Below are 56109 nucleotides of genomic sequence, written 5' to 3' on the forward strand. Positions count from 1 at the left end.
CCCCCACGGGGTGCTTTTGATACCCCCGAAAGTACCCCCGATTTTTTGGGATGTCAATGAACCAACTGAGACGTCATGAAACGAAAAACCCGCATTCTCATAGTGAGATATGCGGGTTCTGGGACTTCTTAGATCTATTTGAAACTAATATCTGGCGGAGAGGGTGGGATTCGAACCCACGGTACGATTTAACGTACGCTTGATTTCGAGTCAAGTACATTCGACCACTCTGCCACCTCTCCGGTTTTCGGTCGACTTGCTGTATTTAATGCAGCAAAGCGCAAGATTGTAGCAGACTTTTTTTGACTATGGAATGCCTTTTTTCATTCATCTTGCCACAGCAAACATCAGCGTCGATTTCCTGCAAAATATTCTTGTTAAATCAAATACTTACGCAGTCAACTTGGTAATGCCGCCCATGTACGGATGGAGTACGGCCGGGATGTCGACGCTGCCGTCGGCTTGCTGGTAGTTCTCCAGCAGCGCCACCAGGGTGCGTCCGACTGCCAGGCCGGAACCGTTCAGGGTGTGCACCAGTTCCGGCTTGCCTTGGGCGTTGCGGAAGCGGGCTTGCATGCGGCGTGCCTGGAAGGCTTCGCAATTCGACACCGAGGAAATTTCACGGTAGGTGTTCTGTGCCGGCAACCAGACTTCCAGGTCATAAGTTTTGGCGGCGCCGAAGCCCATGTCTCCGGTGCAGAGCGACATTACACGGTACGGCAGGCCGAGTTTTTTCAAGATGTTTTCTGCGTGACCGACCATTTCCTCCAGCGCCTCATACGACTTCTCCGGATGGGCGATCTGCACCATTTCGACCTTGTCGAATTGGTGCTGGCGGATCATGCCGCGGGTGTCGCGGCCGTAGCTGCCGGCTTCGGAACGGAAGCATGGCGAATGCGCGGTCATCTTGATTGGCAAGGTTTCGCCGCCGACGATTTCGTCGCGCACGGTATTGGTCAACGGCACTTCGGCGGTCGGGATCAGATACAAGGCAGCGGCGTCGACGCCCTGCTCACCTTCCTGGCCGCCCTTCTTGACGGCGAACAGGTCTTCTTCAAATTTCGGCAGCTGGCCGGTGCCGCGCAGCGAATCGGCGTTGACGATGTATGGGGTATAGCATTCGGTGTAGCCGTGCTCGCCGGTGTGGGTATCCAGCATGAACTGCGCCAGTGCGCGGTGCAGACGGGCGATGCCGCCCTTCATCACGGCAAAGCGTGAACCGGTCAACTTGGCGGCGACATCGAAATCCAGGCCCAGGGCGGCGCCAACATCAACGTGGTCACGCACTTCGAAATCGAAGCTGCGCGGCGTGCCGACCTTGCGCACTTCCACGTTGCCGGCTTCATCCTGACCAACCGGCACCGATTCGTGCGGCAGGTTCGGCACCGACAGCATGAAGGCGCTGACTTGCTCTTGCACCTGGTCGAGGCGGGTTGCGGAGGCTTTCAATTCGTCGGCGATGCCGGCCACTTCGGCCATCACAGCCGAGGCGTCTTCGCCCTTGCCCTTGAGCATGCCGATCTGCTTCGACAGCGAGTTGCGCTGGCCTTGCAGTTCTTCGGTGCGGGTCTGGATTTGCTTGCGCTCGGCTTCCAGGGCATTGAAGCCGTTGACGTCGAGCTGGAATTTGCGCGCAGCCAATCGCTCGGCTACGGTGGCAATGTCTTTGCGAAGAAGTTGGATGTCGATCATGGACTTAGTAAATAGGCAGGGAAATAAGTCGCCATTGTACCAAGCCCGGCCGCGATGGTGCTCCGTAAATGGGACACTATCGCGCCGCCGGCCTATCCGTAGACAGACCGGCGGCAGCGCTCAGGATATCTCTGCAACCCGATGGCAGGCTACCAGACGCCCTTCAAACGATTGCAATGCCGGCACTTCCTGGCGGCAACGGTCGATCGCATGCGGGCAACGGTTATTAAAAGCACAACCCGGCGGCGGCGCCAGCGGCGACGGTAATTCGCCCGGCAACATCATCTTTTGCTGGCGCTGGGCCGGATCGATGCGCGGCGTACTGGCCAACAAGGCCTTGGTGTACGGATGCAGCGGACGGCTGAAGACCTGCTGCTTGCTGCCGTGCTCGACGGTCTTGCCGAGGTACATCACCAGCACATCGTCGGCAATATGTTCGACCACCGACAGATTATGCGAGATGAACAGGTAAGCCACACCGGTCGACTGCTGCAAATCCATCATCAGGTTCAGCACCTGCGCCTGGATTGAGACATCGAGCGCGGAGACCGGCTCATCGGCAACGATGACTTTAGGATCCAGCATCAAGGCCCGCGCAATCGCCACGCGCTGTCGCTGGCCGCCGGAAAACATGTGCGGATAGCGGCCGTAATGCTCGGGCCGCAAACCCACCTTGGCCATCATCGCTTGCGCCTTCTGCGCGCGCTGCTCTTTGCTGAGTTCGGTATTGATGATCAGCGGCTCTTCCAGCATCTGTCCGACTTTCTTGCGTGGGTTGAGGCTGGCATACGGGTTCTGGAACACCATCTGCACCAGCGGCCGCACCCGTTTCAGGGTGGCGCGGTCGGCATCGGCAATGTTGGCGCCATCCATCCACAACTCGCCGCCGGTCGACGGTTCGATCATCGTGATCTGCCGCGCCAGGGTCGATTTGCCGCAACCGGACTCGCCGACCACTGCCAATGTTTTACCCGGCTGTAGCTGGAACGAGACACCGTCCAGCGCGCGCGCCGTGGCTCTCGGCTTGAACCAGCCTTGCGACACGCCATAGTGCTTGATCAGATTCTTTGCTTCCAGGAGGACCACCGGATTGGCGATTTCATTCATATTGGCATTCATCATCATGCAACCCCGCCACTCAGCACGGCATCAGGTGTCTTGCGCGACAGTTCGGACCAGCCATTGGTTGGCTGGCCGACGGCGTCAAGCGGGAAATGGCAGCGCGACTGCACTTGCCCTTCGCCCAGCAATTCGGGCCGCTGCCGGCGGCACAGGTCTTGCGCATACGCACAGCGCGGGCTGAGCAAGCAACCACTGGGGCGGTCGTACTGCCCTGGCACCACACCGGGAATGGTCTGCAAGCGTGGCCGGCCGATATTGTGTTCGGGCAGCGCTGCCAGCAGGGCTTGGGTGTAAGGGTGTTTAGGGGCATTGAAAATATCCGGCACGCGGCCGGTTTCAACCACCTGCCCGGCGTACATCACCACCACCCGTTGCGCGGTCTGGGCGACTACGCTCAAGTCGTGCGTGATCAGCATCAGCGCCATGCCGCGGTCGCGCTGCAGTTGCAGCAGCAAGTCCAGCATCTGCGCTTGCACCGTCACGTCCAACGCGGTAGTCGGTTCGTCGGCAATCAACAGGCGCGGATTGCAGGCAATCGCAATCGCCACCATCACGCGCTGGCTCATGCCGCCCGACAGCTGGTGCGGATAGGCATCGAGACGGCGCTCCGGATCGGGAATGTCCACCTGCTTCAGCAAGGCCAGCGCCTTGGCGCGCAATTCCTTGGTCGAACCACCTTGGTGCACACGCAGGGTTTCGATCAGTTGGTACGCCACAGTGTAAGAAGGATTGAGGCTGGTCATCGGATCCTGGAAGATCATGGCGATGTCCTTGCCCAGCAGGCCGCGTCTTTCCTTCTCTGGCATCTTCAACAGGTCGCGGCCATCGAAGGCCATGCGCTCACCCTTGACCCGGCCCGGGTAATCGATCAGGCCCATCAGGGCCAGCGAGGTCACGCTCTTGCCAGAACCGGATTCGCCGACGATACCGATCACTTCGCCGGTTTCGACGTTCAGATCCAGCCCATCGACAGCGGTGAACGGCGATGCCGTCGAGCCGAATTCGACTCTCAGGTTCTTGATTTCTAACAGTGCCATGTCGTTCTTCCGCTTTATCGTTTCAGTTTGGGGTCGAGCGCATCACGCAAGCCGTCGCCCATCAGGTTGAACGCCAGTACCGAGACCAGGATCGCCAGGCCGGGGAATGTCACCACCCACCAGGCACTCTGGATGAACTCCATCGCACTGGCCAGCATCGAGCCCCACTCAGGCGTCGGCGGCTGTGCGCCGAGGCCGAGGAAACCCAGCGCAGCGGCATCCAGGATCGCTTCGGAGAAACCCAGGGTCGCCTGCACGATCAGCGGCGCCAGGCAGTTCGGCAGTACGCAGTTGAACATGATGCGCAACGGGCCGGCGCCGGCGATGCGCGAGGCGCTGACGTAATCACGCGACATCTCGGTGATGACTGCGGCGCGGGTCTGGCGCGCATAGTGCGGCATCATCACGATGGCAATCGCATACATGGCATTCATCAGGCCAGGCCCGAGGATCGCCACCACGGCAACCGCCAGCAACAGGCTTGGCAGAGCCAGCATGATGTCCATCAAGCGCATGATCGCAATCTCGACCGTGCCGCGGAAATAGCCGGCCAGCAGGCCCAGAACAATACCCACTGTGAGCGACAGCGAGACCGACACCAGGCCAATCACCAGCGACAGCCGGGCGCCGTGGATCAGGCGCGACAACATATCGCGTCCGACCGGATCGGTACCGAGCAGGAACTTGCTGCTGCCGCCCGCTTGCCAGGCCGGCGGCACCAGGGTGGCGTCGCGGAACTGTTCGATCGGCGAATGCGGCGCGATCACGTCGGCAAACAAGGCGGCCAGCACCATCAGGATGATGATCACCAGGCCGATCACGGCGCCGCGGTTCTGGCTGAAATACGACCACAGCTCGCGCGCCGGATGCGGCGGCTTGGCGGCGGTCATCGGGATTGCAGCCACGGTTGGGCTGACTTGGGTTGATTGGACGTCGTTCATGAGCTATGCCGAATGCGAGGATTGATCACGCCGTACAACAAGTCGACGACCAGGTTGACCACGATGATGATGGTGGCGGACAGCAGGATACCGCCCTGCACCACCGGATAATCGCGACGCTGGATTGCCGCCACCAGCCATTTGCCGATGCCGGGCCAGGAGAAGATGGTTTCGGTCAGGATCGCGCCGGCCAGCATCACGCCGACCTGCAAGCCAACCACAGTGACCACCGGGATCAACGCATTGCGCAACGCATGCACCACGATCACCCGCAACCGCGACAAACCTTTGGCGCGCGCGGTGCGGACATAATCCTCGCGCAGCACTTCGAGCATCGCCGAACGCGTCATGCGGGCAATCACCGCCAGCGGGATGGTGCCAAGTGCGATGGTAGGCAGGATCAGATGCGAGACGGCCGATTTGAACACGCCGCTATCGTCGGACAGCAGGCTGTCGATCAGCATGAAACCGGTGACCGGCGGCACATCGAACAGGATGTCGATGCGGCCCGATACCGGCGTCCAGCCGAGCGTCACCGAGAACAGCAGGATCAGCAGCAGCGCCCACCAGAATACCGGCATCGAATAACCGGTGAGTGAGACGCCCATGACTGAATAATCGAATACGGTATTGCGCTTGAGCGCAGCCAGCATGCCTGCCGGCAAACCGATCACCAGCGCGAACAGCATCGCGCAAAAGGACAGTTCCAGCGTCGCCGGAAACAGTGTCTTGAATTCGCTGAGGACCGAGGTGTGAGTCATGATCGAGACGCCCAGATCACCCTTGAACACATTCCCCAGGTAGTTGAAATATTGCTTGTACAGCGGCTGATCGAGACCCAGCTCATGCGCCATTTGCGCGTAGCGGGCGGGGTCCATGCCGCGTTCGCCGGTCATGGCTTCGACGGCGTTGCCAGGAATCAGGTGTATCAGTAAGAACACCAGCAGCGTAATGCCGAGAAAGGTCGGTATGACCAAGCCGACACGGCGCAGGATAAATCCGAACATGGGGGATGCCTATATTCTAAAAACCTTGTCGCTCCGCTCGTGACGGGACGACTCAGCAGGGGTTGCGCGAGATTGCATGAAAAAAGGCGGAGCAGGAAAACTGCCTTCCCTGCCCCGCCTTGGTATTACTTGACCAGATCGACGTTCTCAAAATGGTGATGCGCAAACACCGCCATCTTGAAGCCGACCACTTCCTTGCGTACCGGCGTGAAACGGATCGAGTGCGCCAGGTCAATCCAAGGCGCTTCTTCATGCAAGATCACCTGTGCCTGCTCGTACAGCTTGGCGCGCTCGTCCTGCTTCGGCGTCAGCTTGGCTTTCTGGATCAGCGCTTCGTAATCCTTGTTGCACCAGCGTGCAGTATTGCCGCCACCCTTGACGCCTTCGCAGCCCAGCAACGGTGCGAAGAAGTTATCCGGATCGCCGTTATCGCCGGACCAGCCGAACATCATCGATTGCTGATCGCCCTGCTTGCTGCGCTTCAGGTATTCAGTCCACTCGTAGGTCGTGAGCTTGGTCTTGACGCCGATCTTGGCCCAGTCGGCCTGGATCAATTCAGCCATGCGCTTGCCGTCCGGATTGTATGGACGCGTGACCGGCAGATACCACATCTCGACTTCGACGCCGTTCGGATAGCCGGCCTTGGCCAGGAGCGCCTTGGCCTTGACTGGATCGTAGGTGTAATCCTTGATCTTGTCGTTATACGACCACAGAGTTGGCGGAATCGGATTCTTTGCGGCCTGGCCGGCGCCCTGGTAGACGGTCTTCAAGATGGTTTGCTTGTCCACCGCCATGTTCAGCGCCTGGCGCACCAGCTTGTTGTCGAACGGTTTCTTCTCGACGTTGAACGAGATGTAGCCGATGTTCAGGCCTTCCTTGGTCATCATCTTGATCGACGGATCGGACTTCATCAGTTCGATGTCGGCCGGTTTCGGGAACGCCATGACCTGGCACTCGTTGGCTTTCAGCTTGGCGTAACGCACCGATGCATCCGGCGTGATCGCATAGATCAGGTTGTCCAGTTTCGGACGCCCGCCCCAATAGGCGTCGAACGCCTTGTAACGGATCACCGCATCTTTTTGGTAAGAGACGAACTGGAACGGACCGGTGCCGATCGGATCGCGGTCGATCACTTCAGGTGTGCCGGCTTTCTTCATGTTGTCGGCATATTCGGCCGACAGGATCGAGGCGAAATCCATGCCCAGGTTGGCGATGAACGGCGCTTCAGGATGTTTGAGCTTGAATACGACGGTGTAGTCGTCGGTCTTGCTGACGGTATCGACGATCTTGTCCATGCCCATGTCGAGGAAGTAGCCGAAGCTCTGGCCCGCTGCGAGTTTATGGAAAGGATGGTTGGCGTCGGCCATGCGGTTGAACGAGAACAGCACGTCGTCGGCATTGAAATCGCGGGTCGGCTTGAACTTGGCGCTGCTGTGGAACTTGACGCCCTTGCGCAGCTTGAAGGTGTAGGTCAGGCCATCATCGGACACAGTCCACGATTCGGCCAGGCCTGGAATGATCTTGGTGGTGCCCAGTTCGAACTCGACTAGGCGGTTGTACATCGGCACCGACGATGCATCGAAGGTCGTGCCGGTGGTGTAGAGCTGCGGATTGAAACCTTCCGGGCTGCCTTCCGAACAGAACACCAGCGTCTTGGCTGCTGTCGCATAACCGGCGGTCGCGCACAGCAATGCCAACAATCCAATCTTGGCAATCATTTTTCTTTTCATCATAGGTCTCTTTCTGTGGGTTATGGTGAAACTGATCTATTTAACAACAAGTCATGGGATTGACGCAACCCGAGTGTGCACTACATCGCGCAGCACCATCAAGTGGCCATCAGGGCTTCAATGTCGGCACAGCTCTTCGGAATCGCCGGTCCCAGCACGCGTGCGCCGGTCGCTGTCACCAGCACATCGTCTTCGATGCGGATGCCGCCGAAATCGATGTATTCGATAAATTTTTCGTAATTGATCAGCTCACTGTGGCGCCCTTCCGCCTGCCAGCGCCGAATCAGCACCGGAATGAAATACAGGCCAGGCTCGACCGTCACCACCATGCCGGCGCGCAGCGGCTTGGCCAGGCGCAGGTTACGCAGGCCGAACAGGTCGCTGCGGCTAACGCTGGCGTCGTAGCCGACGCGGGTCTCGCCCAAGCCTTCCATGTCATGTACATCCAGCCCCAGCTGATGGCCGAGGCCATGCGGGAAGCAGATTGCATAGGCACCGGACTCCACGATCTGCTGTGGTGTACCACGGAAAAAACCGAGTTCAGATAACGCTGCGGCCATGTGCGTGGCGGCCAGTTTGTGCACGTCCAGATAGGAGACACCGGGGCGCATGGCGTCGATCGCCAGTTGTTGCGCAGCCAGCACGATCTCGTACAGCGCGCGCTGACGTTCGCTGAAACGGCCGCCAACCGGAAAAGTACGGGTGATGTCGCTGGCATAGCCAAGGGCGCTGGAACTGCCGGAGTCGTTGACCACCAGATCGCCTTGCTGCAAACGATTCTTGTGGTCGCGATTGTGCAGGATTTCGCCACTGCGCGAGAAGATCATCGGATAGGCGTTTTGCAGATCATGGCTGCGCATGATGCCTTCCATGGCAGCGACCGCCTGGTATTCGAACGTGCCGGGCCGTACCTGCTTCATGGCAGCGACATGCATGTCGCGCGTGACGGCGAGCGCGCTTTCGATTTCAGCGATTTCGACATCGCTCTTGATTTCGCGCAGGGCGATCACCGCATCGATCAGGCTTTCAGATGCACCGGCCTTACATTGTTCCGTCGTGCAGGACAACAGTCTTGCCAACTCCAGTATGGTTTCGCCGCGATATGGCGGCAGGTAATGGATGGTTCGTCCCTGTTCACGCGCCTGCGCCAGCAGGCCGGCCAGATCCTGATAGGGCCGCACCGAGGCGACAGCAACCGCAGAAGCGCGCTCAGCCAGGGTCTCTTGCTGCCCGACCCAGATCACGTCATCCAGGCCAGGATCGTCGCCAAACAGATAGTCGGCGCCAGCATCGATATCGATCACTGCCGCCAGGTCCGGCTGATCCAGACCAAAGAAGTAGGAGAATGATGAATCCTGGCGGAACCAGTAATGGTTGTGCAGGTAGTTCATCGACACGTCGGTATTGCCTGGCAATAGCAGCAGTCCGCTGGTAAAGCGCTGCTTCAGCTGCTGCCGGCGTTGCGCATAGACGGCGCGGTCAAACATGACGTCCCCATGCCGAGATATCGACCGGGACACCCTGACGGGGGAAATTCTGAATCAATTCCGAATACATCGTGACTCCAATCGTTGGGCTACAGCTGGGATACAGCTGACTGTCGATACCGGTCACCCACCCTGTCGGTAGGCGCCGCGCCGCTCAAGTGCAGTAAAACAAAACCGGCAACTCGAAACTTTCTCGAATTGCAAAAATCATGCCACGCCTTCGGGAGACTACGCTATCGCGCCATCCTTCCCAAGTTATCAAAAAAACTCCGTGCCACGCAGCAGCAGCTCCCTATCCTCTGAAGCTGCAGATTGCGGCCCATCGAACAATGCCACCGTCCCCACCCAAACCACCTCGGCCGCATCATTTTCGTGCGGCAGGGACTCAATACTATGGGGAATCTTGGCATCGAAATGCAGGCTGTCACCGACATGCAGCACATAACTGTCCTTACCAACCGTGTAGCCGACCTTGCCGCTGAGGACGAACACCATTTCATCGCCTTCGTGCGACACCATTTCCGACTTGTACCCGGTCGGCATCGTGAATTTCACCGAGTGCACCTGACTGCCGGGAAAGACCGTCGACAAGCGCTCGTACTTGACGCGTCCACGCTGCACCGAATACGGCTGGCGCTGGCCACGATAGGTATCCGGCCGCAATTGCGCAGGCTGCTTGATCAGGTCGCCAATGGTCACGCCCAGTGACTTGGCGATCACCACCAGCGAGGTAATCGAGGAGCTGGTCTGGTTGCGCTCCAGTTGCGACAGGAATCCCGCAGTCAATCCGGTTTCGGAGGCGACTTGCACCAGCGTCTTCTTGACAGCATGACGCCGCGCGCGAATCGTCTCGCCCAGCTGTGGCATTTCCATTGTCTTGTCTCCGGCCTGTACCTGGTCCATTGCTTCCACTGCGGCAGACACGTCATGCATGTGTTCTCAAGCGCCGCAAAATGAAAGCAATTTTTTAATATTGAATACGTTTCTTACCTCGGTCAGGCGTCGGAAATTATAGTCACACTAAAACTGGAGTCAAGCAACTTTTTCAAATTAACTTAGAAGCATAAAACCAATATTGTTTAGCCTATTGCGCAAGGCCAGGCGCGAAAAACGGAGCGGCCGTGCCGTGTTTTGTTGCGTCGAACAACGACCGTTTGCATCTGCGTTTTATCGGTCGCCGGCGGCACGAGCCATCCGGTCGGCGAAATATTTCATCGGGAAATCGATATTTGCATGGAACCAACGGCCAAGTCGTGAGACGCTATCCCTTGGCAAATGGTTTTCCATTTACACACTAAAAAATAAGCCCGAGGGGATAGCAAACACAACAGGCCTTAATCTTGCTTCAAGACGAGAGACGGCGCGGACATGTCCAGATGGACAACATAATTCGGAACAACTTTTTTGCCGTAAGACGTATTTTTCCTAGTCAATTATCATCAAGGAAGACAGACATGCATATCAATCGCCGCGATTTCATCGCCCAATCCATTGCCGTCGGCTCGCTCATGGTTGCAGGTTCGGCATTTTCCCAGGAGCCGGAATCGACTGCGGCCAGGATCAAGCGTACCGGCAAGCTGCGTTTGGGTGCGATCAACGGCGCTTCTCCTTATTTCACCAAGGACCTGGCGAGCGGCCAGTGGCGCGGCTTCATGGTCGACCTGGGCCTCGAACTTGCCAAATACCTCAAGGCCGAAGTCGAATGGGTCGAAACCACCTGGGGCAATGCGGTGCTTGATGTGCAGACCAACAAGATCGACGCGCAACTCGGTATGGCGCCGTCGCCGGCCCGGCGCGAAGTGGTAGATTTTTCCGGCGCGATTTTCCAGAACTACAACACGGTCGTCGCAAAAAAGGGATTCAATTTCGAGCGCTGGGATCAACTTAACTCGCCCAACGTCAAGGTAGCGGTGGATGTCGGCTCAAGCCACGATCAATTGGTGACGCGGATATTGCCAAAGGCCAATATCCTGCGATTCGAATCCTCTGCCGCTGCCACCATGGCGCTACAATCCGGCCGTGTCGATTGCCAGGTGCTGGTGATTCTTCTGTCGACCGCGCTGCTGACCAAGCTGCCGAACGTTGGCCATATCGTTTTCCCGACGCCGCCCGAAACCAATCCGACCAACGTCGGCATCCGCAAGCAAACGGATCAAACCTTCATGAAATCCGTGAATGCCTGGCTGGATGAAGCCCGCGCCTCTGGAAAAGTCAAAAGCATCATTCTCTCGAATATGCAAAGCCTGGTTGGCGTGCCGCCGACCGCATTTCCACCACAAGTCCATTTCTAAGCGGCGGGGCAGGCATGTATCAATGGGATTTTCAGACGCTCTGGCAGTACCGGAACATCATCTTCGTCGGCTTTGGCTACACCATCGGCTACACCATCATCGTCGTCATACTCGGACTATTGGTTGGGCTCATCGCCGGCCTCTGTCGGCTGTCGCCGAAGGTCTACATTTCGGGGCCGTTCCGTGCTTACGTGGAACTGTTCCGATGCACGCCGGTGCTGGTGCAACTGATCTGGTTTTACTACGCGCTGCCGATCCTGACCGGGATCGAATTGACGCCGGGGATGGCGGCGGTCCTGGCGCTGACCTTGTATGGCGGCGCATTCTATTCCGAAATCATTCGCGGCGGCGTGATTTCAATCGATCCGGGACAAACCGAAGCTGGCCTGGCATTGGGCATGACGCAGTTCCAGCTGATGCGGCGCGTGGTGCTGCCGCAAGCATTCAAGCGGATGACGCCGCCGCTGGTGAGCCAATCCATCATGCAGCTGAAAAACACTTCGCTGTTATCGGTGCTGGCGGTGCCCGACCTGCTCTACCAAGGCCAGATCATCGCCCACGACACCTACAGGCCACTGGAAATTTACTCGCTGATCGCGGTCCTGTATTTCGCCATCCTGCTGCCGGCAACGATTCTGGCAAAACGGCTAGAGGTAAAAATGTCTGACGGCGGGAGAGCATAGCCATGGGCAGTGAAATGATTTCAATCCGCAATCTTAAAAAATGCTTTGGCGATAACGTCGTCTTGAAGGATATCTCGCTGGAGATCAGCAAAGGCTCGGTGGTGGCGATGATCGGCCCGTCAGGATCGGGCAAATCGACTTTGCTACGTTGCATCAACCTGCTTACCATCCCCGACGCCGGCACAGTCAACGTCGGCGGCCAGTCGATCGCGTTTGACGGCAAACACACCAAACTGCCGAAAGCCAGGGACCTGGCGCGCTTTCGTTCCAAGACCGGCATGGTGTTCCAGCATTTCAATTTATTTCCGCACATGACCGTGCGGCAGAATGTGATGGAAGGCATGGTCACGGTGCTCAAGATACCGAAGCAGGATGCGCGGATTACTGCCGACGCGCTGCTGCAGCGGGTAGGATTGAGCGATCGTGCAGACGCCTATCCGGGCATGCTGTCGGGCGGCCAGAAGCAGCGCGTTGCGATCGCCAGGGCATTGGCCATGAAGCCCGATGTCATGCTATTCGACGAAGCCACCTCGGCGCTGGATCCGGAACTGGTCGGCGAAGTGCTGAGCGTTATCCGCTCGCTGGCGGCAGACGGCATGACCATGATCCTGGTGACGCACGAAATCGCCTTTGCCCGAGAAGTGGCCGACCAGGTCATCTTCATGCGCGACGGCGTCGTGGTCGAGTGCGGGCCGCCTAGCGTCGTCATCGACAATCCAGAGAAAGAAGCGACGCGCAGTTTCCTGTCGCGCTTCAAGACAGCAAACATCAACGCGGCATGAGCCACAAGGAAAGTGCATGAGTTCAAATGACAGCGCCCCCAGCGCGTTGCGAGTAGTCGTTATTGGCGCCGGCATCATCGGCGCTGCCTGCGCCATCGAGTTGCTGCGCGACGGCCATCAGGTCACACTGGTTGAAGCAGGCGATCCCGGCGGAACGCAGGCCACCAGCTACGGCAACGCGGCCTGGTTGAGTCCGGCTTCGGTGATACCGATGTCGATGCCGGGCTTGTGGAAAAAAATACCCCAATACCTGCTCGACAAAAACAGTCCGCTGACATTACGTTGGCGTGCGCTACCGGCGCTATTTCCCTGGCTGATCCGCTTCCTGTTGGCTGGCGCCAGCGTCGCCCGGGTCGAAGCCACCGCGCGCGCGCTGACCGCCCTGCTACGTGAGGCGCCGGCACGGCACCGCGCGCTGGCCGCAGAAGCCGGAGTACCGGAATTAATCATCAGCCACGGCCTGCTTTACGCCTACCCAAACCGCGCCGCCTTCGAGGCCGAAGCATTGGCCTGGCGCTTGCGGCGTGACAACCAGATAAGCTGGAAAGAGCTGGATGCGCAGGCGTTGCACGAACTGGCGCCGGAAATTGGCGAGACCTATCAGTTCGGCATCCTGTTGGAACAAGGCGCAAATTGCCTCGATCCCGGCACCTATGTAGCGGCACTTGTAAAACATGCCGTCGCCCAGGGCGCTACCCTGCTGCGCGCCCGCGCTTCCGGATTTGATATCCAGAACGGTCATTTGCGCGCCGTCCTGACCGACGCCGGGGAACTTGCCTGCGACCGCGCGGTGATCGCCGCCGGTATTCACTCCAAGGCACTGGCCAAATTGGCAGGCGATAACATCTGCATGGAAAGCGAACGCGGCTATCACGTGATCGTCGAAAATCCGCCATTCAAGCTGGCCACGCCGGTGATGTCCGGCGATACCAAGATCGGCTACACGTCGACGCTGGCCGGCTTCCGCGTCGCAGGCCAGGTAGAGCTGACCAGCATGCCGGCAGCACCGGATTGGAGCCGCGCCGACAAGCTTCTGCAACATGCAATGGCCGCCTACCCGGCGCTGGCCAAATCTGCCAAGACAGCCGTCATCCAGCGCTGGATGGGAAACCGGCCATCCACTACCGATGGCCGGCCGGTACTCGGGCAAGCATCGGGCTGCGCGCAAATATTCCACGCTTTTGGGCATGGGCATATCGGCCTGGTATCCGGACCGACGTCCGGCCGCCTGGTGGCAGACCTGATCTCTGGACGACCGCCCATCATCGATCCAGCGCCGTATTCGGTGACGCGTTTCCCCTGGAATCGCGCCGGCAAAAACTAGTTCACACCACACTCATTCCGGAGCAAACATGATCATCCACGGAGGACGCGCCATTTATGGAGAAAGTGTCGGCATCCTAGTGCTGGACACAAAATTCCCGAGGATCCCCGGCGATGTCGGCAACGCCACCACCTTCGACTTCCCGGTGCGCTACAAGGTCGTGCACGGGGCGCAGGCCAAGGAAATCGTTGCCACGCCGGATCGCGCCCGCGCGCAATTGCCGGCATTTATCGAGGCAGCCAAGGAATTGGAAAACGATGGCGTGCGCGCGATCACCACGACCTGCGGTTTCCTGACCATCGTCCAGGATGAAATTGCCGAAGCCGTCAACGTGCCGGTGATTACATCAAGCCTGTTCCTGGCGCCGATGCTGCGCCGCATGCTCGGGCCAAAACGCAGGATCGGCATCGTCACGGCGAATGCACAAAGCCTGTCGCCGGCGCATTTGCTGGCGGCAGGCGTTGATCCCGGCTGGAAGTTGCTGGTGAGAGGCATGGAGTCGCGTCCGTCTTTCGCCAGCATCCTCGGCACTGGCAACACAGCTGATTACGCTTTGGATGTCGATGAAACGCGACGGGAAGTTGTCGAGGTTTGCCAGGCGATGCAGGCAGAGGCGCCTGACCTGGGCGCATTCCTGTTCGAATGCACCAACCTGCAACCCTACGCGGCGGCAGTGCAGCAGGCGACCGGGCTACCGATCTTCGGCATCTATCACGTCGTCAATTTGCTGCACTCGGGAGTGATAGCGCCCAGCTTTGCGCGTGGCCACCTATAAATATATCAACAGATTGAGCGGAATGAACGGCGCGCCGGGAAATCGAGGAGCGCCATGCCATTCCTGACGATCATGATTTGCCGGCGTCTTCGTCCAGCTTCCTGAGGAACGCCAGTTTCTCGGCAATCTTTGCTTCCAAACCGCGCGGCACCGGCTCGTACCAGCGCGGCTCTTCGATGCCATCGGGGAGATAGGTTTCGCCGGCAGCGTAGGCATGCGGCTCATCGTGGGCGTAGCGGTATTCGTGTCCGTATCCCAGCTCTTTCATCAATTTGGTCGGCGCATTGCGCAGATGAACCGGCACCTCGCGCGACTTGTCCTGCTTCACAAACGCCCGCGCCTGGTTGTAGGCGTTATAACCGGCGTTGCTCTTGGCGGCAATCGCCAGATAAATCACCGCTTGCCCCAACGCCAACTCGCCTTCCGGCGAACCCAGGCGTTCGAACGTCAACGCGGCATCATTGGCAATCTGCATGGCGCGCGGATCGGCCAAGCCGATATCCTCCCAGGCCATGCGCACAATGCGGCGCGACAGATAGCGCGGGTCGGCGCCGCCGTCCAGCATCCGGGTCAGCCAGTACAGGGCGGCATCGGGATTGGAGCCGCGCACCGATTTATGCAGTGCGGAAATCTGGTCGTAGAAATTGTCGCCGCCTTTATCGAACCTGCGCGCATTCAGGGTCAGCGCATTCTGCACAAATTCGGCGGTGATCCGGTTGGTTTTTCCGGCCCGGGAAGCCGTGTTGGCCTGTTCCAGCAGGTTCAGGAATCGGCGCGCATCGCCGTCTGCGTAACCGACCAGCGTATCCACCGCCACATCGTCAAATTCCAGATGCGTCAAAGTCTGTTCCTGCGCCCGCGTCAGCAGCAGCTTGAGTTCATCGTCGGTGAGCGACTTCAGCACATAGACTTGCGCCCGCGACAACAGCGCCGAGTTGACTTCAAAAGATGGATTCTCGGTGGTGGCGCCTATGAAGGTCACCAGTCCCGATTCGGCATAGGGCAGCAACGCGTCCTGCTGCGATTTGTTGAAGCGATGAATTTCATCCACGAACAGGATGGTGTGCTTGCCCATGCTGAGGTTCTGCTCCGCCTGCTCCATCGCCGCGCGGATGTCCTTGACCCCGGAAAACACGGCGGACAAGGCAATGAACTCGCATTTGAAGGCATTCGCGGTAAGGCGCGCCAGCGTGGTCTTGCCGACGCCAGGCGGCCCCCACAGGATCATCGAATGCGGCTTGCCGGATTCGAAAGCCAGCCGCAGCGGCTTGCCTGGCCCCAGCAAATGGCTCTGCCCGATGACTTCGTCCAGCGTCGCCGGACGCAAGGCTTCCGCGAGAGGCGGTGTGGGTTCTACTTTGAACAGATCTGACATAGGGGTGGAAATAAGGACGAAAGCGTTGGGGTTGAAACCATTCGGTTGAAGAGCAGATAGTCTAGCAGGGTATGCCATGCTGCCGTCGGCACCTTGTTGCGGCGCCTGCGGGCAGGAAAATGCGCATTGTGAGAGAATCCGTGTCGATTTTCGATGTCAGCGTTGCCGCCCCTCTTTGAGGACGGCTTTTATCCTGCCAGGATGCGTTACCACTTCACCAACAGACCATGCCCTTTGTCGTTACCGATTCCTGCATCCAGTGCAAATACACCGACTGCGTCGAAGTCTGTCCGATGGACTGCTTCCGGCAAGGTCCGAATTTCCTGGTGATTGTTCCCGACGACTGCATCGATTGCTCGATGTGTGTGCCGGAATGCCCGGTGGGAGCGATCTACAACGAAATCGACCTGCCCGATGAGCAACGGCATTTCGTCGAAATCAACGCCCGCCTGGCAGCCCATCCGGAGTGGCGGCCGATCACGCGATCCCAGGCTCCGCTGCCGGAGCATGAGGAATGGCGCGATGTCGCCAACAAGCTGGAATTCCTGAAACTGGCGTAGGGTTGGCAAGTTTTTTGCACACGCGTTACCGCATTCCGCGTGGGCACTCGTGCCCACCCTACTCTACGGCCTATTTCCCGCGCGTTACCGCACTCGTGCCCACCCTACTCGACTACGCTTAATTGCTGTCGAAAACGTCCGCGCCCTTCGGCACCACGAATTTGAACTGACCGGCCGACAATGGCGGATTGCGGACGACGTTCTTGAACGTCAGCAGCGATACCTGGCCGAACGAATCACGCAGTTCCATCGCTTCCGGCAAGCCGTTGCGCAGGCCGATGCCGATATGGTCGAAAGTCGTGTCCTTGGCTTTTGGCGTCGCTTCCAGCCATTCCAGGCCATCCTTGGTTTGCCCTTCTTTCAGGATGAAATTCTTTTCCAGGTCGTTGCTGCCGAACAGGATCGCCGCCGGTGACGAACCCAGCGCATTGCCCAGGCTCTTGGTGGTGACCTGGTTCAGGTCCTTGTCGTAGATGTACAGCTTATCGCCATCAGCCTGCAATATCTGCTCGTACGGCTTCTGGTAGGTCCAGATAAATTTGCCCGGACGCGCAAAAATAAAGATGCCGCTGGAAGTGCTGGACACCTTTGGAGTCTTGGTCGCGGCATCAATCTTGACCAGTTGCTGCGAGAAATCGCCCTTGGCCGATTGCGTGCCGGTGACGAACGATTTGAACTGTTCCAGCGCGCTGGCGCTGGCCAGCGAAGGCAGCATGGCGATCGAAAAAGACAGGCCGACGATCAGGCGGCCCGATTTGATTTTGGCAAACATATTGTTGCTCCTGTTGCCAACCAAGCTGGCGGTTATTTTCTTTTGCATGTTCAATTACTCCGTATTGCCATTCCCCGCCGGCACCAGGATTTCCCGGTTGCCGTTGGATTGCATGGTTGAAACCAGTCCACTGGTTTCCATCTGTTCCAGCAGGCGCGCGGCGCGGTTGTAGCCGATGCGCAGATGGCGCTGGACTAGCGAAATCGAGGCGCGGCGATTTTTCAACACCACCGCCACCGCCTGGTCGTAAAGTTCGTCGCCTTCGGTGCCACCGGTGGCTGCACCGCCGACCGCGCCGTCGGCGCTATCTTCCAGCACGCCGCCTTCCAATATTCCTTCGATGTAATTCGGCTCGCCTTGTTCCTTCAGATAATCAACGACCCGATGCACTTCCTCATCCGACACGAACGCGCCATGCACGCGGATCGGCAGGCCGGTGCCGGGCGGCATGTAGAGCATGTCGCCCATGCCGAGCAATGCTTCCGCGCCCATCTGGTCGAGAATCGTGCGCGAGTCGATCTTGCTGCTGACCTGGAAAGCAATCCGGGTCGGCACGTTGGCCTTGATCAGGCCAGTGATCACATCTACAGATGGGCGCTGTGTCGCCAGAATCAAGTGGATGCCGGCGGCGCGTGCTTTTTGCGCGATGCGGGCGATCAATTCTTCGACCTTTTTACCGACCACCATCATCAGATCGGCCAACTCGTCGATGATGACGACGATGGTCGGCAATTTCTCCAATGGCTCCGGCGCATCCGGCGTCAGGCTGAACGGATTCGGGATTTTTTCTTCGCGTTTGTCGGCTTCGGCGATCTTCTGGTTGTAGCCGGTCAGGTTACGCACGCCCATCTTCGACATCAGCTTGTAGCGGCGCTCCATCTCGTTGACCGCCCAGTTCAGCGCATGCCCGGCCTGGCGCATGTCGGTCACGACTGGCGCCAGCAGATGCGGAATGCCTTCGTAGATCGACAGTTCCAGCATCTTCGGATCGATCAGGATCAGGCGCACCTGGTTCGGATCAGACTTGTAGAGCAAGGACAGGATGGTGGCGTTGATACCCACCGATTTGCCTGAACCGGTGGTACCCGCCACCAGCAAGTGCGGCATCTTGGCCAGGTCGGCCACCACCGGATGGCCGGCGATATCCTTGCCGAGCGCAATCGTCAGGCTGGAAACGCCGTCGTTGTAGACCTTGGAACCGAGGATTTCGGTCAGGCGCACGATTTGGCGCTTCGGATTCGGCAGTTCCAGGCCCATGTACATCTTGCCCGGGATGACTTCCACCACGCGGATCGAGGTAAGAGACAACGAACGCGCCAGGTCGCGCGCCAGGCCGACGATCTGGCTGCCCTTGACGCCGGTCGCCGGTTCGATTTCGTAACGGGTAATCACCGGCCCTGGATAGGCCGCCACCACTTTGACTTGCACGCCGAAATCGGACAGTTTCTTTTCGATCAGGCGGCTGGTGAATTCCAGCGTCTCGACACTGACGGTCTGCTGCTGCGGCGGCGCTTCATCCAGCAACGACAGTGGCGGCAGGTTGGTATCCGGCAGATCCTGGAACAGCGTGCTTTGCTTCTCCTTCTCGACGCGTTCCGACTTCGGCACCGCAACAACCTGCGGTTCAATGCGGATCGGCGGCGCCACCACGATCTTGGCGCGCTCCTGCACCACCACTTCCTCGCGTTTGACGGCGGCAACCTGCCCTACCTTGCGGTCTTCGCGGGCGACGTAGAAATTTTTCAGCCACAGCAGGCCGTTCTCGATGCCGGCGCCGATGCGCTCGGCTACCGTCAGCCACGACATGTGGAAGAACAGGCTGATACCGATTGCAAACAGCAACAGCAGGAACAAGGTCCCGCCGGTAAAGCCCAGCGCCGATTGCGCACCGCTGCCGATCAATTGACCCAGAACGCCACCCGGCGCACGCGGCAACTGCACATGGGCTGCCAACCAATGCATGCGAGTAAATTCAAGGCCCATGCTGCCAATCATGATCAGCACGAAACCGGCGCCGCGAATCAGGCCTTCCTGGTGATGCTCCGGCTCTGGATTTTTTTCCACCAGGAAGCGCTGCGAAATACGCCGGTAGCCATTCCACAAAATCTTGAACAGCAGTGCGCACCACCACCAGGCGGAAGCGCCAAACACGAACAGCATCAAATCGGACAGATAGGCGCCGACACGGCCGCCCCAGTTGTGCAGTTGGCCGCCGCCGCTGGAACGCGACCAACCCGGATCGAATTTGGAATAACTGGCGAAAATGATCACCAGATAGGCGGTCAGCACCGCAAAGATGATCCAGCGCGCTTCATACAAAAGCCGCACCAGGCGGCTCGGCAGCGGCTGGGCTTCCTGCGGTTTGGTGTTGCGGGTATAGGCTTGGCTTGTTCTAGTCATAAATCCGGTTGGTGTTGCTGTGTTAGCACTACATTGTTGCCACATTATTGCCGCGTCGCCAGCTGTCAGCGATACCGCAATATTTGTCTTATCGACATTGGATGCCGTACATCAATTCTCCGATAGTTAATTGAAATTATGCACCCAATACCAATATAACTAGTCAGCGTTTGATGTTTCTATCTGAAACAGGCCCAAAACCAGGCGTCGCCAGCGCCGATTTTTGATGCGCCGCACACGTATGGCTGGCAGCTCGACTATAATCTTACCGAGTTTTTACAGGCAATTTGACGATCTTGACAATATTATCCGCCACCAGCGGCCTTAAATCTGCATTCATATCGTCTTATTAGTTGGGAACAGCGCCGTTCGCACGCTACAGCGACTGTGAGGCACTGTCCCGCATTTGTTTTTGACATCTGTTATCTGAGGCAACAATGACCACCACCAAACCAGCCAAGCACGCCCACGTCCTGATCCTCGGCTCCGGACCTGCCGGCTATAGCGCCGCGGTATACGCCGCCCGCGCCAACCTGAATCCGGTGCTGATTACCGGCGTCGAGCAAGGCGGCCAACTGATGACCACCACCGATGTCGAAAACTGGCCCGGCGATCCGCACGGCGTGCAAGGTCCGGAACTGATGCAGCGCCTGCTCAAGCATGCGGAAGAATTCAAGACCGAAATCATTTTCGACCACATCCACACCACCAAGCTGTCGGAAAAGCCATTCCGCCTGATCGGCGACTCCGGTGAATACACCTGCGACGCCTTGATCATCGCCACCGGCGCTTCGGCCCAGTACCTTGGCCTGCCATCGGAAGAAGCGTTCATGGGCAAAGGCGTTTCCGCCTGCGCCACTTGCGACGGTTTCTTCTACCGCGGCCAGGAAGTCGCCGTGGTCGGCGGCGGCAATACTGCGGTTGAAGAAGCGCTGTACTTGTCCAACATCGCCAGCAAGGTTACGCTGATCCATCGTCGCGACAAGTTCCGCGCCGAGCCGATCCTGGTCGACCGCCTCAACGCCAAAGTGGCCGAAGGCAAGATCGTCATCAAGTACAACCACACGCTGGACGAAGTCACCGGCGACGCCAGCGGTGTCACCGGCATCAACATCAAGTCGACCGCCGACGGCAGCATCACGCCGATCACCTTGCACGGCGTGTTCATCGCGATCGGCCACAAGCCGAACACCGGCATTTTCGAAGGCCAGTTGGAGATGCACAACGGCTACATCAAGACCAAAACCGGTCTCGAAGGCATGGCCACCGCGACCAGCGTACCGGGCGTGTTCGCCGCCGGCGATGTACAGGACCACATCTACCGTCAAGCCATCACCAGCGCCGGCACCGGTTGCATGGCGGCACTGGATGCACAACGCTTCCTGGAAGACTAAAAGTCACGGGTGGGCACACTTGCCCACCCTGCCACCGCCGCCTTTCACTATTAGCAGACGCACACATCATGGCCGGCCCGATCAAAGACTTCAGCGCCCTCAAATCGCTGCGCAAGGAAATCAAGGCGCAGGACGAAGCACGCCAGGCTGCTGCCGCTGAAGCCAAGCGGCGCGAACAGGAAGCCCGGCGCGACGCCGATATTTTCCGCAGCAGCATCGGCAACGTCAAACCGCTGGCGGTGCCCCCCAAATTCATACCCGACATCCCGCGCCCGCTGCCGATCGCCCGCCAACACCTGGCCGACGAACAAGCCGCGCTGGAAGAGTCGCTGTCCGACGATTTCAACATCGAAACCCTGCTCGATACGGATGAAACGCTGAGTTTCACTCGCAATGGCATCGGCCCCGACGTCATGCGCAAGCTGCGCCGCGGCCACTGGACCATCCAGCAGCAACTCGATTTGCACGGCATGCGCCGCGATGAAGCGCGCGAAGCCCTGGCCGAATTCCTGCGGCTGGCCGCCAAGCGCGGCTGGCGCTGCGTCCGCATCATCCACGGCAAGGGCTTGGGCTCAATCAACAAGGAGCCGGTGCTGAAATCCAAGGTGCGCAACTGGCTGGTGCAAAAGGATGAAGTGCTGGCGTTCTGCCAGGCCACCGCAGCCGAAGGCGGTTCCGGTGCGCTGCTGGTGCTCCTGAAAGGCCAGACATGACCTCGCGCCAGCTAAAACAAACCCAACTGGCCTGACAAGCGCTCCTTTTCCGAAGGCACATAAGGACGCTTGAAACGGCTGGCATCCAGCATGCCCAACGACCCACGCTCCCCTAGCCCGACGCGCGCCACGGCTTTTTCGAAACGCTGTCGCAATAGATCCGCCCACACACCTTCTCCACGCATGCGCTTGCCAAAATCGGCTTCGTAATCGGCGCCGCCACGCATCTCGCGGATGCGATTCATCACGCGCTTTGCGCGTTCCGGGAAATGCGCATTGAGCCAGTCCTGGAACAGCGGATTCACCTCCCACGGCAGGCGCAACACAATATAACCGGCGCGCAACGCGCCCGCCTCTGCCGCCGCCTCAATCACGCGTTCAAGATCGGGCTCTGTAATGAAAGGAATGATCGGCGCGATGCTGACACTGACCGGAATTCCGGCCTCAGCCAGCGTGCGCACGACGCGCAAACGACGCGCCGGGGCTGCGGCGCGGGGCTCCAGTGTGCGCGCAATGGCTGGATCTAGCGTGGTGATGGTGACCGCCACCACCGCTTGCCGCTTGGCCGCCATGGCCGCCAGCAAATCGATATCGCGCTCGACCAGCGACGACTTGGTAATCAGGGCCACGGGATGCTCGCAATCGTGCAGGACCTGCAGGACACGCCGCGTCAGTTGCAGTTCGCGCTCGCAAGGCTGATAGGCGTCGGTATTGATGCCGAGCGCAATCGGCTCGGGCTGATAGGATGGCTTGGCCAACTCCTGCATCAGCAGCTCCGGCGCATTGACCTTGGCAAATATCCGGCTCTCGAAATCCAGCCCGGGCGACAAACCCAGGTAACTATGCGACGGCCGTGCAAAGCAGTAAATGCAGCCGTGCTCACAGCCCCGGTAGGGATTCAATGAGACATTGAAAGGCAAATCCGGCGAGGCGTTGCGGCTGAGGATGCTTTTGGCCTGTACTTCTGTGACCACGGTACGCAGCGGCGATTTCGGCTCTGCGTCAACCTCGTCGCCCCAGCCGTCATCGAAATCCTCGCGCTGCCCGATCTCGTAACGGCCCTGGATGTTGCCGGTGGCGCCTCGCCCCTTGCGGGCGCCACCTGGCGCGTGGAAATGCATGACCCCCACGCGCGGCTTTGCTTGATTATCTGACATGACCCCACCAAATACTGTATATATATACAGTATTCTAACGCAGATTCTTAGTCAGGATCTGCGGGCGAGATATTCATTTTCGACAAAGCATCCAGGCTTGGCACAAAATAGATTGCCGAGGAAAGTGCGGAAGAAAACTCCAGCAACCGGTCCGTTTTCGAGACGCCATCTGGGCCTACGCCGTACATCTGTTTCAGCATCCCAACGGTGACGGTGATATCGCGGCAAAAGCCGACAAACATGATGCCCGCCTCTTTCGCATTGCCGTAATTGGCGTTTCTGCGAACGATGTCTATTTCTTCGCCGTTTCTTCTGAACTGGTTCCTGCCGACGTGGGAATCCTCGGGCAAAGGCGATAGCTGGTGGCTTCCGGCTTTGGTGCGGCCCCAGACATGTTCAGCGGCGGACACAGACAAGCCCCTTAATTTTTCAACGTCCATCCGCCATTTCTGGATCAGCACGGTGGATCCCCCTGCGCCCTTTTCGCCATCGGGAATGATGGCCACACTGTTGGCGCGGAACGGATTCGGATTTGCCACGCCATCCGCGAAGCCGTCGAATGTCACGTTGTTATGATAGGGAAAACAAATCTGCTCGCTGGCAAGATCGGCAAAAGGACTGAGCAGCGACACCGCCTTGCTCATGCTGTCATACAGCGTTGCGGCGTTTGACTGCGTGATCCAGACCCAAAGATCGTGCTGGCTCGCCGGGGCCGCCATGCCGTTGATGCCGACGATATCCTCATCGAAAGAATGAAGATTGTCCGGGACATCCGCCGGAGAAACCTGCCGCCATAGCTCGGGCTTGAATCCCAGCACAACGTTTGCCGTGCCTCCGGTCAATTGGTGATGCTGGTTGAGCGTTGGATCGGCAATGCCGGTTATTTCCGATTCCCAGAGCTTGCCGAGCGTGTTGAAGAGTTGCTTGATGTCGGCATTCGCTTTCAACGTAAACTGCAGATGCACCTCATCGCGCGCCACTACCGAAAGCATTGTCTGTGGGATTGCCATATTTATTTGATCCTGTCTCTATGCTGCGTTGATCTTGAACCCGGTGCACTCTAGGTGTATTGATAGGGACGCACCGGCGTGATTTCTTCAGGGATTTCACGGCCGCATAGCTCCAGAATCGAACGCTCAATAGTTCGGGTGATCGCGTCGAGCGCCAGGGCGTTGGGCGCCAAGCCGAACGGTTCGGCGACTTCTTTCGCAATCGCCTCCAGCGCGATGAACGTATAGGAAATGAAAACGCATATCAGCGGCGTAAAAATTCCGGTCGAATCAACCAGCCCGAACGGCAGCAGCATGCAATAGGCGTATGCCGTACGGTGCAGCAACACGCTATACGCAAAAGGAATCGGGGTTGACGCTATCCGCTCACAGCCGCCAACACTTCTCTCCAGTTCGTTGATTTGCTTGTCCAGCATCCAGCGGGTCATGTCGGTTTCCTGTACCACGCCGTTGGGAGCGGCAAGCTGGCTGCGCAGGTCGTTCAGAATTGCTACCGGCTTATAGTATTTGCGCCCCAGTTCCTCGGTTCGCTGCTTGCCGATCAGGCGAGCCAGATCCGCGCTGGCATCGGTCCCGCGCAATTGATGTTTCAGGGCATAGGTGAACGCAATCAGGGTATTGGCTACGCGAACGCGCCCCGCTTCGTCGGCACTATCGGGCAAATAGCACAGGATCTGCGACATCAGCGTGCGCGAAGAAATCAGCAGGTTTCCCCAAAGCTGCCGCCCCTCGGTGAAGCGGGCATAGCTGGCGTTGTTTCGGAACGCCAGGAAAATCGCCAGCGTCAAGCCGAATAAGGTAAACGGCACGGTACTCAGCGGAATTTTTTCGCCTAAAACACGACCATGCGTCAGCACCGCCAGACTGCTCAATATCCCGATGACGATCAATTGCGGGATGATCGTTTGCAGCACCGAGCCATTCCATACGAATAGCATACGGAACCAGCTTTGCATTGGTCTTACTATCATGTCGCCCTGATCCCTAAATTTGTAGCGCTTCGAGAGCGTGAAAATGCGGCCGGACCAGTTGTCGAGCCGGCAGCACCGATTCAGGTCGGATTGACCTCTTCAAAACGGCGAGCCAATTCCTGGCGCAACTGCTTGCGCAGGATGGCTGCTTCGAAACGGCGCTTTTCATCGCCGCTGAATGGCCGCAGCGGCGGCACTGCCACCGGACGGCGCTCGCCATCCACCGCCACCATCGTGAAGAAGCAGCTGTTGACGTGGCGCACCACTTGGGTGCGGATATCTTCGGCCACCACCTTGATACCGACTTCCATCGACGATGTGCCGGTGTGGTTGACGCTGGCCAGGAAGCTGACTAGCTCGCCGACATGAATCGGCTGGCGGAAGGTGACCTGGTCGACACTCAGGGTCACCACGTATTGCCCGGCATAGCGGCTGGCGCAGGCGTAGGCTACCTGGTCGAGCAGTTTGAGAATGGCGCCGCCATGCACATTGCCGGAGAAATTAGCCATGTCGGGCGACATCAGCACGGTCATGGTGAGTTGGTGGGATGGCATATCCATAGTTGACGGGATTTCTCTTTATTTGAGGGAAGGTGTGGAAGCAACAAGCCTATCCTAAAACGAACCGCAGTAGCAAGGATCAGAGACAGCGAAATGCCACTGCTTGCCATCGGGAACATCGGCGGATTCACACATTCAGTACGTCCTTCCATTATCTTAAAAAAGCCACAGTCGGTTACGCAACGATACATTTTGTTTGACTGCTCAATCGAGAATAATTATCATTATGATCCTTGTCGATGCGACCCAGCCACTTCTCTCCAACCGACGATGTCGCGCCATGAGCAGGACCAGCCAGCGCGAGCATCACCCCTGTCCCGTGGAGAAGTATAAAAATGGTCTCGACCAAGAGCCGCAAGTCCCCTATCGCCCGTCGTTTGAAATGTTCAACAGCCGTCTCGCTCGCCTTTTTGACCCTGCCCGGCACCGTACTCGCTCAACAGTCAACTACGTCAGCTGACGATGCAAATGGCACCACGCTGGAAACCATCCAGGTCAGCGGCGACTGGTTCGGTAGCGGGTTGCAGAACAGCGTGAAACGCTATCCGGGTGCGCGCACCGTGGTCCAGAAGGAAGAAATCGAGAACACCGGCGCTGCCAATATCGGCGACGTCATGCGCCGCATTCCAGGCGTGCAATCGACCGACAATTCGGGCACCGCTGGTAGCGCTATTTCGCTCAACATCGGCGTGCGCGGCCTGACCGGCCGCTATTCGCCGCGCTCCACGGTGCTGCTGGACGGCATCCCGCTGGCCGTTGCGCCGTACGGCCAACCGCAATTGTCGTTTGCACCGGTGAGCCTGAACAATATTGAATCGATCGACGTGGTGCGCGGCGGCGGCGCGGTGCGCTACGGCCCGCAGAACGTCGGTGGCATCATCAACTTCAAGACGCGTTCGATTCCCGACGAGCCTGGCCTGACCGCCGATGCTTCGGTGCGCTACAACAATTACGAGGATGGGAAATCGAACAAGCAATACAGCACGTTCATCGGCAGCCAACTGGATAACGGCCTCGGCCTGGCCTTGCTGTACTCCGGTTCGGACGGCTCCAGCTGGCGCGCCGGCAGCGAAGAAACCGTCAACGATTTTGCCTTGAAATTCCGCTACAAGCTGACGCCGACTTCCGAATTCTTCGGCAAGGCCTCCTACTACGACGTCAAATCGCGCACGCCGGGCGGTTTGACTGTCGCCCAATACAATGCCGATCCTTTCCAGAATACGCGTCCAACCGACTTCTGGAGCGGCACCCGCAAGGGCTTCGATGCCGGCTATCTGAATACGCTGTCCGATACCCAGGAATTCGAAGTCCGCACCTACTACAACGAAAGCTTCCGCCAGAGCGTGCTGATTTCCGGCGCCAACCTGGTGCATCAACCGCGCAACTATCAGGTGCTGGGCGTTGAGCCGCGCTACACGCAGCGCTTCAATCTCGGCAGCACCACCAACGATGTAACGGTCGGCTATCGCTATATCCGCGAGCGCGGCGACGACAACAACTTCAACCAGGTCATCGCCAGCGGCGCGCAAACCCCGCAAACCACTTTCGAAAACGCCACCGATGCACATGCCGCATACATCGACGACAAGATTTCGTTTGGCGCCTGGCGCATTACGCCAGGGATCCGCTTCGAACATATCCATTCGACCCGCGACGACCTGAAAGCCGGCAACACCTTCGAAACCAAAAATAACAAGCCATTGCCTTCACTCAGCATCGCTTACCTGCTGAACCGCGACATCACCCTATTCACGAATTACACCACCTCGTTCGGACCGGTGCAAAACACCCAGTTGAATTCGCAGACGCCCAACAACCCGTTGATCCCGGAACTGGCCAAGACGATTGAGGCCGGCGCACGCTGGAAGAGCAAGCAGTTGTCAGCCGAAGTCACCGTGTTCAACATGCGCTTCGACAACCAGATCCAGCAGGTCCCCGGGACCTTGCCAGCGACCTTCATGAACATCGGTAAAACCAAGCACGATGGAATCGAAACCGCGGTCGACTATACCTTTGACAAGGATGGCCGACTGGCCGGGCTGAACCTGTTCGCCAATTACACCTATACCCGGGCACTGCAGGACTCAGGAGTTAACCGTGGCCTGGACGTGCCGTTCTACTCGCGCACTACCGACACCATCGGCGCACGCTACCAGACCGGACCATGGGGCTTCAACCTGTCCAGCACGCATCAAAGCCGGCAGTTTGCCGACAACGCCAACACCATCGCCGAGACGGCGGATGGCAGCAACGGCGAGATTCCAGGCTTCCGCACCTGGAATGTGCAAATCGACTGGAAAGTGCCGGACACCAAGGGCTTCGACGTTTTTGCCGGCATCAACAATTTGACCGACAAACGCTATTACACGCGCAACGTCGACAGCAATGCCGGCAGAATGGTGGGTGCGCCGCGCATGGTGTATGTGCAGGGACGCTACACGTTCTAAGAACGGCGCCAGACGCTGGCTAGCCAGGGCTGCTGCTCGCGCGGCAGTCCTGCCGGCCGGTAGTAATGTTCGAGTTCGACAAAGCCGGCATCGTCCATGAAACGCTGCCACGCCTCAAGATCGTGATAGCTGCCGTAGCGCCCGTGGTTCCAGCCTTCTTGATTGGCGCCGCGCGGGTTGGAACTGAACAAGACGCCGCCGGGCTTGAGTGTGGCGTGGAATTGCAGCAAAACACGCGGCAGTTCCTGGCTTGGAATGTGGAACAAGGCGGCGTTGGCAAAGATGCCATCAAAATGCTGCGCGGGCAAATCGAGCTTCAGAAAATCCTGTTGCCAGACTTCGCAGCCGCTGTCGGCGCGCGCCATCTCCACGAAACGTGGGGCGCCTTCAACCCCGATGGCGGTGTGGCCAAGCTTGCTGAAGGTGCGCAGGTCACGCCCCGGCCCGCAGCCGAAATCCAGGATCGTGAATGGCGGCGCGCCATCGATATGACGTAGCAACGCCGCGATATTCTGGCTGACATCGTGATCGCGGGTGCCTTCGCGAAAATCCTCCGCACGCAGGTTGTAATGCTCCAGCGTCAGGGCGACTATGTGTTCCAGATCGGTAGGTAAAAGTGTCATGCCCGATACTGTAATCGAATCGCTCTGGCTTTGCTGAGATTCGAACCCGGTTACGATATCCTCCCTTGCCCTTGGCATGACTCTCCGGCGCCGCTTGCCCTCTCGGGCCGCCGCATCAGCTAGTCGTCGATCTTCGCATTATCTAAACCAATTGACGGAAGCCCGCCGCCGGGTGCCGCGCCGGCAAAGTCGCCTGCCCCGTATCGAACAGCTTCTCGCGCAAGGTCCCGTCCTCATAATCGAGCTTGTAGGATCCGCGCGCCTGCAATTCCGGAATGACCAGATTGACGAAATCCTCGAAGCTTTCCGGCGCCACGGTGCGGGTCAGGTTGAAGCCATCGATATCGCTATCCCTTATCCACGCTTCCATTTGATCGGCGACCTGCTGCGGCGAACCGATAATGGTGACGTAGCGTCCGCCCAGCGCCAACTGATCCAGCAGCTTGCGCACGGTCCAGCCGGCATCCGGCGCGGTCACGGCTTTGACCGCAGATTGCATGGCATTGCTGCTGGCCGGCTTGATCGGCTGATCGATGCCATAGGTGGAAAAATCGAAACCAGTGCCGGCTGCAAAATGCGCCAGGCCGGCTTCCGGATTGGCGTAGCGGCAGTATTCGGCGTATTTTTCACGCGCTTCGGCCTCTGTCGGCGCAACGATGACCGAGATGCCCATGAAGATTTTCAAATCATTGCGCTGGCGTCCGGCCAGTTCTGCCTGATCGCGCAGATCGGCCACCAGTTTGCGCGCTGCTTCGGGTTTCTGACTGGAGATGAATACGCACTCGGCGTGGCGCGCCGCGAATTGCTGGCCGCGGTCCGAGGCGCCTGCCTGGTACAGCAACGGCGTGCGTTGCGGCGACGGCTCGCTCAAATGATAGCCGTCGACCTGATAGTAACGGCCATCATGCTTGACCCGGTGCACCTTGGCCGGATCGGCAAACACCCGGCGCTGGCGGTCGCGCAGCACGGCGCCGTCTTCCCAGCTGCCTTCCCACAATTTATACAACACCTGCATGAATTCCTCGGCGCGCTCATAGCGTTCGTCGTGTTCCGGCTGTTCGCGCAAACCCATTGCCCTGGCGGCGCTGTCCAGATAGCCGGTAACGATATTCCAGCCGATGCGGCCGCGCGTCAGGTGATCCAGGGTCGACATGCGGCGCGCGAACAGATACGGCGCTTCGTAGGTCAGGTTGACCGTGACGCCGAAGCCGAGGTGCTTGGTGACGCCAGCCATCGCCGAGACCAGCAGCAAGGGATCGTTGACCGGCAACTGGATCGATTCGCGCAGGGTCAAGTCGGCCGAGCCTTGGTAGACATCGTAGACGCCGACGATGTCGGCCAGGAACAAGCCGTCGAATTTTCCGCGTTCCAGCAGCTTGGCCTGGTCGGTCCAGTATTCAAGGCTCGTGTAATCGGTGGAGCGGTCGCGCGGATGGGTCCACAAGCCATGGTTGATATGCCCGACGCAATTCATGTTGAAGGCGTTCAGGCGGATTTGCTTCTTCGGCATAGGAATTCTCAGCTACTCAAATCGCACCGTGGCGCGGCGGGTTCTTGTCGTTGAGATAGTAATTGCCGACCGCGTGATATTTCCAGCGCACCGGATCATGCAAGGTATGGGTGCGGGCATTGCGCCAGTGCCGGTCAAGATTATTTTCGGACAAGGTTGCCTGGGTGCCGGCCAGCTCAAACAGTTTGCTGCCGGCCGCCAACGATACTTCAGTGGTCAACACGCGTGCTTCCGCCACCGCAATCGAGGCTGCAGCTACCGTATCCGCCGTCGCCGCCTGGGCGGCAATATCGACTGCCGTTCCCGCCAGTTCCAATAGCGCTTCCGCCGCGCTGAGGCGTACCGACAGATCGCCGAACTCGCGCACTGTCAGCGGATCGTCGATTGCACGCTCCACCTTGCTGTCGATCCAGGCACGCGAGCGGGTGCGCACGAATGCGGCCGCATCCTGCAACGCAGCGCGTGCAATGCCGACGTCGATTGCCGCATGCAACAGCTGCGCCACCGGACCCAGCGAAGTCGGCCGTTCAAAGGCGCTTTGAAACGGCACCACTTCATCGGCCTCGACCCAGACATTCTCGAATACCACCGAACCACTGCCGGTAGTACGCTGGCCAAATCCCGACCAGTCATCGATCACGCTCACTCCGGCGGCATCGCGCTTGACGATGGCCAATTGCTGCACGCCGTCGTCATCAATCACCGACACCGGGATGCGGTGCGCGTACAGTGCCCCGGTTGCATAGAATTTGCGGCCATTGATGCGAAAGCCTTCGCCATCCTTGCTGAGCCGGGTGCGGCGCTCCTGCGAAGTGCGCGTGCCAAGTTCGGCCAACGCGTTGCCGAAACGTTCTCCGGCCAGGATGCGCTCAAAGTAAAAGCGTTTTTGCGCCTCGCTGCCGTTGACGCGTAAAACCTCAACCGCATAGAAATGATTTTGTGGAATCTGGCCCAGTGAGCCGTCTGCCGAGGCAATGGTGGCGATCACTTCGGCCAAGGTGACATGCGAGACGCCGGCGCCGCCGTAGGCGCGCGGCACTGAAATGCCCCACAGGCCGGAGCGCGAGAATTGTTCCAGCTCGGCCAGCGGCAGTTGCCGTTCGCGGTCGCGCAAACTGGCTTCCTTGGCGAATCCCGCCGCCAATGCGCGGGCCGCAGCCAGCGCCTGGATATCGTCGAGAATACGGACGACCGGGCCGCCGGCAGACTTGATGTGCGTAGTCATGGTGTTGTTTCCGTCGAGTGAACGAAGATCCGTTCTATGTTTGAATGAATGCCCATGCGCAGCCACTGCCGGCTCAGGCATTCATTGATTGTCTTGCCGTGCCCGCGAGGCATCGGTAACCTGCATCAATTCCAGGAATGCCTCGCTGGCGCAATCCCGTTCAGCACATAATTGCCGATTGCATGCAGCTTCCAGCGCACCGGATCGTGCAGGGTATGAGTGCGGGCGTTACGCCAGTGGCGGTCCAGGTTGTGCTCTGCCAGCGTCGCCGCCGAGCCAGCCAGTTCAAACAGTTTTTCACTGGCGTGCAAGGCGATTTCGGTGGTCAGCACCTTGGCTTTGGCAACCGCAATCGATGCGCGGGCGGACGCGTCGGCATCGACCACTGCCGTAGCGATCTGGTCCAGCGCTGCGCCAGCCTTGGCCAGCAGCGCGTTGGCGGCATGCAGCCGAATCTTGAGGTCGCCAATATCACGGATGATGTAGGGATCGTCGCTGGCGCGTTCGACGCCGCTGTCGGCCCAGGGCCGGGAACGGGTGCGGACGAAGGCGATGGTGTCGGCCACCGCAGCGTCGGCAATCCCGGCATCGATGGCAGCCTGGATCAATTGCGATACCGGCCCCTGCAGTCCCGGCAATTGACCAGATGTATGAATCGGCAGCACATCCTCTGCCGCCACGGCAACGTTGTCCAGCAACACTGTGCCGCTGGCCGTGGTGCGCTGGCCGAAGCCGGACCAATCGTCAACGATCTTCAGGCCCAGCGTGCCGCGCCGCACGAAAACCAGTACTGCCCGCCCCTGCTCGTCGAGCGCCTTGGTCGGGACCCAGTGCGCGAACAAGGCGCCGGTTGAATAGAATTTCTTGCCGTTCAGGCGATAACCGTTGGGCGTCTCGATGAGACGCGCCTTCATTTCCAATATGTTCTTGGTGCCGCGCTCGGGACCGGCGTTGCCGATACGCTCGCCATTCAGCACTGCGGCATAGATGCGCGCCTTTTGCGCGGCATCGGCGCTTTGTGCGACCACGCCCAGAATACCGAAATGATTTTGCGGGATCTGTCCGAGTGCCGGATCGGCAGCGCACAACACCCGGAACACTTCGGCCAGCGTGCGGTACGATACCTGGGCACCGCCGAACTCGCGCGGCACCGTAATGCCGCCCAATCCGCTGGCGGAGAATTTTTCGATTTCATCCCATGGCAGACGCCGCTGGCGGTCGCGCTCGCTGGCGCCGACACGGAATTCGGCGGCCAGCGCTTGCGCTATTTCCAATGCTTCTTGATCATTGCTGATGCGATGCGCCGGCAGTACCCGGGGTAACAGGTCGACCTGACTGGTTTCAATTGCAAGTGTCGCGATTGACGACATGAATCACCTCTTCTATGGCATGGCCGCTCGCAGCTCGTGACTGCGGTTGGCGGTTGAAGAGGTGAAGATAACGTGCAGCGACAATACCCGTCCAATAAGAAAAACGCGTGACGGTATGCGAAAAATGCCTTACGGATTTTTCACTGCACTCAATATGTGGAAGCGGGATTGATGAACTCGGTGCCGCGGTCAGTCATCTAGTACGATGACCGCGGCAGGATAGCGGATGGGAAGATAGTGATTAAGCTCAGTGTGCTACATCAAACTGCATCTGGGCCGGTTTCACCGGTACGGATGCGGATCACCTGCTCGATATTGCGCACGAAAATCTTGCCGTCGCCGATCTTGCCGGTACGCGCCGCCTTGATGATGGCGTCCACTGCGCGCTCGGTCAGCGCATCGTCAATCACCAGTTCGACTTTCACTTTCGGCAGGAAATCGACCACGTACTCGGCGCCGCGGTACAGCTCAGTATGGCCCTTCTGACGGCCAAAGCCCTTGACTTCAGTCACGGTCAAACCGGTGACGCCGACTTCGGCGAGAGCTTCCCGCACTTCGTCCAGCTTGAATGGTTTGATAACGGCAGTAATTTGCTTCATGACAACTCCTTTAGGCGATAAACATAAATCTTTGCAGCAAGCTTGAGCGAGGCAGCGACCCGGCCCGCATCAAGCGCAAGCTAGAAGAGTATATGAAAAATGCTATTTGTCTATATGCGCAGGTCAATAAGTGTATTTAAAACGCATTGCATCGAACATTCACTCTCAGCTTACTACTTCTGGTACGGCTCTTAATCGGGAATCCGCGCCAGATCGGCCAGCCACACTGTCGCTTCCGAGTCGCTCGGCGCGCGCCAATCGCCGCGCGGCGACAAGGAACCGCCGGTGCCCACCTTCGGTGCGTTCGGCACGCAGGAACGCTTGAACTGGCTGGTCCTGAAAAACCGGTCGAGGAAAATTCCCAGGTTGCGCTTGATGGCCGCCAGGTCGTACTGATTGCGCGCCACATGTGCATCATACGGCCAGCGCCCCAGGTTTTTGTCGTGCCAGGCCGTCAGCGCCAGGAACGCCACTTTCGACGGCGCGAAACCGTAGCGCAAGGTGTAATACAGATTAAAGTCCTGCAACTCGTACGGCCCGATGACGTTTTCGGTGATCTGTTCCGGCTTGCCGTTGGCCTTGCCTGGCACCAGCTCCGGACTGATTTCGGTATCCAGCACATTCAGCAGCACATCCGCGCCCTGGTCGCCGATGGCGCCGGTCTCGGCTACCCAGCGCACCAGATGCGAGATCAGCGTTTTCGGCACGCTGGCGTTGACGTTGTAATGCGACATGTGATCGCCTACGCCATAAGTACACCAGCCCAGCGCTAACTCGCTCAAATCGCCGGTACCGATGACGATTGCATGATTGTGATTGGCCAGCCGGAACAAATGATTGGTGCGCTCACCGGCCTGCACGTTTTCGAAAGTGATGTCGTACTGCTCCTTGCCTTCCGCATAAGGATGACCAAGGTCTTTCAGCATCTGCAAGCAGCTCGGGCGGATATCGATCTCCGCCGCAGTGCTGCCGACCAGTTGCATCAGTTGCCGCGCCTGCAGCAAGGTGCGCTCGCTGGTGGCGAAACCCGGCATGGTATAGGCCAGGATGTTGGCGCGCGGCAGCTTCAATCTATCCATCGCCTTGGCGCACACCAGCAACGCATGGGTCGAATCCAGTCCACCCGAAACGCCGATCACCACCTTGGAAATCTTGCTCGCCGACAGGCGCTGCACCAGCGCCTGCACCTGGATATTGTAGACCTCGGTGCAACGCTCATCGCGCCGCTTGGGATCGGACGGCACATACGGGAAACGCTCGACGCTGCGCGACAGCGGCAACGCCTTATCCAGCGGCAATGCCACTTCGAAACGGATCACTTCAAACCGGGACACTTCGGCGGCATGCCGCCGCACCGATTGCCCGAAGGTGGTCTGGCGCATGCGCTCGCGCGACAGGCGTTCCAGGTCGATGTCGGCAAAGATGATGTGCGAATCGTCCAGGAAACGCTCGGATTCTGCCAGCAACTCGCCGTTTTCGTAGATCAATCCCTGGCCGTCCCAGGCCAGGTCGGTCGACGATTCGCCTTTGCCGGCCGAGGTGTACAGGTAGGCCGACAAACAGCGCGCCGACTGTTGCGCGACCAGTTGATGACGATAGCCGGCCTTGCCCACCAGCGCGTTCGAGGCCGACAAGTTGACCAGCACGCTGGCGCCGGCCAGCGCGGCAAACGACGATGGCGGAATCGGCACCCAGACGTCTTCGCAAATCTCGACATGGAAACGCAACAGCGGCAAATTGGCCACCTCGAACAGCAAGCCGGTGCCGAACGGGACGCTGGCGCCCAGCAATTGCAGGCTGGTGACTGCCGTGTTATCGGCGGCGCTGAACTGGCGCGCTTCGTAGAATTCGCCATAGTTCGGCAGGTAACTCTTCGGCACGACGCCCTGGATACGGCCGCCAGCGATCACCACCGCGCAGTTGAACAGTTGATGCTCGACCCGCAGCGGCAAGCCGACGATCATCACCAGCGACAGTTTTTTCGAGGCTTCCACGACCGTGCCCAATGCGGCTTCGCAGGCATCCAGCAAGGCGCGCTGGTGAAACAGGTCGTCGCAGGTATAGGCCGACAAACCCAGCTCCGGAAACGCCACCAGCACCGCGCCTTGCTGCTCGGCCTGCTGTGCCAGCACGATGGTTTCGGCCGCATTGAAAGCCGGATCGGCCACCCGGCAACGCGGGATGGCGACTGCAACGCGCGCAAAATCATGGGAGTAAAGGTTCAGAAATCTATTCTTTGTCATCATTATTTCCTGCGTTGACTGTCGAGCCTTGGTGCGCACCGGCGGCATCCAGGCCCTGCGTGATGCATTCAATTATCGCACGCTAATGGCTCTCCCTCAGAGCCGGCCGCTAGAGTGCTAAACTTCATGTTTCCGCCCTCCACACTCACGGTTCGCAAAGTCCTTGATTAACAAGACAACAACCAAGATCAGCACGCGCATCATTTCATCCCTGAGCGAAGTCGGCCAGACGGCCTGGGATGGACTACTTGCCCTGCAAGCCGATGCCAACCCGTTCCTGTCCTTCGCTTTCCTGCATGCATTGCACGAAAGCGGCAGCGCCTCGGAAAAATCCGGCTGGCAACCGCAATACCTGACGCTGTGGGACGATGCCGAACAGCCGCCGCAATTGATCGCCGCCCTGCCGCTGTACGTGAAATTCCATTCCTACGGCGAATACGTGTTCGACTGGGCCTGGGCCGATGCCTACGAGCGCAACGGCTTCGACTATTACCCCAAGCTGCTGTCGGCCATTCCGTTCACGCCGGTTACCGGCGGCAGGCTGCTGGCGCGCGACGATCAGGCGCGGGCGGCGTTAATTACCGTATTGCAGTCGCTGCGCAAGGAGACGCAAACCTCGTCGACCCACATCCTGTATCCGCCGGCAGACCAGGCCAGCGCCTTGCAAGAGGCCGGCTTCATGCTGCGCAGCGGTGTCCAGTTCCACTGGCTCAACGCCGGCTACGCCGATTTCGCTGCCTTCCTAGCCACGCTGGAACGCAAGAAGCGCAAGAACATCCTGGCCGAACGGCGCAAGGTGGCAGAGGCTGGCGTGCGCTTTCGCCACGTGCGCGGCGAGGACGCCACCGAAGAAGACTGGATCTTCTTCAATCGCTGCTATCGGCGCACCTACACCGCGCATCATTCGACGCCGTACCTGAACCTGGATTTCTTCCTCCGGATCGCCTCCGGCATGCCGCACAACCTGCTGCTGATCATCGCCGAGCGCGATGGCCAGCCGATTGCCTCGTCGCTGCTGGTCTATACCGGGCAAACCCTGTACGGCCGCTACTGGGGCGCGATTGAAGAAGTGCCCTGCCTGCATTTTGAAACTGCGTACTACCAACCGCTGGAATTCTGTATCGCGCAAAAGATTGCCTGCTTCGAAGGCGGCGCCCAGGGCGAACACAAGATGGCGCGCGGCTTCCTGCCACAAAAAACCTGGTCGGCGCACTGGCTGGCGCATCCGGGTTTCGCCGATGCGGTAGCCGATTTCCTGAAACAGGAAGCGCACGGCATCAACAGCTACATGGATGAGCTGAATGACCGCAATCCATTTCGTTCGGAGACACTTTAAACCCAGACACCCGTCGTGCCATCGCAGAAAAAATCATACTGATAAATAAAAATAACGAGAGACAATGAGAAACCATGCAACCGACCGACATCCTGCTAGCCTTGCTGACCGTCATCATCTGGGGATTGAATTTCGTAGTGATCAAGATCGGCCTGGCCGGTTTGCCGCCGCTGCTGTTTTCGGCATTGCGATTTGTCTTCGCCGCGCTGCCATTGGTATTTTTCATCAAGCGGCCAGCGATTCCGTGGCGTTTGCTGATCGGCTTTGGGCTGTTCCAGTTCGCGCTGCAATTTTCCCTGCTGTTCTCCGGCATGAAACTCGGCCTGGGCGCAGGCCTGGCCTCGCTGGTAATCCAACTGCAGGCTTTCTTCACTATCGGCCTGGCGGTACTGCTGCTGGGTGAACGACCGCTGGCGACGCAGTTGCTGGGCGCCTTTGTGGCATTAGCTGGCATGGTGTTGGTTGCCACCCACCTGGAAGCGAAGGCCACCGTGATCGGCTTCCTGATGGTGATCGGCGCCGGCTTCAGCTGGGCCAGCGCCAATATCGTCACCAAGAAAATGGGCAAGCTCAATCCGCTGGCGCTGATGGCCTGGGGTTCGCTGATGGCCGCACCACCCTTGTTGCTGGCCTCGCTCATGCTGGAAGGGCCTGCCGCCTGGCAGCAGGCATTTACCCATTTCGGTTGGGCCTCGGTGGCGGCGGTGTTTTATCAATCGTACCCAAACACCATCGTCGGCTACGGCATCTGGACCATCCTGATGCGCAAATATCCGGCCGCGACCGTGGCGCCGTTCTCGCTGCTGGTGCCGCTGGTCGGCATGCTGAGTGCGGCGCTCATACTGGATGAATCGCTGCAATGGTGGAAAATCGTCGCCGGCCTGCTGGTGCTGGGCGGCCTGGCGCTGAACCAGTTCGGCGCGCGCCTGCTGACTGCGCTGCGCCGCCAAGCATGACGAACATCAGACGGCCCGCTTCAATCCCTGCTCGACCGCATCCAGGAACAGCCTGACCTTGGACGACAAGTAGCGGTTCGGCAGATAAATACCGTACAGGCGGCGCTGCGGCAACGGCTCGTATTGCGGCAGCAGTTTGATGAGTTTGCCCTGTGCCAGGTCAGCGCCGATCATGTAATCGGGCAGCAAGCCAATGCCCATTCCGCGCAGCACGCATTCGCGCAACCAGATGCTGTTGTTGCAGTTGATATGCGGCGTAACCCTGATTTCATGGCGCTGCGGCTGCTTGCCGTCGCTTTCTTCAAAACGCCAGACATCTTTGGTCGACATCACGTTATCAGCCAGGCATTCGTAATCCGGAAGCTCAGCCAGCGTCTGCGGCTGGCGCCGCGTGGCGAAATATTCGGCGCTGCCGACGACGCTCCAACCAATCCGGTGCAACATGCGGGCATGGACGTTTTCCGGCGGCGTAGTGGCGATCCGCAGCGCTACATCGATCGAGCGCTCAGCCAAGTCGACGAACTGGTCCGACAGCGTCAACTCCAGCTTGATGTCCGGATGCTGCCGCATGAAATTGCAGACGATATCCGGCAGGCAGACATTCGTGAAATTGGCCGACGCCGTCACCCGTAGCGTGCCTTGTGGTGAATCCTGGCGTCGCAATACCTCCTGCTCGGCTTCCGCCACTTCCGACAAAATCGCTTTACAGCGCCGGTAAAACACTTCGCCAGCCTCGGTCAGGCTGAGGCTGCGCGTGGTTCGTTGCAGCAGCTTGACGCGCAATTCACGCTCCAGCGCGCTGACCTGTTTGCTGACATGCGAATTCGACACCTCCAGCCGCGCCGCCGCGATGGAAAAACTGCCGTGATCCGCCACAGCTACAAAAGCCACCATTCTTTGCAGATCGATCATATTTTCTATATGGAATTAATGATTTTATAAAAACTAGTTTAATCATCACATAGAAACAATAAACTGGCTTCATCTTTCTTCCACGGAGCAATACAAGATGCAAGCCACCGACGTTTTCCTGGCAATCCTGACGGTCTCGATCTGGGGCCTTAATTTTGTAGCGATCAAGATCGGCTTGCAGGGCTTGCCGCCCATCCTGTTTTGCGCGTTGCGCTTTATTTTTGCAGCGCTGCCACTGATATTTTTCATCAAACGCCCAGCCATTCCGTGGCGCCTGCTGATTGCCTATGGCGGCCTGCAGTTCGCCGGCCAGTTTTCCTTGCTGTTCATTGGCATGAAACTGGGATTCGCTCCGGGACTGGCGTCGCTGGTGATGCAGCTGCAAGTATTCTTTACCGTCGCGCTGGCGGTGCTGATGCTGGGAGAGCGTCCGCGCACAGCGCAGATACTCGGTGCCCTGGTTGCTTTTGCCGGCATGGGCGTGGTCGCCGCCCATCTGGATGGCACGGCGACGGTGGTCGGCTTCGTGCTGGTGGTGGCGGCCGGACTCAGCTGGGCCGGCGCCAATATCGTCACCAAGCAGATCGGCAAGGTCAATCCACTGGCGCTGGTGGCTTGGGGTTCGCTGATGGCGGTGCCGGGATTGTTGCTGGCATCACTGGTATTCGAAGGCCCGGCCGCCTGGCAAGATGCGGCGCTTCGCGTCAACTGGACTTCCGCCGGCGCCATCCTGTTCCAGTCCTATCCGACCACCATCCTCGGCTTCGCCATCTGGTCGACCCTGATGCGCAAATATCCAGCCGCCACGGTCGCACCGTTTTCGTTGCTGGTGCCGGTGGCCGGCATGCTGAGCGCCTCCCTACTCTTGGGAGAAGCGCTGCAGCCCTGGAAAATCGCCGCCGGCCTGTTGGTCCTGGCCGGCCTGCTGCTCAATCAATTCGGGGGACGCCTGCTGCTGATCGTAAAGCCTGCGCGCCCATAAAATGTTCCATGCATTCCCACGCATGGCGTAGGGTGGGCATTCATGCCCACGCGAAATCCCAATGCGCCGGGAGCGCTCTAATGAGCACGCTCGGGTCGGCAACGCGTGGGTAGTGAACTGCCCTCCCTACACGGATAAAACCACGCGCCCATAAAAAAACGCACCGAAGTGCGTTCTTTAAAATCACCGAACTGTGTACCTACGAATTACGCTTCGAGGGATTTCTTGTAGGCTTCTACGCCAGACAAGATTTCCTTGCGCGCTTCATCCGGACCGAACCAGCCGTCGATCTTGACCCATTTTCCCTTTTCCAGATCTTTGTAGTGCTCAAAGAAATGCTGGATCTGCTTCAGGCGCAGTTCGTTCATGTCTTCCGGCTTTTGCCAGTGGGTGTAAATGCTCAGGACCTTGTCGACCGGCACCGCCAGCAACTTGGCATCCTGGCCGGCTTCGTCCGACATCTTCAACACGCCGATCGGGCGGCAACGCACCACCACGCCTGGGAACAACGGGAATGGCGTAATCACCAGCACGTCAACCGGATCACCGTCTTCCGACAGGGTTTGCGGAATGTAGCCGTAGTTGCATGGGTAATGCATTGCAGTGCCCATGAAGCGATCAACGAAAATCGCGCCGGATTCCTTGTCAACTTCATATTTGATCGGATCGGCATTCATCGGGATTTCGATGATGACGTTGAAATCGTTTGGCAAATCGCGCCCGGCCGATACTTGATTCAGACTCATGGTGTGCTCTCGTCAATAATGAAAAAATTTGCTACTACCTTCGCAACCCGAAATTATAACGGGTCCGGCCCCTATCGTGCGATGCAACATCAACTTCGTTGCGGACATAACCACACGGTCGCCATGATGCGACATGAAAAATAGGGTTCAAAACCGTTGGGGGAGAGAGTGAATCAGGTCCGACTTTGCCAGGAAAAATGCAACTTGACGGCAAAGCGGACCAATTTTATTACAATTTTGCCAAGAGAGGCGCGGCGTGCAGCTGGTTTTCGAGCTTACGTTTATTGGCTGGCGATAATGATGGCGGAAGTATCAACGCTCTTCACACCAGTCACCTTGCCGGCAATATCCTTGACATGATCGATGGCATCCTGGTTCGCCAACGTGCCGCCCAAAACAACCACGCCATGGGTCGTCTTCACGCTCACATCGAAACCTTTGGTGACGCTGTTAGCGAGGATTTCGGATTTCACCTTGGTAGTAATCCAGCTATCGCTGACCACCCGCTCCGTCTTCGCAACTGCCTTGTCTGCCTTGCCCTCTACTTTGGAGCTGGTTGCAACGCTGAGTCCGTTATCGACGCTTTTGACACCCTCTACAGCTTTTGCCTGAGCTGCGGCCAAGGATTTGGCGCGTGAGCTGCTGGCAGTGCCACTCAGCGTGACCACGCCGTTGGTGGTGGTAACGCTGATGTCAGATGCTTTAAGGTGCGAATTTCCCATCAAGCGCGCCTTTACCGAACCGGTAATGGCGGTATCTGTAATTGTGGCCCCCACGCCGTCGCTATGCGGCTGTGGTGCAGCGGCGGCATCGCTTGACGCTGCGATCGCCGTACCGGCGCCAAGGCTGGCTCCGAATGCAGCGACGATCAACAGATTACGAATCGCTGCTTTACCAAGAATAAATGTGTTCATGTGATTTCTCCGATTTGTCGTATGCACGGCCTTCATTACACGCCAAGCGCCGTCTCTTGTCCGTGCGGTGTCGCACTTAGGGCCTGAAGTTTGCGCTCGCCAAACTCAATGCCAAAGAGTCGGTGAGCGCATCATCTGCTAGCGAGACCGGCTATGCCCGCCACCACCACCTCCGCCACCGCGCGACGGGATGGACGGCATCGAGTGCGAGGCCGGCGCCGACCTGAATGCATGCTGCCCGCCACGCCCGCCACCGCCACGATGGTCGCCACCACCTCGAAATGGCCCGACCTGGTACCCCGGCCCCCAGCCGCCATAATCGCCACCGAACGGCTCGTAGTAATCCAGCCCGACACCGACTCCGCCGCTATAGCCATACCCACCGTACCCGCCATCCGATACAGCGCAGCCAGCCGTCAGCGCCGCGAATATTCCAATCACAAAGAGACTTGCCGACCAACGCAACATTGAGATATTCACTTGGTCACCTCTTTACTGTCAGTGTCAGTCCATTCAAGCAGTCCGAAAGGCGCACCCAGCGGATCGGCCACTACTGCGACATTGCCGCCATGGCGATCCAGGCGCGGTTGCACCAGGACCCGGCCGCCCAGCGTCACCAGTTTCGCAACCGTTGCGGCGACGTCATCAACGCGTACGTAATTGAGCCAATGAGGATGGATATTGCTGCGCCCTGCCGGCAACGTATTCGCGCTCGCACGCGCATAATTATCGGAAGCCAGCATCAAGTGCTGGGCGCCGTCTTCGCTTGAAGTGGGAAATACTTCGTAGTCAAACAAAGCCTGGTAAAAAGCAGCGTCGGTATCAGGATCGGTCGTCATCAGGGAACTCCAGATCCATTCCCCAGGTGCCGCCAGAACATCGTCAGGATCGCCGCTGCTGGATGCCAGCACGCCGAAAACTGCACCCTGCGGATCGGCAATCACGGCTTCCCGGCCACGATTCGGAATATTGCGAGGCCCAAATAGAATTTTCGCGCCATGCTGCAAGGCGCTGTCCTTTACCTTGTCGACATCACGCACGGCGATGAAACTCAACCAGGACGATTGCCGATGCATTCCCGCCGGGATTTCCTTGTGGACCATTGCCGCTACCTGACGGCCGCCAAGATACGCCGCAGCGTAATCCATGCCGTCGCCCTGGATATTGCGGAATGTCCAGCCGAACAATTTTCCATAAAATTGCTGGGCGACGGCGAGGTCGGGAGTAATCAGCTCGACAAAGACGACCTTGCCGACATGATGTTCCTGGCCGGCCGGCTCCACCAATGGAGGCTGCTGCAACGGCGCTGCGATGAGCGGCGCCGCACATGCACTACCAAGCAGCAAGGCCGCCAGGCATTGCCGCAGACGCCGCTTGACTGGAGCAGCGGATTGACTGGATTGCATAGACATAATGGCCTCCACGTTGTTGTTCTGGTTGAGGCTACGTTATAAGCATTTATGCGTACGGTCTGTGCGCTATCGAACCAACAATCATGCAAAACATCGCGCTATGCGCAGCGTCGTCGATGCCCACTGCGCCTTTAGCAAAATCCATTTTTCCCGTATCGAAACGCAGGAAAACCCTAGGTCGTTGCTTTAATGCCACCGGCGTGCCCCTAAGGTTAATCTGATTGCAAAACATTCAGATTTAACTTATATTTCAGTAATTACTGAAAATTCAAAATATCATGCCTACCCAAACACCAGGCGAAAACCTCGATCCTTCGCCACTTCCCCCACTCACGCCATTGACCCTGCGCTTCATTTCGCACTTCGGCGAAATGGGCAGCCGCTGGGGCATCAACCGCACCGTCGGACAGATTTACGCGCTGCTTTACGTTCTCGGGCGGCCGCTCAACGCCGACCAGATCGCCGAATACCTGGCGTTTTCACGTTCCAACGTCAGCATGGGACTGAAAGAATTGCAATCCTGGCGCCTGGTCAAGCTGTTGCACCATTCGGGCGATCGGCGCGAGTATTTCGAGCCGCCAAAGGACATCTGGGACATTTTCAAAGCCCTGCTGGAAGAGCGCCGGCGCCGCGAAATAGAACCCACTTTGTCCATGCTGCGCGATGCCTTGCTGGAAAATCCTTCAAACGATGTTGATAAAGTTGCCCAAAAGCGAATGCGGGAAATGTACAATCTGATCGAATTGTCTAGCTCATGGTTTGACGATGTACAGCGACTCTCGCCGGAAACCCTGGCCTCGCTGATGAAAATGGGATCGAAAGTCAAGAAGTTGCTGGATGTGCGAGACAAATTCCGCATTCCAGGCACCGGCAACAAAAGCAAAACCAGCACAGATCACCCCGATGTACACCTGAACGCCGACTTAAAGGAGTAGACGCACAATGTCTTTCGCCTTAACGAAACGGTTTACGCGCTTGCCGCTGGCAGTTGAAATCACCCTGATCCTGGTGGTCAAGATCGCCCTTTTGATGCTCCTGTGGAAGGCCTTTTTCTCGGAACCGCAAACCAAGAAAATGCGCATGCCGACCGCATTGGTCGAGCAGCACCTCCTGAGCCAGCAACCTGTTACTCCCCCTTCCCACTTAAACCCTGCAGAGGCTAACCAATGATTCCAATCGATGAAGTCGTCGCTTTATCGCGCCTGCAATTCGCGGCAACCGCGATGTTTCACTTTTTATTCGTACCCCTGACACTCGGACTGGCCTGGATCCTGGTCATCATGGAATCGGTCTACGTCATGACCGGCAGTCCTATCTACAAAGACATGACCCGTTTCTGGGGCAAGCTGTTCGGCATCAATTTCGCCATGGGGATTGCTACCGGCATCACCCTGGAATTCCAGTTCGGCACCAACTGGTCCTACTATTCGCACTATGTCGGCGACATCTTCGGCACGCCGCTGGCGATTGAAGGCATGATGGCGTTCTTCCTTGAATCGACCTTCGTTGGCCTGTTCTTCTTCGGCTGGGACCGCCTGTCGCGCGTCCAGCATCTGCTGATCACCTTCCTGGTGGCGCTCGGCTCCAGCCTCTCGGCCCTGTGGATCCTGATCGCCAACGGCTGGATGAACAATCCGGTCGGCGCCGAGTTCAACTATGAAACCATGCGCATGGAACTGACCAGCATCGTCGACGTCATCTTCAACCCGGTGGCCCAGGTCAAGTTCGTCCACACCATTTCGGCCGGCTATGTCGCCGCTTCGATGTTCGTGCTCGGCATCTCCGCCTACTACCTGTTGAAGGGACGCGACACTGCGTTCGCGCTGCGCTCGTTCGCGATTGCCGCCGGCTTCGGCCTGGCCTCGACCTTGTCGGTGATTGTCCTCGGCGACGAATCAGGCTACACCGCCGGCGAAGTCAATAAAGTGAAGATGGCGACCATGGAAGCCGAATGGCACACCGAGCCGGCACCGGCTGGCATCACCGTGTTCGGCTGGCCTAATGAGAAAGAACAGCGCACCGACTATGCCTTCAAGATCCCTTACGTACTGGGTCTGATCGGCACGCGTTCGGTAGATAAGCAAATCACCGGCATCCAGGACCTGAAAAAGGAACATGAGGTGCAGATCCACAACGGCATGGAGGCATATGCCGCCCTGACCCGCCTCAAGTCCGGCGACAAATCGCCGGAAGCGGTGGCTGCCTTCGATAAAGTAAAAGGCGATCTCGGCTACGGCTTGCTGTTGAAGAAGTACACCCAGAACGTGGTCGATGCGACACCTGAGCAGATTGCGAAGGCGGTCGACGACACCATCCCGAAAGTTTTCCCGATGTTCTGGTCGTTCCGGATCATGGTTGGCCTCGGCTTGCTGTTCCTGTTCATCTTCTCTTGCTCGTTCTATTTCCTGATCCGCAAGACACTCTCCAAACAACGCTGGCTGCTGCGCCTGGCCGTGTACAGCATTCCACTGCCATGGGTAGCAATCGAACTGGGCTGGCTGCTGGCTGAATATGGCCGTCAACCCTGGACCATCTCGGGCGTGCTGCCGACCCATCTGTCGGCCTCGACCCTGCAGCCAGGAAGCCTGTATTTCAGCCTGGTCGGCTTCCTTGGTTTCTACACCTTCCTGTTCATCATTGAAATGATCCTGATGGTCAAATACGCGCGCCGTGGTCCAAGCAGCCTGCACACCGGCAAATACCACTGGGAACTGCTAGACAAGCCAATCGTCGGCAACGACGCCACCGCCAAGGCCTGAGGGGAAAACCATGATTTTTGACTACGAAACACTAAAAGTAATCTGGTGGGCCTTCGTCGGCGTTCTGCTGATCGGCTTCGCCCTGACCGACGGCTTCGATTTCGGCGTCGGCATGCTGTTGCCGTTCATCGGCAAGACCGACGGCGAACGCCGCGTCATCATCAACTCGATAGGCAGCACCTGGGAAGGCAACCAGACCTGGTTCATCACCGCCGGCGGCGCTATTTTCGCCGCTTGGCCGCTGGTCTATAGCGCAGCGTTCTCGGGCTTCTATGTCGCCCTGATGCTGCTGCTGTTCTCGTTATTCTTCCGTCCGGTCGGCTTCGATTACCGCAGCAAGGTTGCCGACACCCGCTGGCGCAATGCCTGGGATTGGGGCCTGTTCGCGGGCGGCTTCGTACCGCCGCTGATTTTCGGCGTGGCGTTCGGCAACCTGTTCCTCGGCGTGCCCTTCCACTACGACGACACCATGCGGGTCGAATACACCGGCAACTTCTTCCAGCTGCTGAACCCGTTCGGACTGCTGGCCGGCTTGTTGAGCGTCGCCATGCTGCTGATGCACGGCGCCACTTACCTGCAAGTAAAGACCGACGCACTGATCGCCCAACGCGCCCGCAGCGTAGCCAAGATCGCCGGCCTGGTGACCATAGCGTTGTTCGTTGCCGGCGGCTTCTGGGTCGCCTACGGCATCCACGGCTATCGGATCACTGCCATGCCGGATATCAATACCGCCTTCATGCCGACCGCTAAAACCGTGACCACCGCCGGCGGCGTCTGGTTCGACAACTATGCACGCTGGCCGCTCATCTGGGCCTTCCCGATCGTTGCTGTCGCAGGCGCTTTGCTGTGCGTGGTGTTCAGCGCCGCCAACAAGGCAATGGCAGCGTTCCTGTCCAGCGGTATCAGCGTCACCGGCGTCATCCTCACCGCAGGCGCCTCGCTGTTCCCGTTCATCATGCCGTCCTCGCTGGACCCGAACAGCAGCCTGACTATCTGGGATGCGGTATCGAGTCACAAGACACTGGGCATCATGTTCTGGGTTGTGGTGGTGATGCTGCCGATCATCCTGCTGTACACCACCTGGGTCTATCGGGTAATGCGCGGCAAGATCACGCTCAAGCATATTGAAGACAACGAACACACCGCTTACTAAGTACGCACCAAGCGCATATTCTGCGCAAAGACAGGAGAAAATTATGTGGTATTTCGCATGGATATTAGGAGTCGGCCTGGCGCTGGCGTTCGGCATCATCAACGTCATGTGGCTGGAAGCGAACTATGCGTTCGGCAGCCGCGACGAAGAAACCACCCGCGAGCGGTTTGAGCGGGCGGCGGCCGAGCACGAACAAGCCAAGGCCCGCAAAAAATGAGCGCCGCCTATGCCGAGGCAAATCTGGTCACGCCCAGCCCGGAGTGTGAGACGCTCCTGCCTGGCCACGACTTTGTCGATGCCTACCAGGTCCGGGCCGATCTCTCCGGCCTGACTGCCCTGCAGGCTGCGGAAGCCATCATCAAGCATCCGCCAGCTTGGATCAGGCAACTGAATGCCACCCGCAACCGCGTGGTAAGGCTGTTCCGGTTGCGCGCGGTGGAAATCGGCGTCGACGATCCGCGTGCGGTGCAGCGCACAGTCGGCGGCTTTCCGCTGGTGTCGCAATCGGAGCGCGAAGTGGTGCTGGGGTTTGATGACATGCACCTGGATTTCCGCATCAGCATCAAGGTTGCGCCAGACGGCCCGACAGCGACGCAAGTGACGGTCTCGACCATCGTCAAGACCAACAACCTGCTGGGACGCACTTATCTGGCGACGATCATGCCCTTCCACCGGCTGATCGTGCGCCACTTGCTGGAGCACGCTCGCTTCCAGCAGCCCGCTTCCTGAGCAGAGACGACCAACGCAAGTTCAGCTTGCGATACACCCAAGGCCTTGGCGGTAGCGGAAACGTTGCCGCCATTGGCATCAAAAGCCCGCCTGACAGCCGTCACGGCCACATCTTCCAGACTGCCGCTACCGGCAGCGTTAAGCACCTCTGGCGCCTGTACATCCTCCAGAAAATCATCCGGCAAATGTCCCAGCCGAATCACCCTATCAGCGCCAGCCATCACCACCGCCGCCCTGAGCAGGTTGCTCAGCTGACGAAAATTTCCCGGCCAGCCATGGCGACGGAACAGCCATTATCTCGGGCGCCACAGTGCAGCAAGGTGCGCCGATGAAATTGTCGTTGCGCTGCTTGAACGGATTGCGGGTAGCCAGCTTACTGATGCCTGCGAGATTCATGTCGTCATCTGTACTTGGTTGGAGTCATTGTCTAGTGTGGTTTTGAACAAACTACACCTGACATCGCGCAATGACCGTGCCAGCCGTCGTCGCTGGCTGCCAACGGACGCACAGCGGGCCAAAGGAGGAAAATTCGGATTTTAGAGGGCTAGCTGAGCACCAGGATGATGTTCAGTAATTGAACAGTGGCACAACGCATCTGCTGCAAAATACAACACCGCGCATCACCACCTGACACAGGATCAAGCCGCGCAGCTTTCTTGCGGCGTACTTGTTTCCGCTTGCGCCGTCTCATCGACCGGCGCGCTGTCGTCGACACTGATGGCGATGGCGACCTGCTCCAGCTTGGTCACTGCCACATTCAGCGAATCGTTGATCTGCGCCTTGGTGTGTTCCGGCATGGTTTCAGCGATCTGCGCCACCGCCCCCGCCAGATCAATCACCGCCAGCGTCAGGTTGGCAATCAGGTCGCGCTCATTCGTCATCGTTTATGGTCCTGTATCATTCGGGGCTGGCATTATTGCACTAGTGCGGCCCCATGCAACACTGCCTGCCGATAAAAAAATGCGTGCCATTATTGAAACCCGAATCCTGAATCGCCAGACCATGCAATCGACATCCCCATCCAACCAGCGTCCGAACGCCACCCTGGCCCTGTTTTGCAAAGTCGTCGACAACTACGGCGACATCGGCATCTGCTGGCGCCTGGCGCGTCAACTGGAACAGGAGCATGGCATTGGCGTCACATTGTGGGTTGACGATTTGCGCAGTTTTCAGCGCATCTGCCCGGAGGTGGCTATCGATAGCGAGACGCAGCAGATCGCCAATGTCACGGTGCGCCACTGGAAAAACCAGGACGGCGCATTTGCCGCCAGCGATGTGGCCGATATCGTGATCGAGTTTTTTGCCTGCGACATCCCGCCTGCTTACATCGTCGCAATGGCACAGCGTTCGCCGCAGCCGGTGTGGCTGAATCTGGAAGGCTTGAGCGCCGAGGAGTGGGTGGAAGGCTGCCATACGCTGTCCTCGCCCCATCCTCAAATGTCGCTGACCAAATATTTCTTTTTCCCAGGCTTCACCGGCAAAACCGGCGGGCTGCTGCTCGAATCGGCATTACTGCAACAGCGCGAGGCCTTCCAGCAAGACCCGGCTGCAATGGCGGCCTTTCTCGAACAGTTTGGCGTCACGCCAACCGAATTCGCGTCATTGAAAGTGTCACTGTTTTGCTATCCGGAGGCGCCGGCTGCGGCATTGTTCGAGGCCTGGCAACACAGCAATGCCGCCATTACCTGCCTGGTGCCGGAAGGCGTTGCCGCCAGCGCGGTCGAGGCTTTTCTGGGCCGGGCGGCAATAGCGGGGACAAGCGCGACCCGCGGCGCGCTGACCGTACGCGTATTGCCTTTTATTCCCCAGCCCGATTACGACAAGCTGCTGTGGGCCTGCGACCTCAATTTCGTGCGCGGGGAAGATTCCTTCGTCCGCGCGCAGTGGGCGGCCAAGCCGTTTATCTGGCATATCTATCCGCAAGACAAGGATTTGCATCACGTTAAATTGAATGCGTTCCTGAGCCGTTATTCGGCCAAGACCGACAGCCTGGTCGCGCTGTCCCTGGCCTGGAACGCCGCCGCAGATGAAAGCGCCGATTTCGCCGAGATTTGGCCGTCGTTTAAAGCAGACATGCCAAAAATTGCCACGATGTCCACAGATTGGCAGCATCAAGTGTTGGCAAATGGCGATTTGGCATCGAATTTGCTGAAGTTTGCCGAAACAGTTCGCTAAGAGATGTCAAAAAATAGGTTAAAATATACGGCTAATTTTTGACGCAATTCAAAATTCAATCAAACGTGGGCTTGCGGCGCTTTTTGCCAGTAGGCTACAGATGATTTTTAAGTAACCTACTTTTTACGTATATTCGCTATGAAACCAGCAAAAGAAATTCGTGTCGGCAACATCATCATGGTTGACAGCAAGCCAATGATCGTCCTGCGGTCTGACGTCAACGGTTCGAGCCGTACCGGCTTCACCTACAAATGGAAGCTGAAAAACCTGTTGACCAACGCCCCAATGGAAAACGTTTTCCGCGGCGACGACAAGTTTGACGTAGTTGTTCTCGACAAGAAGCCAGTCACCTATTCGTACTTCGCTGATCCATTGTTCGTGTTCATGGACGCCGACTACGAACAGTACGAAATCGAAGAAGAAAACCTGGGCGACGCCCTGCACTACCTGAAAGACGGCATGGAATGCGAAGCCGTGTTTTACGACGGCAAGGCAATTTCGGTAGAACTGCCAACAACCATCGTGCGCCAAGTGGTGTATTCGGAGCCAGCAGTCAAGGGCAACACTTCGGGTAACGTCCTGAAAGAAGCCAAGATCGAAAACGCAATCGAAGCCAACCAGCACACCGTCATGGTGCCGCTGTTCATCAGCTCTGACGACAAGATCGAAATCGACACCCGTACCAACGAGTTCAAGAAGCGCGGTTAATTTTCCCCGCTTACAAAAAAACGCTGCCAATAATTCAATTATTGGCAGCGTTTTTTTTCGCCTATATCCGTTGAAACCGCAGCGCCTGGCAAGCGCGCCGCAGTCCAACGACTGAACTACTGGCTCAATATCTCGCCCAGCTTCTGGTTATTGATGCCGAAGCTGGCAATCACCGCCAGGCTGGCTACGGCCAGAATGCCGCCCAGCCACAGGGTGGACGGGATGCCAAGAGAATCGACCACCACGCCGCCGGTCGACGAACCGACCGCAATCGCCACCTGCACAATGCTGACGAACAGCGCAGAGCCGGCTTCCGGCAGATCCGGCGACGACAATTGCAGCCAGATGCTGAGGCACAGCGGAATCGCGCCAAACGCTATGCCCCAGGCCAGCACCATGACGATCACACCGGCTTGCGATGCATGCAGCAGCGGCAATGTCAGCAGCGCCACCATCAGCACAGTTACCACAGCCAGCAATGACAGTTGCAGATTGCGGCCGACAGTTGTGGAGACGACAAAATTGGAAATGAAACCGACAATGCCGAAGCCCAGCAGCACTGAGGTCACGGTGGAAATGCCAAAGCCGGCGTTTTGCGTTAAGAACGGCGTGACATAGGTGTAGGCAGAAAAGTGCGCACCGAACACCAGCGCCACCATCAGCAAACTCTTGCGGGTATTGGCGCGGCTGAGCAAGGCGCGCAGGTCGCTGAAGCGGATCGCCGCCTTCGATGGCAACGAAGGCAGCAACAACGCTTGCGCGGCCAGCGCTACAGCAGCCAGCACACCGGTGGCGAAAAACGATGCGCGCCATGACGCCAAGGTACTGATGAAGGTGCCCAACGGCACGCCGATCACGGTGGCAAAGGTAACCCCGGTCAAGATCATTGCTGTGGCCTTGGCCGCGTGCTCCTCATGCACCAGACGCGCCGAGGTGGCCAGCGCCAAAGTCCAGAAACCGCCAAGGGCGGCGCCAAGCAATGCACGGCCCAGCAGCATCGTGGCAAAGCCCGGCGCCATCGCCGACACCAGGTTGGATGCCAGCAGCAGTACCGACAGCGCCAACAGGATCAGGCGACGATTGATGCGGCCGGCGCCAAGCATCAAACCCGGCGCCGAAATCGCTGCAATCACGCCAGGCGTAGTCACCATCAGGCCAGCGGTGCCAGGTGAAACGCCGAGATCGTGGGCGATCTGTGGCAGCAAGCCGACCGGCAGGAACTCGGTCGTCACGAAGGCGAAAGCGCCGATCGCCACCGCCACCACCGACAGCCAGGAACGCAACGGCGACGACGCGTTGCCGAGCGGGCTTGGCATGTCCAGCAGGGCGTCGTTTTGCGGACTGACTTGTGTCCTGACCGCAGCCAGATTTTTTTCCATTTAATTGCTCCCTCTTGTATCTATGTAAATTTGAATTTGCGTGATTCTGTAAGTCCCGGATCACACCGATTGATTCAGGTCTCAACCTAGAAATGCCCCCCCCCCTTATCGGCGCACTCCCGACCTCACCACAACTTAAACTGTATTATTTTTAACTACAGTTAAGTAGATAAAAATAAGATCGAAAAACGATCCTGCTCCCCATCCATCACTGATGGCGGTAATAATACTGTATATTTTTTACTTACAGTTATTCACAAAAAAAATGCCTGTTATGCGCTCTTGCTCTTGTAGCCAATCTGATTCACCAGTTCGGACAGCTTGCGCTCCTTGAGGATCGCCAACATCGCATCCTCGACTTCCGACACCACAGGATCAAGCACCATGTTCATGCTGCAACTGACCGGACAACACGGATCTTTCGAGCGCGTGTTGTGTTTCAATAAAGGCCCTTCTTCCACGGCCCGGTAAATTTCCGCCAGGCTGATCGCATTTGCGGGCCGCGCCAGTTGCGCGCCGCCGCCCTTGCCTTCCTTGGTCAGCACCAGCTTGGCCTTGCTTAACTTGCGCAACAACTCGCGCACGAAAACCGGATTGGTATTGACGCTGGTGGCAATTGCCGTCGAAGGCTGAAACACTTCACCGCTCCTGGTGGCGTACTCGACGCTCACAAGGATATGTGTGGCTACTGCGAATCGACTCGATTTCATACTGTATTTATATTCCATACAGAAAGCTACGTCAACAAATTTTCTTGCATATGCTTATGCCGGAGCATCACCCTATGGCACAACGTCCGTCAGCGGTGTCACAATGTGAGCCTGTTCTGCCCTCACGATGGAATCATCGATGCCCACCTATCTGGAAAGAAGCGCAGTGATAAAGCTGGAAGATTTGCCGAACATTGGCAAGGCCGGCGCCGCTGACCTGCGTTGCATCGGCATTGAACGCCCGGATCAATTGATCGGCAAATCGCCGCTGCAGATGTATGAAACGCTGTGCGCCAAGACCGGCGCTCGCCATGACCCGTGCGTGATCGATGTGTTCATGTCCGCAGTGCGCTATATGGAGGGCGCCGCCGCCCTGCCGTGGTGGTCTTATACAGCGGAGCGCAAGCGCCTGCTCAAGTCCGAGGGAAATGGGTAAACATGCAATTGACCTGGCTTGAAGATTTTGTCGAATTGGCGCGGACGCGCAGCTTTTCTCGTGCCGCGGAAAACCGCTTTGTCACCCATCCGGCCTTCGGGCGCCGCATCCACGCGCTGGAGCAATGGGTAGGCGCAGAACTGGTAGCGCGTACCCAGCCAATCTCCCTGACGCCGGCTGGCCTGCTGTTCCTCGACGCGGCAACGCATACGATCGACGTCTTGCATGCGGTCCGGGCACAATTGCAGGATACCGTCCAGCATCCGGGCGAAACCTTGCGTGTGGCTACCGGCCGCACGCTGGCGCGCACTTTTTTCCCAGGCTGGTATGAAACCATCAACCAGCGTTTTGGCCCATTTCCAGTCTCGGTCAGCACCGGCGGCGCGCAAGAGGTCATCCTGCGCCTGGCTGGCGGCGACGTCGATCTGCTAATGATTTACTCCAGTCCGAGCACGCGCTTGCTGATTGATCCGCAGCGCTACGAATCGGTCACGCTTGCGCGCGAGATGTTGTTGCCGGTCAGCGCAGCGGATGCAAAAGGACGCCCCAAATTCCGTTTATCTGAAAGCACTCCTGCGACGCCCATTCCTTGGCTAGGGTTTTCCCAGTCGCTCACACTGCGCGGCGTGCTTGCCAAACATCTGGCCGGCTTGCCGCAAAAACTGTCGCTACGCATGGTTTACCAGGCCGACTCCTACGAATCGATCCTGGAAATGGCCAGGCGTGGCGCCGGCCTGGCATGGCTGCCGCAGAGCTTGGTGCAAGACGACATAAAACAGGGCAATCTGCTATTAGTGGGCGATGCCGAGATGCGCGTCGGTTTCGACATCTCCCTGTACCGCATCCGGGGCAACAGCAACCCATTGGTCAAAGCGATCTGGGAAGGCGTGTCTTCCGACGCCATCGACGACAAATAACCGTCGGCGCCCAGCGCCGCCGCGGTGTTGCCAAGCATTCACTCCGCACGCAAAAAAAGCACAAGCCTGTGCCGAAACGGCAATTGCCGTCGCCGTGCGCTCCTTATACTCCCTCAAATTTCCAAAAATTGCTGACTGAACCCAGCACGTTTTGGATATCAAAAAATTTGCTTTCATCATGCGCTTTTGCGCGCGGTGAAATGCAATAACAACAATTCTGGAGCCATCGCATGTCATCACCGCCACGAGCATTAAACGCCTGCAGCCTGCCGATCAAAAAATCGCATAATCCCTGGAAAGAAATCTGTGCGGCCAGCATCGGCAATGCACTCGAATTCTATGATTTGCTGATCTACGGCTATTTCGCGGTGGTGATCGGTAAGCTGTTCTTCCCGGCGGCCGACGAAACCACTTCCCTGCTGCTCAGCGTCGGCACATTTGGAATTTCTTTCGTGATGCGTCCACTCGGCGCGATCGTCTTGGGTTCGTATGCAGACAAGGCCGGCCGCAAGGCATCGCTGACGGTGTCGATCTTTGTCATGATGGTTGGTACGGCGATGATCGCTTTTGCGCCGACCTATGCACAAATCGGCCTTGCCTCGCCGCTGATCGTTATCCTGGCGCGCATGCTGCAAGGTTTTTCTACCGGTGGCGAATTCGGTGCGGCAACTGCATTCATGGTTGAGCATGCTGACGCCAAGCGGCGCGGCTTCTTCGCCAGCTGGCAATTATCGACGCAGGGCCTGGCAACCGTGCTGGCGGCCGGTGTCAGCGCACTGCTCAGCTATACGCTGACAGAAACTCAATTGGATGATTGGGGCTGGCGGCTGGCATTCGGCGTCGGTTTGCTGATCGGACCGGTAGGCCTGTACATACGTAGCCAGATCGACGAGACGCCGGAGTTCAAGAAGATTGCTGAAGCCAAACCGGAAAAATCGCCATTGAAAGTTGTGCTGGTACGCGATCGCATCAATCTGCTGCTGGGCATAGGCGTGGTGTCGGGCGCCACCGCGTTCAACTATGTGCACAAGCTGTACATGCCAACCTACGCATTGAAACAATTGCATATCCCAGCGACCTCTTCATTTCTCAGCGCCATGGTGACCGGCGTTGTCCTGATGATCAGCGCGCCGGTGTTTGGCGCACTCTCGGATCGCTACGGACGCTTCCGCGTGCTGTCGATTGCCATGCTGACGATAACGTGCACCTCCTATCCGCTATTCCTGCTACTGACGACCTGGCCGACAGTCGGCACCTTGATGCTGGTGCAAGGCCTGGTTGGCCTGTTGATCGCGGCGTGCCTCGGCCCCATCCCGGCAATGCTGTCGGATATCTTCCCGACCAGCACCCGCGGCACCGGGCTGGCACTCAGCTATAACTTTTCAGTCACTTTATTCGGCGGCTTCGCACCGCTGATCGTCACCTGGATGATCGCCTTCACCGAGAGCAAACTGGCGCCGAGTTTCTATGTCATGGCAACGGCCCTGATCAGCATTATCGCGGTGCTCGCACTCGGTCGCCGCATGGCGCGCCGTGGCCCGGTCTGAATTTCACGACACGGCCATCCATACAATTCAACCCTTCCATTTCCTCCATGCCGGCCGGCTCATCCAGAGTGACGCCGCATGGATTTTCGAACAGGAGTAGCGTTTATGCAAACCTTGGAACAGATTCGTGCAAAGCTGCATGACTATCCGATCGAAGTAACTTTCCCCAACATCGCCGAATGGCAAGTCGGCAACACCGGCGTCGATTACGTCCACACTTTCGACAGTGGCGTAGCCGGCCCGCATGCCATGATCCTGGCGCTCACCCACGGCAATGAAGTCAGTGGCGCCATCACCGTAGACAAGCTGCTGCGCGCCGGATTGCGTCCGCTCAAAGGCCGCCTTACGCTCGCCTTCGGCAACGTCGAGGCCTATCGTCGCTTCGACAGTAGCGCCCCGGATGCGTCGCGTTTCATCGATGAAGACATGAACCGTGTCTGGGCCACAGAAAGGCTGGACAGCAGCGATGACTCGCAGGAATTGCGCCGGGCGCGAGCGCTGCGGCCGATCATCGACAGCGTGGATTTCCTGCTTGACC

54 protein-coding genes and 1 tRNA gene (1 of these 55 only partly in view) are annotated in these 56109 nt (G+C 58.3%); 24 read left to right on the forward strand and 31 right to left on the reverse strand.

All coding sequences use genetic code 11. The features are described 5' to 3' along the window. Nucleotides 1-152 precede the first annotated feature (152 nt). The 9 genes from ACIPF8_RS23355 to ACIPF8_RS23395 all read right to left on the reverse strand — a co-directional run bounded on the left by ACIPF8_RS23355 (nucleotide 153) and on the right by ACIPF8_RS23395 (nucleotide 9949). Nucleotides 153-242 (reverse strand) — tRNA-Ser (locus ACIPF8_RS23355). Nucleotides 243-390: 148 nt separating this feature from the next. Next, nucleotides 391-1692, reverse strand: coding sequence for a serine--tRNA ligase (gene serS, locus ACIPF8_RS23360; protein WP_400425972.1), 1302 nt, complete (start codon nucleotides 1690-1692; stop codon nucleotides 391-393). Between the two features lie 120 nt (nucleotides 1693-1812). Then, nucleotides 1813-2817, reverse strand: a complete 1005-nt coding sequence (locus ACIPF8_RS23365; protein WP_400425974.1) for a peptide ABC transporter ATP-binding protein — start codon at nucleotides 2815-2817, stop codon at nucleotides 1813-1815. After that, nucleotides 2814-3851 carry an oligopeptide/dipeptide ABC transporter ATP-binding protein gene (locus ACIPF8_RS23370; RefSeq protein WP_400425976.1) on the reverse strand — a complete coding sequence of 346 codons (1038 nt, stop codon included), beginning with the start codon at nucleotides 3849-3851 and terminating at the stop codon, nucleotides 2814-2816. The genes ACIPF8_RS23365 and ACIPF8_RS23370 overlap by 4 nt, the downstream gene beginning before the upstream one ends. A gap of 14 nt (nucleotides 3852-3865) precedes the next feature. Next, complete coding sequence (locus tag ACIPF8_RS23375) at nucleotides 3866-4792, reverse strand: ABC transporter permease subunit (protein ID WP_400425978.1); 927 nt, start codon at nucleotides 4790-4792, stop codon at nucleotides 3866-3868. After that, nucleotides 4789-5799: an ABC transporter permease subunit gene (locus ACIPF8_RS23380; protein WP_061532990.1), complete on the reverse strand. Its 1011-nt coding sequence runs from the start codon at nucleotides 5797-5799 to the stop codon at nucleotides 4789-4791. Before ACIPF8_RS23380 ends, ACIPF8_RS23375 begins: the two co-directional genes overlap by 4 nt. 125 nt (nucleotides 5800-5924) lie before the next feature. Further along, nucleotides 5925-7532, reverse strand: coding sequence for an ABC transporter substrate-binding protein (locus ACIPF8_RS23385; RefSeq protein WP_400425981.1), 1608 nt, complete (start codon nucleotides 7530-7532; stop codon nucleotides 5925-5927). Nucleotides 7533-7627: 95 nt separating this feature from the next. Next, nucleotides 7628-9016 carry an aminopeptidase P family protein gene (locus ACIPF8_RS23390; protein WP_400425983.1) on the reverse strand — a complete coding sequence of 463 codons (1389 nt, stop codon included), beginning with the start codon at nucleotides 9014-9016 and terminating at the stop codon, nucleotides 7628-7630. Nucleotides 9017-9274: 258 nt separating this feature from the next. Next, the gene (locus ACIPF8_RS23395) at nucleotides 9275-9949 is read right to left on the reverse strand and encodes a helix-turn-helix domain-containing protein (RefSeq protein WP_400425985.1); all 675 of its coding nucleotides are present in this window, start codon (nucleotides 9947-9949) and stop codon (nucleotides 9275-9277) included. 521 nt (nucleotides 9950-10470) lie between these two features. Between ACIPF8_RS23395 and ACIPF8_RS23400 the strand changes: the two genes are divergently transcribed. The 5 genes from ACIPF8_RS23400 to ACIPF8_RS23420 are packed head-to-tail and all read left to right on the forward strand — an operon-like array spanning nucleotide 10471 to nucleotide 14871. Then, the gene (locus tag ACIPF8_RS23400; RefSeq protein WP_400425987.1) at nucleotides 10471-11307 is read left to right on the forward strand and encodes a transporter substrate-binding domain-containing protein; all 837 of its coding nucleotides are present in this window, start codon (nucleotides 10471-10473) and stop codon (nucleotides 11305-11307) included. Nucleotides 11308-11321: 14 nt separating this feature from the next. Further along, on the forward strand, nucleotides 11322-11990 hold the full coding sequence (locus ACIPF8_RS23405; RefSeq protein ID WP_400425989.1) for an amino acid ABC transporter permease: 669 nt from the start codon (nucleotides 11322-11324) through the stop codon (nucleotides 11988-11990). A gap of 2 nt (nucleotides 11991-11992) precedes the next feature. Continuing rightward, nucleotides 11993-12772, forward strand: coding sequence for an amino acid ABC transporter ATP-binding protein (locus tag ACIPF8_RS23410; RefSeq protein ID WP_400425991.1), 780 nt, complete (start codon nucleotides 11993-11995; stop codon nucleotides 12770-12772). Between the two features lie 16 nt (nucleotides 12773-12788). Continuing rightward, nucleotides 12789-14096: an NAD(P)/FAD-dependent oxidoreductase gene (locus tag ACIPF8_RS23415; protein WP_400425993.1), complete on the forward strand. Its 1308-nt coding sequence runs from the start codon at nucleotides 12789-12791 to the stop codon at nucleotides 14094-14096. A 28-nt stretch (nucleotides 14097-14124) separates the two neighbouring features. Then, the gene (locus ACIPF8_RS23420) at nucleotides 14125-14871 is read left to right on the forward strand and encodes an aspartate/glutamate racemase family protein (RefSeq protein WP_400425995.1); all 747 of its coding nucleotides are present in this window, start codon (nucleotides 14125-14127) and stop codon (nucleotides 14869-14871) included. Nucleotides 14872-14941: 70 nt separating this feature from the next. Here the strand turns inward: ACIPF8_RS23420 and ACIPF8_RS23425 are convergent, their stop codons facing one another. Further along, on the reverse strand, nucleotides 14942-16246 hold the full coding sequence (locus ACIPF8_RS23425) for a replication-associated recombination protein A (protein WP_400425997.1): 1305 nt from the start codon (nucleotides 16244-16246) through the stop codon (nucleotides 14942-14944). A 227-nt stretch (nucleotides 16247-16473) separates the two neighbouring features. Here ACIPF8_RS23425 and fdxA point away from each other — a divergent pair, with 227 nt between their 5' ends. Next, a complete protein-coding gene (gene fdxA, locus ACIPF8_RS23430; RefSeq protein WP_400425999.1) occupies nucleotides 16474-16806 on the forward strand; it encodes a ferredoxin FdxA in 333 nt (110 codons plus the stop codon). A gap of 118 nt (nucleotides 16807-16924) precedes the next feature. Here fdxA and lolA read toward each other — a convergent pair whose 3' ends face one another. Further along, the gene (lolA, locus tag ACIPF8_RS23435; protein WP_400426001.1) at nucleotides 16925-17578 is read right to left on the reverse strand and encodes an outer membrane lipoprotein chaperone LolA; all 654 of its coding nucleotides are present in this window, start codon (nucleotides 17576-17578) and stop codon (nucleotides 16925-16927) included. 54 nt (nucleotides 17579-17632) lie between these two features. Further along, a complete protein-coding gene (locus tag ACIPF8_RS23440; protein ID WP_400426003.1) occupies nucleotides 17633-19978 on the reverse strand; it encodes a DNA translocase FtsK in 2346 nt (781 codons plus the stop codon). Nucleotides 19979-20415: 437 nt separating this feature from the next. Between ACIPF8_RS23440 and trxB the strand changes: the two genes are divergently transcribed. Continuing rightward, nucleotides 20416-21372, forward strand: a complete 957-nt coding sequence (trxB, locus tag ACIPF8_RS23445) for a thioredoxin-disulfide reductase (RefSeq protein ID WP_400426005.1) — start codon at nucleotides 20416-20418, stop codon at nucleotides 21370-21372. Between the two features lie 68 nt (nucleotides 21373-21440). Next, nucleotides 21441-22085, forward strand: coding sequence for a Smr/MutS family protein (locus tag ACIPF8_RS23450; protein ID WP_400426007.1), 645 nt, complete (start codon nucleotides 21441-21443; stop codon nucleotides 22083-22085). 11 nt (nucleotides 22086-22096) lie between these two features. Here ACIPF8_RS23450 and ACIPF8_RS23455 read toward each other — a convergent pair whose 3' ends face one another. The 4 genes from ACIPF8_RS23455 to ACIPF8_RS23470 all read right to left on the reverse strand — a co-directional run bounded on the left by ACIPF8_RS23455 (nucleotide 22097) and on the right by ACIPF8_RS23470 (nucleotide 25783). Next, nucleotides 22097-23242 carry a PA0069 family radical SAM protein gene (locus tag ACIPF8_RS23455; protein ID WP_400426009.1) on the reverse strand — a complete coding sequence of 382 codons (1146 nt, stop codon included), beginning with the start codon at nucleotides 23240-23242 and terminating at the stop codon, nucleotides 22097-22099. A 47-nt stretch (nucleotides 23243-23289) separates the two neighbouring features. Further along, nucleotides 23290-24252: a Dyp-type peroxidase gene (locus ACIPF8_RS23460; RefSeq protein ID WP_400426011.1), complete on the reverse strand. Its 963-nt coding sequence runs from the start codon at nucleotides 24250-24252 to the stop codon at nucleotides 23290-23292. Nucleotides 24253-24302: 50 nt separating this feature from the next. Beyond that, the gene (locus ACIPF8_RS23465) at nucleotides 24303-25223 is read right to left on the reverse strand and encodes a bestrophin family protein (protein ID WP_400426013.1); all 921 of its coding nucleotides are present in this window, start codon (nucleotides 25221-25223) and stop codon (nucleotides 24303-24305) included. A gap of 80 nt (nucleotides 25224-25303) precedes the next feature. Further along, nucleotides 25304-25783 carry an acyl-CoA thioesterase gene (locus tag ACIPF8_RS23470; RefSeq protein WP_400426015.1) on the reverse strand — a complete coding sequence of 160 codons (480 nt, stop codon included), beginning with the start codon at nucleotides 25781-25783 and terminating at the stop codon, nucleotides 25304-25306. A gap of 335 nt (nucleotides 25784-26118) precedes the next feature. Between ACIPF8_RS23470 and ACIPF8_RS23475 the strand changes: the two genes are divergently transcribed. After that, nucleotides 26119-28230 carry a TonB-dependent receptor family protein gene (locus ACIPF8_RS23475; protein WP_400426017.1) on the forward strand — a complete coding sequence of 704 codons (2112 nt, stop codon included), beginning with the start codon at nucleotides 26119-26121 and terminating at the stop codon, nucleotides 28228-28230. Here the strand turns inward: ACIPF8_RS23475 and ACIPF8_RS23480 are convergent. From ACIPF8_RS23480 to ACIPF8_RS23505, 6 genes are all read right to left on the reverse strand, one after another. Next, a complete protein-coding gene (locus tag ACIPF8_RS23480; protein WP_400426019.1) occupies nucleotides 28227-28853 on the reverse strand; it encodes a class I SAM-dependent methyltransferase in 627 nt (208 codons plus the stop codon). The genes ACIPF8_RS23475 and ACIPF8_RS23480 overlap by 4 nt on opposite strands. Nucleotides 28854-28995: 142 nt before the next feature. Further along, the gene (locus tag ACIPF8_RS23485; protein WP_400426021.1) at nucleotides 28996-30363 is read right to left on the reverse strand and encodes an LLM class flavin-dependent oxidoreductase; all 1368 of its coding nucleotides are present in this window, start codon (nucleotides 30361-30363) and stop codon (nucleotides 28996-28998) included. 16 nt (nucleotides 30364-30379) lie between these two features. Then, nucleotides 30380-31588 (reverse strand): SfnB family sulfur acquisition oxidoreductase, encoded by a 1209-nt coding sequence (locus ACIPF8_RS23490; RefSeq protein ID WP_400426023.1) that lies wholly within the window; start codon nucleotides 31586-31588, stop codon nucleotides 30380-30382. Between the two features lie 125 nt (nucleotides 31589-31713). Beyond that, nucleotides 31714-32958 (reverse strand): SfnB family sulfur acquisition oxidoreductase, encoded by a 1245-nt coding sequence (locus tag ACIPF8_RS23495; RefSeq protein WP_400426025.1) that lies wholly within the window; start codon nucleotides 32956-32958, stop codon nucleotides 31714-31716. Between the two features lie 260 nt (nucleotides 32959-33218). Further along, nucleotides 33219-33557: a P-II family nitrogen regulator gene (locus ACIPF8_RS23500; RefSeq protein WP_038487829.1), complete on the reverse strand. Its 339-nt coding sequence runs from the start codon at nucleotides 33555-33557 to the stop codon at nucleotides 33219-33221. Nucleotides 33558-33748: 191 nt separating this feature from the next. Next, a complete protein-coding gene (locus tag ACIPF8_RS23505) occupies nucleotides 33749-35800 on the reverse strand; it encodes an NAD(+) synthase (RefSeq protein ID WP_400426028.1) in 2052 nt (683 codons plus the stop codon). 163 nt (nucleotides 35801-35963) lie between these two features. Here ACIPF8_RS23505 and ACIPF8_RS23510 point away from each other — a divergent pair, with 163 nt between their 5' ends. Both ACIPF8_RS23510 and ACIPF8_RS23515 read left to right on the forward strand, forming a co-directional pair. After that, on the forward strand, nucleotides 35964-37136 hold the full coding sequence (locus ACIPF8_RS23510) for a GNAT family N-acetyltransferase (RefSeq protein WP_400426030.1): 1173 nt from the start codon (nucleotides 35964-35966) through the stop codon (nucleotides 37134-37136). Between the two features lie 74 nt (nucleotides 37137-37210). Further along, on the forward strand, nucleotides 37211-38092 hold the full coding sequence (locus tag ACIPF8_RS23515) for an EamA family transporter (RefSeq protein WP_400426032.1): 882 nt from the start codon (nucleotides 37211-37213) through the stop codon (nucleotides 38090-38092). Between the two features lie 6 nt (nucleotides 38093-38098). Here the strand turns inward: ACIPF8_RS23515 and ACIPF8_RS23520 are convergent, their stop codons facing one another. Continuing rightward, nucleotides 38099-39004 (reverse strand): LysR family transcriptional regulator, encoded by a 906-nt coding sequence (locus ACIPF8_RS23520; RefSeq protein ID WP_400426034.1) that lies wholly within the window; start codon nucleotides 39002-39004, stop codon nucleotides 38099-38101. 97 nt (nucleotides 39005-39101) lie between these two features. On the opposite strand from ACIPF8_RS23520, the gene ACIPF8_RS23525 reads away from it, so the two are divergent. Then, complete coding sequence (locus tag ACIPF8_RS23525) at nucleotides 39102-39986, forward strand: EamA family transporter (protein WP_400426036.1); 885 nt, start codon at nucleotides 39102-39104, stop codon at nucleotides 39984-39986. A gap of 206 nt (nucleotides 39987-40192) precedes the next feature. Here the strand turns inward: ACIPF8_RS23525 and ppa are convergent, their stop codons facing one another. The 4 genes from ppa to ACIPF8_RS23545 form a co-directional block, all read right to left on the reverse strand. Beyond that, complete coding sequence (gene ppa, locus ACIPF8_RS23530; protein WP_400426038.1) at nucleotides 40193-40732, reverse strand: inorganic diphosphatase; 540 nt, start codon at nucleotides 40730-40732, stop codon at nucleotides 40193-40195. A gap of 281 nt (nucleotides 40733-41013) precedes the next feature. Beyond that, complete coding sequence (locus tag ACIPF8_RS23535; protein WP_400426040.1) at nucleotides 41014-41646, reverse strand: BON domain-containing protein; 633 nt, start codon at nucleotides 41644-41646, stop codon at nucleotides 41014-41016. Nucleotides 41647-41784: 138 nt separating this feature from the next. Then, nucleotides 41785-42087 carry a hypothetical protein gene (locus tag ACIPF8_RS23540; RefSeq protein WP_400426041.1) on the reverse strand — a complete coding sequence of 101 codons (303 nt, stop codon included), beginning with the start codon at nucleotides 42085-42087 and terminating at the stop codon, nucleotides 41785-41787. Nucleotides 42088-42122: 35 nt separating this feature from the next. Beyond that, complete coding sequence (locus tag ACIPF8_RS23545) at nucleotides 42123-43058, reverse strand: VOC family protein (protein ID WP_400426043.1); 936 nt, start codon at nucleotides 43056-43058, stop codon at nucleotides 42123-42125. 278 nt (nucleotides 43059-43336) lie between these two features. Between ACIPF8_RS23545 and ACIPF8_RS23550 the strand changes: the two genes are divergently transcribed. The 6 genes from ACIPF8_RS23550 to ACIPF8_RS23575 are packed head-to-tail and all read left to right on the forward strand — an operon-like array spanning nucleotide 43337 to nucleotide 47699. Beyond that, a complete protein-coding gene (locus ACIPF8_RS23550) occupies nucleotides 43337-43993 on the forward strand; it encodes a GbsR/MarR family transcriptional regulator (RefSeq protein WP_061532964.1) in 657 nt (218 codons plus the stop codon). Nucleotides 43994-44000: 7 nt separating this feature from the next. Beyond that, nucleotides 44001-44228, forward strand: coding sequence for a cytochrome oxidase putative small subunit CydP (cydP, locus tag ACIPF8_RS23555; RefSeq protein ID WP_400426045.1), 228 nt, complete (start codon nucleotides 44001-44003; stop codon nucleotides 44226-44228). Continuing rightward, entirely contained in the window at nucleotides 44225-45817 is a 1593-nt protein-coding gene (locus ACIPF8_RS23560) for a cytochrome ubiquinol oxidase subunit I (protein ID WP_400426047.1), read from the forward strand. Before cydP ends, ACIPF8_RS23560 begins: the two co-directional genes overlap by 4 nt. 10 nt (nucleotides 45818-45827) lie before the next feature. Next, nucleotides 45828-46970 carry a cytochrome d ubiquinol oxidase subunit II gene (gene cydB, locus ACIPF8_RS23565; RefSeq protein WP_400426049.1) on the forward strand — a complete coding sequence of 381 codons (1143 nt, stop codon included), beginning with the start codon at nucleotides 45828-45830 and terminating at the stop codon, nucleotides 46968-46970. Nucleotides 46971-47013: 43 nt separating this feature from the next. Continuing rightward, entirely contained in the window at nucleotides 47014-47187 is a 174-nt protein-coding gene (cydX, locus tag ACIPF8_RS23570; protein WP_400426051.1) for a cytochrome bd-I oxidase subunit CydX, read from the forward strand. Then, nucleotides 47184-47699, forward strand: coding sequence for a DUF2867 domain-containing protein (locus ACIPF8_RS23575; RefSeq protein ID WP_400426053.1), 516 nt, complete (start codon nucleotides 47184-47186; stop codon nucleotides 47697-47699). Before cydX ends, ACIPF8_RS23575 begins: the two co-directional genes overlap by 4 nt. A 207-nt stretch (nucleotides 47700-47906) precedes the next feature. On the opposite strand, the gene ACIPF8_RS23580 is transcribed toward ACIPF8_RS23575, so the two are convergent. After that, nucleotides 47907-48095, reverse strand: a complete 189-nt coding sequence (locus ACIPF8_RS23580) for a hypothetical protein (protein WP_400426055.1) — start codon at nucleotides 48093-48095, stop codon at nucleotides 47907-47909. Nucleotides 48096-48337: 242 nt separating this feature from the next. Beyond that, entirely contained in the window at nucleotides 48338-48580 is a 243-nt protein-coding gene (locus ACIPF8_RS23585) for a hypothetical protein (protein ID WP_400426057.1), read from the reverse strand. Nucleotides 48581-48701: 121 nt separating this feature from the next. On the opposite strand from ACIPF8_RS23585, the gene earP reads away from it, so the two are divergent. Both earP and ACIPF8_RS23595 read left to right on the forward strand, forming a co-directional pair. Beyond that, nucleotides 48702-49874, forward strand: a complete 1173-nt coding sequence (gene earP, locus ACIPF8_RS23590; RefSeq protein ID WP_400426087.1) for an elongation factor P maturation arginine rhamnosyltransferase EarP — start codon at nucleotides 48702-48704, stop codon at nucleotides 49872-49874. A 138-nt stretch (nucleotides 49875-50012) separates the two neighbouring features. Further along, nucleotides 50013-50582, forward strand: coding sequence for an elongation factor P (locus ACIPF8_RS23595; RefSeq protein ID WP_061532957.1), 570 nt, complete (start codon nucleotides 50013-50015; stop codon nucleotides 50580-50582). Nucleotides 50583-50698: 116 nt separating this feature from the next. Here the strand turns inward: ACIPF8_RS23595 and ACIPF8_RS23600 are convergent, their stop codons facing one another. Together ACIPF8_RS23600 and ACIPF8_RS23605 are read right to left on the reverse strand one after the other, a co-directional pair. Beyond that, nucleotides 50699-51961: an MFS transporter gene (locus tag ACIPF8_RS23600; RefSeq protein ID WP_400426059.1), complete on the reverse strand. Its 1263-nt coding sequence runs from the start codon at nucleotides 51959-51961 to the stop codon at nucleotides 50699-50701. 272 nt (nucleotides 51962-52233) lie between these two features. Then, nucleotides 52234-52689, reverse strand: coding sequence for an Rrf2 family transcriptional regulator (locus ACIPF8_RS23605; RefSeq protein WP_400426061.1), 456 nt, complete (start codon nucleotides 52687-52689; stop codon nucleotides 52234-52236). Between the two features lie 121 nt (nucleotides 52690-52810). Between ACIPF8_RS23605 and ACIPF8_RS23610 the strand changes: the two genes are divergently transcribed. From ACIPF8_RS23610 to ACIPF8_RS23625, 4 genes are all read left to right on the forward strand, one after another. Beyond that, nucleotides 52811-53107, forward strand: a complete 297-nt coding sequence (locus ACIPF8_RS23610; protein WP_400426063.1) for a helix-hairpin-helix domain-containing protein — start codon at nucleotides 52811-52813, stop codon at nucleotides 53105-53107. A gap of 2 nt (nucleotides 53108-53109) precedes the next feature. Next, on the forward strand, nucleotides 53110-54024 hold the full coding sequence (locus tag ACIPF8_RS23615) for a LysR family transcriptional regulator (protein ID WP_400426065.1): 915 nt from the start codon (nucleotides 53110-53112) through the stop codon (nucleotides 54022-54024). Nucleotides 54025-54254: 230 nt separating this feature from the next. Next, nucleotides 54255-55571: an MFS transporter gene (locus ACIPF8_RS23620; RefSeq protein WP_400426067.1), complete on the forward strand. Its 1317-nt coding sequence runs from the start codon at nucleotides 54255-54257 to the stop codon at nucleotides 55569-55571. Between the two features lie 105 nt (nucleotides 55572-55676). After that, nucleotides 55677-56109, forward strand: the beginning of a protein-coding gene (locus ACIPF8_RS23625) for a M14 family metallopeptidase (RefSeq protein WP_400426069.1). Its footprint extends 554 nt past the window's final position; the window shows 433 of its 987 coding nt (coding positions 1-433); its start codon is at nucleotides 55677-55679; its stop codon lies beyond the right edge, outside the window.

It is taken from the genome of Collimonas sp. NPDC087041, assembly GCF_044745265.1.
Lineage (GTDB): Bacteria > Pseudomonadota > Gammaproteobacteria > Burkholderiales > Burkholderiaceae_D > Collimonas.

Excerpts from the sequence above, each read along its gene's own strand:
- serS (WP_400425972.1), bottom strand. The coding sequence starts at position 1,692 with ATGATCGACATCCAACTTCTTCGCAAAGACATTGCCACCGTAGCCGAG.
- ACIPF8_RS23365 (WP_400425974.1), bottom strand. The coding sequence starts at position 2,817 with ATGATGATGAATGCCAATATGAATGAAATCGCCAATCCGGTGGTCCTC.
- ACIPF8_RS23370 (WP_400425976.1), bottom strand. The coding sequence starts at position 3,851 with ATGGCACTGTTAGAAATCAAGAACCTGAGAGTCGAATTCGGCTCGACG.
- ACIPF8_RS23375 (WP_400425978.1), bottom strand. The coding sequence starts at position 4,792 with ATGAACGACGTCCAATCAACCCAAGTCAGCCCAACCGTGGCTGCAATC.
- ACIPF8_RS23380 (WP_061532990.1), bottom strand. The coding sequence starts at position 5,799 with ATGTTCGGATTTATCCTGCGCCGTGTCGGCTTGGTCATACCGACCTTT.
- ACIPF8_RS23385 (WP_400425981.1), bottom strand. The coding sequence starts at position 7,532 with ATGATGAAAAGAAAAATGATTGCCAAGATTGGATTGTTGGCATTGCTG.
- ACIPF8_RS23390 (WP_400425983.1), bottom strand. The coding sequence starts at position 9,016 with ATGTTTGACCGCGCCGTCTATGCGCAACGCCGGCAGCAGCTGAAGCAG.
- ACIPF8_RS23395 (WP_400425985.1), bottom strand. The coding sequence starts at position 9,949 with ATGCATGACGTGTCTGCCGCAGTGGAAGCAATGGACCAGGTACAGGCC.
- ACIPF8_RS23400 (WP_400425987.1), top strand. The coding sequence starts at position 10,471 with ATGCATATCAATCGCCGCGATTTCATCGCCCAATCCATTGCCGTCGGC.
- ACIPF8_RS23405 (WP_400425989.1), top strand. The coding sequence starts at position 11,322 with ATGTATCAATGGGATTTTCAGACGCTCTGGCAGTACCGGAACATCATC.
- ACIPF8_RS23410 (WP_400425991.1), top strand. The coding sequence starts at position 11,993 with ATGGGCAGTGAAATGATTTCAATCCGCAATCTTAAAAAATGCTTTGGC.
- ACIPF8_RS23415 (WP_400425993.1), top strand. The coding sequence starts at position 12,789 with ATGAGTTCAAATGACAGCGCCCCCAGCGCGTTGCGAGTAGTCGTTATT.
- ACIPF8_RS23420 (WP_400425995.1), top strand. The coding sequence starts at position 14,125 with ATGATCATCCACGGAGGACGCGCCATTTATGGAGAAAGTGTCGGCATC.
- ACIPF8_RS23425 (WP_400425997.1), bottom strand. The coding sequence starts at position 16,246 with ATGTCAGATCTGTTCAAAGTAGAACCCACACCGCCTCTCGCGGAAGCC.
- fdxA (WP_400425999.1), top strand. The coding sequence starts at position 16,474 with ATGCCCTTTGTCGTTACCGATTCCTGCATCCAGTGCAAATACACCGAC.
- lolA (WP_400426001.1), bottom strand. The coding sequence starts at position 17,578 with ATGTTTGCCAAAATCAAATCGGGCCGCCTGATCGTCGGCCTGTCTTTT.
- ACIPF8_RS23440 (WP_400426003.1), bottom strand. The coding sequence starts at position 19,978 with ATGACTAGAACAAGCCAAGCCTATACCCGCAACACCAAACCGCAGGAA.
- trxB (WP_400426005.1), top strand. The coding sequence starts at position 20,416 with ATGACCACCACCAAACCAGCCAAGCACGCCCACGTCCTGATCCTCGGC.
- ACIPF8_RS23450 (WP_400426007.1), top strand. The coding sequence starts at position 21,441 with ATGGCCGGCCCGATCAAAGACTTCAGCGCCCTCAAATCGCTGCGCAAG.
- ACIPF8_RS23455 (WP_400426009.1), bottom strand. The coding sequence starts at position 23,242 with ATGTCAGATAATCAAGCAAAGCCGCGCGTGGGGGTCATGCATTTCCAC.
- ACIPF8_RS23460 (WP_400426011.1), bottom strand. The coding sequence starts at position 24,252 with ATGGCAATCCCACAGACAATGCTTTCGGTAGTGGCGCGCGATGAGGTG.
- ACIPF8_RS23465 (WP_400426013.1), bottom strand. The coding sequence starts at position 25,223 with ATGATAGTAAGACCAATGCAAAGCTGGTTCCGTATGCTATTCGTATGG.
- ACIPF8_RS23470 (WP_400426015.1), bottom strand. The coding sequence starts at position 25,783 with ATGGATATGCCATCCCACCAACTCACCATGACCGTGCTGATGTCGCCC.
- ACIPF8_RS23475 (WP_400426017.1), top strand. The coding sequence starts at position 26,119 with ATGGTCTCGACCAAGAGCCGCAAGTCCCCTATCGCCCGTCGTTTGAAA.
- ACIPF8_RS23480 (WP_400426019.1), bottom strand. The coding sequence starts at position 28,853 with ATGACACTTTTACCTACCGATCTGGAACACATAGTCGCCCTGACGCTG.
- ACIPF8_RS23485 (WP_400426021.1), bottom strand. The coding sequence starts at position 30,363 with ATGCCGAAGAAGCAAATCCGCCTGAACGCCTTCAACATGAATTGCGTC.
- ACIPF8_RS23490 (WP_400426023.1), bottom strand. The coding sequence starts at position 31,588 with ATGACTACGCACATCAAGTCTGCCGGCGGCCCGGTCGTCCGTATTCTC.
- ACIPF8_RS23495 (WP_400426025.1), bottom strand. The coding sequence starts at position 32,958 with ATGTCGTCAATCGCGACACTTGCAATTGAAACCAGTCAGGTCGACCTG.
- ACIPF8_RS23500 (WP_038487829.1), bottom strand. The coding sequence starts at position 33,557 with ATGAAGCAAATTACTGCCGTTATCAAACCATTCAAGCTGGACGAAGTG.
- ACIPF8_RS23505 (WP_400426028.1), bottom strand. The coding sequence starts at position 35,800 with ATGACAAAGAATAGATTTCTGAACCTTTACTCCCATGATTTTGCGCGC.
- ACIPF8_RS23515 (WP_400426032.1), top strand. The coding sequence starts at position 37,211 with ATGCAACCGACCGACATCCTGCTAGCCTTGCTGACCGTCATCATCTGG.
- ACIPF8_RS23520 (WP_400426034.1), bottom strand. The coding sequence starts at position 39,004 with ATGATCGATCTGCAAAGAATGGTGGCTTTTGTAGCTGTGGCGGATCAC.
- ACIPF8_RS23525 (WP_400426036.1), top strand. The coding sequence starts at position 39,102 with ATGCAAGCCACCGACGTTTTCCTGGCAATCCTGACGGTCTCGATCTGG.
- ppa (WP_400426038.1), bottom strand. The coding sequence starts at position 40,732 with ATGAGTCTGAATCAAGTATCGGCCGGGCGCGATTTGCCAAACGATTTC.
- ACIPF8_RS23535 (WP_400426040.1), bottom strand. The coding sequence starts at position 41,646 with ATGAACACATTTATTCTTGGTAAAGCAGCGATTCGTAATCTGTTGATC.
- ACIPF8_RS23545 (WP_400426043.1), bottom strand. The coding sequence starts at position 43,058 with ATGTCTATGCAATCCAGTCAATCCGCTGCTCCAGTCAAGCGGCGTCTG.
- ACIPF8_RS23550 (WP_061532964.1), top strand. The coding sequence starts at position 43,337 with ATGCCTACCCAAACACCAGGCGAAAACCTCGATCCTTCGCCACTTCCC.
- cydP (WP_400426045.1), top strand. The coding sequence starts at position 44,001 with ATGTCTTTCGCCTTAACGAAACGGTTTACGCGCTTGCCGCTGGCAGTT.
- ACIPF8_RS23560 (WP_400426047.1), top strand. The coding sequence starts at position 44,225 with ATGATTCCAATCGATGAAGTCGTCGCTTTATCGCGCCTGCAATTCGCG.
- cydB (WP_400426049.1), top strand. The coding sequence starts at position 45,828 with ATGATTTTTGACTACGAAACACTAAAAGTAATCTGGTGGGCCTTCGTC.
- cydX (WP_400426051.1), top strand. The coding sequence starts at position 47,014 with ATGTGGTATTTCGCATGGATATTAGGAGTCGGCCTGGCGCTGGCGTTC.
- ACIPF8_RS23575 (WP_400426053.1), top strand. The coding sequence starts at position 47,184 with ATGAGCGCCGCCTATGCCGAGGCAAATCTGGTCACGCCCAGCCCGGAG.
- ACIPF8_RS23580 (WP_400426055.1), bottom strand. The coding sequence starts at position 48,095 with ATGAATCTCGCAGGCATCAGTAAGCTGGCTACCCGCAATCCGTTCAAG.
- ACIPF8_RS23585 (WP_400426057.1), bottom strand. The coding sequence starts at position 48,580 with ATGACGAATGAGCGCGACCTGATTGCCAACCTGACGCTGGCGGTGATT.
- earP (WP_400426087.1), top strand. The coding sequence starts at position 48,702 with ATGCAATCGACATCCCCATCCAACCAGCGTCCGAACGCCACCCTGGCC.
- ACIPF8_RS23595 (WP_061532957.1), top strand. The coding sequence starts at position 50,013 with ATGAAACCAGCAAAAGAAATTCGTGTCGGCAACATCATCATGGTTGAC.
- ACIPF8_RS23600 (WP_400426059.1), bottom strand. The coding sequence starts at position 51,961 with ATGGAAAAAAATCTGGCTGCGGTCAGGACACAAGTCAGTCCGCAAAAC.
- ACIPF8_RS23605 (WP_400426061.1), bottom strand. The coding sequence starts at position 52,689 with ATGGAATATAAATACAGTATGAAATCGAGTCGATTCGCAGTAGCCACA.
- ACIPF8_RS23610 (WP_400426063.1), top strand. The coding sequence starts at position 52,811 with ATGCCCACCTATCTGGAAAGAAGCGCAGTGATAAAGCTGGAAGATTTG.
- ACIPF8_RS23615 (WP_400426065.1), top strand. The coding sequence starts at position 53,110 with ATGCAATTGACCTGGCTTGAAGATTTTGTCGAATTGGCGCGGACGCGC.
- ACIPF8_RS23620 (WP_400426067.1), top strand. The coding sequence starts at position 54,255 with ATGTCATCACCGCCACGAGCATTAAACGCCTGCAGCCTGCCGATCAAA.